Genomic DNA, 55,656 nt, shown 5'->3' with positions numbered 1-55,656 from the left:
CTCGGAGGTAAGTGACGATGGCGAAGACATATAAAAGCGAGATAATGGCCTCAATCCATGAGACCATGGAGGGCATGTTTGAGATTGGTGCTATCGACAAGCAGACCATGCGCGAGTTCGACGAGGCGTGCCTGACGACCGTCGAAACTCTAGCGCCGGAGGAAATCCGCGCTATACGCGAGCGTGAGCACCTGTCGCAGCCAGTCTTTGCCCGTTATCTCAATGTCAGCAAGGGTTTGGTGTCGGATTGGGAGAGGGGCGTCAAGAAGCCCGGTGGACCAGCGCTGAAATTGCTGACTGTTGTTCAGAAAAAAGGATTGCAGGCTATAGCCTAAAGCCCCGCCTTCCCAAACAAATCCGCTGCCCAGTCAACAAAGGCCCGGACCTTGCTGCTCAAGTGCCGGTTTGGCGGGAAGACGACGAAGATCGGCATCGGTTCCGTCTTCCAGTCGGGCAGAATCGGCTGCAATGTTCCGTCGCGAAACGGCTTTTCCGCCATCAGGCGCGGGATCTGGACAATGCCCATTCCGGATTCGGCGGCGGCGAGATAGCTGATCGCCTCGTTGACGGCGATGAGATAGCGTCCAAGCACCTCCAGCTTTTCGCCGTCGCGCTCGAATTCCATCGGCAGTTGCTGCCCCGTCTGGGCGCGGAAATAACCCACCACATAGTGATTGGGCTCCAGCTCGCTCGGATGACCGGGCTCGCCCAGTTTCTTGAGATAGGAGGGAGCCGCGCAGGTGATGAAATGCAGTTGCGCGATGCGCCGGGCAATCAGCGACTGGTCGGTAAGATCGCCGATGCGGATCGCGCAATCGACGTTCTCCGCCAGAATATCGACGGGCCGGTCGGAGACGCCAAGATCGATGCGGATGCCGGGATATCGCTCCTTGAAATCCCACAAGGCCGGAATGAGAATGAGATTTGCCAACGCGCCCGATATCTCGACCCGGACGCGCCCCTGCGGCGTTCCTTGCGCGGTGGCCATGCTGCCGTCCAGTTCTTCCAGATCGGCCAGAAGCCTGAGCGCGCGGTCATAATAGAGCGCGCCATCATGCGTCACCAGCACGCGGCGCGTCGTCCGGTTCAAAAGCTTGGTGCGCAAATGCGCTTCCAGGCTCTGGATAAGCTTGGTGACGGTCGCCTTCGGCATAGCCAGCGATTCGGACGCACGCGAGAAATTGCCCGCCTCGACCACGCGGACGAAGGCGCGCATGGCAGCCAGTTGATCCATCCCCTATCCCCCTTTCCAGCAATGCAGGATTATTCACCCACGGAAACAGTGTTGTGGCGTAGTTGGGATTTTTTCCGGCGCAAAACAATACCATCTTAGAGACACATTGTGCCGTGCAGCATTCCTACTGACAAAATGGTGTCAGGAGGGCTGTGACATAGGTAAGTCAACCAAATGCCTTCGTGACGCCGGATTGTGGCCAACGAAGGCGGAGATTGAAGCATATGGGAGCGAACTGGACAGAGCAGATGCTGGATAGCAGCGCCGGGCCGGTGCCGGTGCGCATCTATCGTGGGGAAGACCTCGCGAAGACGCCGCCGCTGGTGCTGCATCTGCATGGCGGCGCGTTTCTTGACGGCTCGGCGAAATGCGGAGAGCTGGTGGCGTCGCTTCTGGCCGATGCGGGCGCGGTGGTGGTGGCGGCGGATTATTCCATGGCTGCCAAAGAGCCATTCCCGGCGGCGCTCCAGTTCGCATACGGGCTTCTCGGATGCCTGTGCAAGGAACGCGGCGACTTCGCGGCCAAGAAATCCTCGCTCTTCGTCGCGGGCGAGGAAGCGGGCGGCAATCTCGCCGCCGGGCTGGCGCTGAAGGCGCGTGACGTGCATCTGGGCGCCCTGCAAGGGCAGATCCTGCTTTCGCCGATGCTCGATCCGAGCGTGGCGACTGGCTCGTTCCGCAAGGCGCAGGCGGGCGAGATGAATTGCCGCTGGGCGGATGGCTGGAACCATTATCTCGGTTTCGGCGCGTGTCACCCATATGCGGCGCCGGGATATTCGATGCGTCTTGCCGGTGTCGCGCCCGCATTGGTGCTGACGGCGCAGGACGATCCGATGCGCGACGAAAGCCTGAACTATGCACGACGCCTGCGGGAGGCCGGCGTCATGGTTCAGGATCATGTATTGACCGGCAAAACCGGATGGCCCGGCGCCTATAGCGATTGCTCGGGCGCCAAGCCGGCTTGGGGGGAGACTGTATGCGGCTTTTTCAAGGAGTTTTTCCAGGAGACGGGAGCCCTCCCCCACTAAGCAAATCCAGGAAAAGTGCGAAGCGGCTTTCCGTCCGGATTTGCGTAAAAACAAAGAGTTAGAGCGGTCTTAACCGCTCTATCCCAAGCTGAACCACGATTTTTAACTGCTGGCGTCATACGCCATTCACGGAGATCATCTATGAAGAACTTAGCCAAGCGCCGGCTCCTCTGGAGCGCCGGCCTAGCCCTTGCTGCGTCCATTTCCGGCGCGGCGCTCTATGCCAATTTGCCCAATGTGGCGCAAGCCGAGACCAGTGCGGCCGCGCCAGCCGCCAACCCGGCCATCCCCGTATCGGTCGCGGTAGTGGAGCCGCGCGAGGTGACCATCTGGCAGGAATTCTCCGGCCGTCTCGAAGCAGTTGACCGCGTCGAGGTTCGCTCGCGCGTCGCGGGCGCCATCCAGTCGGTGCATTTCCGCGAGGGCGCGCTGGTGAAGCAGGGCGACCTGCTCGCCACCATCGATCCGGCGCCTTTCGAGGCGGCGGTCGCGCGCGCCGAAGCGCAGGTCGAGGCCGCGCGCGCGCGGGTGGATCTCGCCCGGCTCGAACTGGAACGCGGACAGAGGCTCGTTTCGTCGCGCACCGTTTCGCAGAGCGATCTCGACCAGCGCGTCTCCGCGGCGCATGAAGCGGAGGCAAGCCTTCGTTCCTCCGAAGCCGCGCTACAATCGGCGCGCCTCGATCTCGATTACACGCAAGTGCGGGCTCCCATCGCGGGCCGTGCCGGCAAATTCGAAATCACGGCGGGCAATCTGGTCGCGGCGGGGTCCGGTTCGCCGGTCCTGACGACGCTGGTCTCCGTCAACCCGATCTATGCGAGCTTCAATGTCGATGAAGAGTTCGTGGCGCGCGCGCTTTCGCAACTCCCGGCGGTCAAGAACGGAGCGCCTGCCGTCGAGCAGATTCCTGTGCGGATCGGCACATCCGGTACGAATGCGGTCGTCGAAGGGCGCCTGCAGCTCATCAACAACGAGGTCGATACGGCGAGCGGAACGGTGCGTGTCCGCGCCGTGCTCGATAACGCGGAGGGACGGCTTATCCCCGGCCAGTTCGCCCGCGTCGAGATGGGCGAGCCGAAGCCTGAGCGCCAACTGATGATCAGCGAGCGGGCAATCGGCACCGACCAGGACAAGAAATTCGTCCTCGTCGTCGGCGCCGACAACAAGATTGCCTATCGCGAGGTGCGGCTTGGCGAAGCGAGCGGCGGTCTCAGAGTCGTCAAGAGCGGCCTTGAGGCCGGCGAACGCGTCGTTGTCAACGGCTTGCAGCGGGTGCGCCCCGGCGCGCTGGTCGAGCCGCAGGTGGTTGCGATGGTGCCGGATGAACAACCGTTGGCGACTGCTCAACGCTAAGCATCGGAAGCGGGCGCAGCCCGCGTTCCATTTTTCGAATGATCTTGTTCGCGACGGGAGAGAGCTTCCGTCGCTAGCCTGTTCTCTAGCTCTAAAATCACACTCCCAGAGGGAAGTGACATGAACATATCCAGATTTTTTGTGGACCGGCCCGTCTTCGCGGGCGTGCTGTCGGTCCTGATTCTGATAGCGGGCCTGCTTGGCCTGCGCGCCCTGCCGATCTCCGAATATCCGGAAGTGGTGCCCCCATCCATCGTGGTGCGCGCGCAATATCCGGGCGCCAATCCGCGCGTTATCGCCGAAACGGTGGCGACACCGATCGAAGAGGCGATCAATGGCGTAGAAGGCATGCTCTACATGTCCAGCCAGGGCACCACTGACGGACTGATGACGCTGACCGTGACCTTCAAGATCGGCACCGACCCCGACAAGGCGCAGCAGCTTGTGCAGAACCGCGTCAGCCAGGCGGAACCCCGGTTGCCGGAAGAAGTGCGCCGTCTCGGCGTGACCACGGTGAAAAGCTCGCCCGACCTCTCCATGGTCGTGCACCTGACTTCGCCGAACAATCGCTATGACATCACCTACTTGCGCAATTATGCGGTGCTGAACGTCAAGGACCGGCTGGCGCGCATCGACGGCGTCGGCCAGGTGCAAATCTTCGGCGGCGGCGACTATTCCATGCGCGTCTGGCTCGATCCGCAGAAGGTGGCGGAGCGCGGCCTTTCGGCAAGCGACGTGGCGAACGCGGTGCGCGGACAAAACATCCAGGCGGCGGCCGGCGCCATCGGCGCGGCGCCGAGCGTTCCCGGTCTCGACTTCCAGCTTTCCGTCAACGCGCAAGGGCGGCTCAAGACGGTCGAAGATTTCGGCAACATCATCGTCAAGACAGGCGCTAATGGCGAGATCACGCGCCTGCGCGATATCGCCCGCATCGAGATGGGCTCGTCGGAATATTCGCTGCGCTCCCTCCTCGACAACAAGCCGGCGGTGGCGTTGGGCATCTTCCAGGCGCCGAACTCCAACGCCATCCAGATTTCAGACGAAATCAGGAAGGTGATGGACGAGGTGCAGAAGACCATGCCGGAAGGCATGAAATACGAGATTGCCTATGACACGACGCAGTTCGTCCGCGCCTCCATCGACTCGGTCGTGCATACGCTGCTCGAAGCCATCGCGCTGGTGGTGCTGGTCGTCATCCTGTTCCTGCAGACATGGCGCGCCTCGATCATCCCGCTCGTCGCCGTTCCCGTCTCCATCATCGGCACGTTTGCGGTGATGTATGTCTTCGGCTTCTCGATCAATGCGCTCAGCCTCTTCGGCCTGGTGCTCGCCATCGGCATCGTCGTCGATGACGCCATCGTGGTGGTGGAAAACGTGGAGCGAAACATCGAGGAAGGCTTGAGTCCCCGCGACGCGACCTATCGCGCCATGCGCGAGGTTTCCGGGCCTATCGTCGCGATTGCGCTGGTGCTGGTCGCCGTGTTCGTGCCGCTTGCGTTCATCTCCGGCCTAACGGGGCAGTTCTACCGTCAGTTCGCGCTCACCATCGCGATCTCGACTGTCATCTCGGCCTTCAACTCGCTGACGCTCTCACCGGCGCTGGCGGCCCTTCTGCTGCGCGGTCATGATGCCCCGAAGGATTGGCTCACGCGCGGCATGGACCGGCTATTCGGCTGGTTCTTCCGCGGCTTCAACCGCGCTTTCGGCGCAAGCTCCAATGCCTATAGCGGTGGCGTGAGGCGTATTCTGTCGCGCAAAACCATCATCATGGGGCTTTATCTCGTTCTGGTGGGCCTCACCTTCGTGATGTTCAACAAGGTTCCTGGTGGATTCGTGCCGGGTCAGGACAAGCAATATCTGGTCGGCTTCGCGCAATTGCCCGATGGGGCAACACTCGACCGCACGGATAAGGTGATCCGCAAAATGGGCGAGATCGCGCTGGCGCAGCCCGGCGTGGCGAATGCCATCGCCTTCCCCGGACTGTCGATCAACGGCTTCACCAACTCGTCGAACGCCGGCATCGTGTTTGTGACGCTGAAGCCTTTCGAGGAGCGAACGACGCCGGAGCTTTCGGGCGGTGCCATCGCGATGCAGTTGAACCAGAAGTTCGCCGGCATCCAGGAAGCCTTCATCGCCATGTTCCCGCCGCCTCCGGTGCAGGGAATGGGCACGATCGGCGGCTTCAAGATGCAGATCGAGGACCGCAACGGCCTTGGTTATGAAGCGCTGGACCAGGCAACCAAGGCGTTCCTCGCCAAGGCCTATGCCGCGCCGGAACTGGCGGGGCTATTCTCGAGCTATCAGATCAACGTGCCGCAGCTCTATGCCGACATCGACCGCGCCAAGGCGCAACAGCTCGGCGTGGCGGTGACCGATGTGTTCGAGACGTTGCAGGTCTATCTGGGCTCGCTCTATGTCAACGACTTCAACCAGTTCGGACGCACCTACTCGGTCCGGATGCAGGCCGATGCGGCCTTCCGTGCACATCCTGAAGACATCGGCAAGCTGAAGGTCCGCTCCGCTTCGGGCGAGATGATCCCGCTTTCGGTGCTGCTCGATGTGAAGCCCAGCGCCGGGCCGGACCGCACGGTGCGCTATAATGGCTTCCTCTCGGCTGATATCAATGGCGGGGCCGCGCCGGGCTTCTCGTCCGGCCAGGCGCAAGCCGTGGTGGAGAAGATCGCTCAGGAGACTTTGCCGCCCGGCATCAGCTTCGAGTGGACGGACCTGACCTACCAGCAGATCATCGCCGGCAATTCGGGGATCATCATCTTCCCGCTGGCGCTGCTTCTGGTGTTCCTGGTGCTGGCGGCGCAATATGAGAGCCTCGCATTGCCGCTCGCCATCATCATGATCGTGCCGATGGGTCTTCTGGCGGCGCTGACCGGGGTGTGGCTCAGCCATGGCGACAACAACATCTTCACCCAGATCGGGTTGATCGTGCTGGTGGGGCTATCGGCGAAGAACGCCATCCTGATCGTGGAATTCGCGCGAGAGCTCGAATTCGCGGGCATGACACCGAGGGAAGCGGCAGTAGAGGCAAGCCGGCTGCGCCTGCGCCCGATCCTGATGACCTCGCTGGCCTTCATCATGGGCGTGGTGCCGCTCGTTCTCTCCACCGGCGCCGGCGCGGAAATGCGCCAGGCCATGGGCATCGCGGTGTTTGCGGGCATGATCGGCGTGACGGCCTTCGGCATCTTCCTGACGCCGGTGTTCTATGTGCTGCTTCGGGCTGCAACTGGCAACAAACCGCTGAAGCACACCGGAGAAGGGACGATACCGCTGCCGCCCGCCGATGGCGCAAGCCACGCGCCGGCGACGCAAGCGCACTGAAGAAACAAACCCCGCGAATGAAAATTCGCGGGGTTTTCTTTTGCCTGATAGCCTAGACTTTCGCCGCGCTTGATTGATACTGTTGCGTTAGGGGGCTATGTTGTGGCCATGAGCAATCGAGAGCGGTGTAACCGATGAAAGCAGATGCCTTCAAAAAAGGGTTCATGCGCGGGTTTTCCGCTCCCTTCTTGTTTTTCTCGCCGATAGAAATACGCCGCCCGTCTCAATTCAACGGTAGCGTTGCGAAGGCTTGGGCCGATGTCGGTCGTGTCCTGTCCGATGCTACGGCAGCGCAGGGGACTTATCTTGAGCAAAAAGCCGACAAGTCCAAACGATCAAAGCGCCGATAGCGCGCCGCTTAAATCTCCTGGCCAAATCGAGCGCGTCCCGCCGGAAACACCGGGCCTGCCGTTCGTCCGATTCATGGAGAGTTTGCACGTTGAGGGCCTTGATCTCGAACGTGAAGTAGATCGCGGAATGCGAGGCGCCCTCCCTCCCCCTTGCGGGGAGGGTGGCCCGTAGGGTCGGGTGGGGGTGGTGACGTTTGCGCCACATTCGCATAGGAAGTGCGACCGTCACCACCCCCATCCGCCCGCTCCGCGGGCACCTTCCCCGCAAGGGGGAAGGGAGGCGGGCCGATCCGCTACTTCTTCATCTTATAAACCTGCTCCTCGCCCGGAAACGCCCGCGCCTTCACATCCTCCGCATAAGCCTTCACCGCTTCCTCGATCGCCGCGCCCACCGCGCCATATTGCTTGACGAATTTTGGCGGGCGCGGATTGAGGCCCAGCATATCCTCCAGCACCAATATCTGCCCGTCGCACTCCTTCGAGGCGCCGATGCCGATGGTGGGGATGGCCACCTCGCGGGTGATTTCGGCGGCAAGCGGCTCGACGATGCCTTCCACCACCACCGCAAAAGCGCCCGCCTCCGCCACGGCCTGCGCATCCGCCTTGATCGCCGGCCAATGCGCGGGGTCGCGGCCTTGCGTCTTGAAGCCGCCCATGGTGTTGACCGCCTGCGGCGTCAGCCCGATATGGGCCATGACGGGAATGCCGCGCTCGGTGAGGAAATGGATGGTCTCGGCCATGCGCGCGCCGCCCTCGAGCTTCACCGCGCCGCAGGCCGTCTCCTTCATGATGCGGGCAGCATTGCGAAAGGCTTCCGACGGGCTTTCCTCATAGGTGCCGAACGGCATATCGACCACGATCAGAGCACGTTGCGAACCGCGCACGACGGCGCGGCCATGCACGATCATCATCTCAAGCGTGACGCCGATGGTCGAATCCATACCGTGCATGACCATGCCGAGGCTATCGCCCACCAGCATGAAATCGGCGTAGCGGTCGACAATCGCCGCCGTGTGGGCGTGATAGGCGGTGAGCGACACGATCGGCCTGCCGCCCTTCATCGCGCGGATTTCCGGGGCGGTGATGCGGCGGGTGACGATTTCTCGGCTCATGGGGCACCTTTAGTGAATGGTAAAATGGTGAATGGTGAATGGGAAAGGCAACTATTCACCATTTACTATTCACCATTCACCCTATCACCCTTTGATCAATCAATCGTACCTTACCGAAGCGGACGGTCAAAAGCACGACGACGGGTTTGGTAAACTTTCCCGAAACCTTGGACAAATCCTCCGCATCGCGGATATCAACCGCCTCGACCGTACCGCGCGGTTCGGCTTTGAGTACCGTAAGGATGGCTTTGCGGATCGCGGTTATGGAGCGTTCGCCCTGCGCGGCAAGCGCTTGCGCGGCGGCAAGCGATTTCGACAGCACCACCGCGGCGTTGCGGTCCTCCGGCGTCAGCATGGCGTTGCGCGAAGAACAGGCAAGCCCGTCCGCCTCCCGCATGATCGGCACGCCTACGATTTCCACCGGAATATCCAGATCCGCCACCATGCGGCGGATGATGGCGAGTTGCTGATAGTCCTTTTCGCCGAAGAAAGCTTGGGTTGGCTGGACGATGTTGAAAAGCTTGGAAACAACCGTGGTCACGCCGCGAAAATGGCCGGGGCGGATGCGGCCCATGAGAATACGCGAGAGATGCGTGGTCTCGACAATGGTCTCTGCGCCGGGGCGATAGATTTCCGCCGCATCGGGCGTGAAAACATAATCGACGCCTTCGGCTTCGAGCAGTTTCAGATCGCGTTCGAGATTGCGGGGATAGGTGGCCAGGTCCTCGTTCGGGCCGAACTGCGTCGGGTTGACGAAGATCGACGCCACCGTGACGTCGCAGGATTTGCGCGATTGGCGGACGAGCGTCATATGGCCGACGTGAAGATAGCCCATGGTCGGCACCAAGCCGATGGTCTTGCCGGAACGGCGTTCCAGTTTAAGCGCCGCGCGCAAATCCGCAATGGTGGAGATGACTTTCATCGGCGAGCACCCCCCTCTGCCCTGCCGGGCATCTCCCCCTCAAGGGGGGAGATTGGCTGATATCGCTCTTCCCACTCATTCTGCAATTCTGGCGATTGATGCCAGCGTCGATGAAGGCGCAATCTCCCCCCTTGAGGGGGAGATGGCTGGCAAGCCAGAGGGGGGTGAGATGACAAGCGATTTCGCTTAAACATGAGATGTCCCAATCCCTATATCCAGCCCGACATCCAGCGTCCGCGCGGCCATGGTGATCTTCGAGGTCGAAATATAATCGACCCCGGTTTCCGCGACAGCCCGGATCGTTTCGAAGGAAATATTGCCGGAGGCTTCGAGCGTTGCTCGACCTCTGCCTATTTTCACGGCTTTTTCAAGAACCGGAACCGGCATGTTGTCAAGCAGGATCACATCCGCGCAGACGCTAAGCGCTTCCTCAAGCTGGGCGATGGTATCCACCTCGACCTCGATTTTCACCAGATGTCCCGCATAAGCCCGCGCGGTTTGAATAGCCTTTGCCACGCCGCCCGCCACCGCGATGTGGTTGTCCTTGATGAGGATCGCATCGTCGAGGCCGAAGCGGTGGTTGGTCCCGCCGCCGCAGCGCACGGCATATTTGGCGAGGGCGCGCATTCCAGGCACGGTCTTGCGCGTGTCACAGACTTTGGCGTTGGTATCAGCGATGAGATCGGCGAATTTCGCCGTATAGGTGGCGATGCCGCTCAAAACCATCAGGAAATTCAGCGCCACCCGCTCGGCGGAAAGGATGGCGCGGGCGCTGCCCGAAATGCGGGCGATGGGTTGGCCTGATGTCACCCGCTCGCCATCGCGAACGAGGCTCTCGAATTTCACCGCCGGGTCGATCAGCGTGAAAGCGGCTTCGGCAAGGGCGAGCCCTGCAATGACGCCCGCCTCGCGAGAATTAAGGACTGCCTTCGCTTCCGCGCTTTCGGGAATGGTGGCATAGGTGGTGATATCGCCGGCGCGGCCCAGATCCTCAAGAAGCGCGGCGCGCACCGCCTCCTCAACCATCAGGCGCGGTAGAACAGGTGGATTGGCTTTGGCTGATGTCATCAGGCGAATTCCATATGGCTTTGTGCGAACTTTTCGGCTTCCGCCAGGGTGATGAGAGATCGCCGCTGGCATTCCGGCCTCGCTTGCGGGAAATCGGTTCGATAATGCGCACCCCGGCTTTCCTCACGCTTGAGAGCGCTGACGGCGACGAGCTTTGCGGTGGTGAGCGTATTGGCGAAGGCGGCGTTGCGGTTGGTGCGTTCAAGGCCGAGGATGATGCGTAGCCCCTCCTCCATGCCAATGCGATGGCGAATGACGCCGAAATGTGCGCTCATGGTTTTGCGCAGGAGGGCGTGGGGGGCGCAATCGACCGCTTGGTTAAAATGGATACCCCCCTCTGCCCTGCCGGGCATCTCCCCCTCAAGGGGGGAGATTGGCTGATAGGCTCCCTGGCGTTCACCTTCAACATCTGCGGTTGATACCGACCGTCGATGACGATGCAATCTCCCCCCTTGAGGGGGAGATGTCCGGCAGGACAGAGGGGGGTGCTCTTCCCTCAGCGTTTTCTGATCCGAAAGATTCATCTCAACATTCCCCGCCACCCGCGCCGCAAAAACCACCGCCTCCAGCAGCGAATTAGACGCAAGGCGATTGGCGCCATGTACACCTGTGGAAGCGACCTCGCCGCAGGCCCAGAGGCCTTCGAGCGAGGTGCGGCCTTGCGCATCGGTCAACACGCCGCCCATGAAATAATGCGCCGCCGGGACGACCGGGATCGGCTGCGTGACCGGATCGATGCCGGCTTCGCGGCAATAGCCGTACACGGTGGGGAACTCCTCGGAAAAGTGTTCGCCTACCGCCTTGGTGCAATCGAGCCATGCGCCGCGACCGGCCATGATTTCAGCGAAGATGCCGCGCGCCACCACATCACGGGGAGCCATTTCTCCATCGGGATGGTGAGCAAACATGAAGCGCTCGCCCTTGTTGTTGACCAGCGTGGCGCCATGGCCACGCAGCGCTTCCGTTGCGAGCGGCGCGGGATCTTTTCCCACACCGAGCGCAGTCGGGTGGAACTGCACGAACTCCATATCGGCCAGCGTGGCGCCTGCTCGCGCGGCCATGCCGATGCCGCCGCCGCTCGCTTCCGGCGGGTTGGTCGTCACCTGGTACAGATGGCCGATGCCGCCGGTGGCGAGCACCACGGCGCGGGCAGGGAGATGGCGGCCGTTTGCGATAACGCCCGCAACATGGCCATCGTTCATAATGAGGGTTTCGGCGATGAAGCCTTCCAGAACACGGATCGACGGCGTGCGGCGCACCGCCTCCACCAGCGCCTGCATGATGGCGCGGCCGGCCATGTCGCCGCGCACCCGCACCACGCGGCTTTGCGAATGGGCGGCTTCACGCGAAACCTGCAGCCTGCCGCCGAGATCGCGATCAAAAGGTACACCGTAGCCGAGAAGGTCATGGACGCGGGCGGCGGCCTCGCTCACCATTCCCCTCGCGATTTCCTCGTCCACGATGCCATCGCCCGCCGCGAGCGTATCGGCGAGATGCTGCTCGATCGTATCGCCTTGGGATACGGCGGCTGCAATGCCCGCCTGCGCCCAAGCCGACGACGCGCCATGGCCGATGGGGGCCGCGGCAAGAACGGTGACCGGACGGGGGGCGAGCTTGAGGGCGCAGAACAAGCCTGCGAGGCCGCCGCCGATGATGAGGGTGTCAGCGGGGGGCATGGCAAACATCCCCCTCTGCATGGCCATCTCGCGCTAGACGAATACCCCCCTCTGCCCTGCCGGGCATCTCCCCATATCCTACCAGCGTCATCCTCGGGCTTGACCCGAGGATCCATGGCAGAGAGGCGGAAGCGGTCATGTCATTCTCTATTGGATTGCAGGCAACACCGGGAATACAATCATCGAGACTGGACTGCGTTGCTGCTGAAGGGACTCTCAGAGCCCCCTTGCCGTGGATCCTCGGGTCAAGCCCGAGGATGACGACGAGAGAGGCTCGGGGAGATGTCCGGCAGGACAGAGGGGGGTGAGCAACAGCCAACATTTCGACTACGCCAGTCAATTCTTCAAATTCACCATCCGCTCCACCGCCCTGCGCGCCCGTTCGGCCACCGCCGGATCGACATGGATTTCCTCGCGCATGAAGACGAGGCTTTCCAAAATCTTCGGCAAGGTGATGCGCTTCATGTGCGGGCAGAGGTTGCAGGGCTTGAGGAACTCCACGTCGGGCACATCAGCCTCGATGTTGGAGGCCATCGAGCATTCGGTGACGAGCAGCACCTTGGCCGGGCGGTTCGTCTTGACGTAATCGATCATGCCGCTGGTCGAGCCGGCGAAATCCGCGATGGCGACGACGTCCGGCGGGCATTCGGGATGGGCGATGATCTGGATCGACGGATCGGTAAGCTTATAGGCGAGCAATTCCTCCGGCGTGAAGCGCTCATGCACTTCGCAGCGGCCCTTCCAGGTCAGCACCTTCACCTTGGTCTGCGCGGCGACGTTTTGCGCCAGGAATTCATCGGGAATGCACAGGACCCTATCGACGCCGAAGCTTTCCACCACCTGAAGCGCATTGGCGGAGGTGCAGCAGATGTCGCTTTCCGCCTTCACCTCGGCGGACGTGTTGACATAGGTAACGATGGGTACGCCCGGATAGGTTTCGCGCAGCAGGCGCACATCGGCGCCTGTGATCGACTCGGCGAGCGAGCAGCCGGCGGCCATGTCGGGCATCAGCACCGTCTTTTCCGGGTTGAGCAGCTTCGACGTCTCGGCCATGAAATGCACGCCGCCCTGGACGATGATTTCGGCATCGACGCGTGTCGCCTCGCGGGCGAGCTGCAGCGAGTCGCCGACGATATCGGCGACGCAATGGAAGATTTCCGGCGTCTGGTAATTGTGCGCCAGGATGATGGCGTTACGCTCTTTCTTCAGGCGATTGATCGCGGCGACATAGGGCGCATGGACAGGCCATTCGATGCGGGGGATATGATGCGCTACGCGCTCGTAGAGATGCTCGGTCTCGCGCGCCACATCAGGCGTGAATTCGAGCGAGGGCATATCCATAATGCCGAACCGCTCTGCCGCCGTTTTCTCCACTACGCTGATTGCCATCCCACTCGCCGCCATGTCGCATCCTCCCTCTATTTATACTCACTTTGAGCATAAATGAGTCCAAAAGAAAAACGGCCTTGCCGTTGGCGTAAGACATAAGACCATATGGCGCGGACGACAAGCGGGCGTGTCATAAAAGTTTCGCACCCTCCTTCCCCCTTGCGGGGAAGGTGCCCGCGTTAGCGGGCGGATGGGGGTGGCGACGTTTGAGCCGAGGTCTCCGGCAAAAGCGCAAACGTCACCACCCCCACCCGACCCTTCGGGCCACCCTCCCCGCAAGGGGGAGGGAAGGAGCCAGATCAATTTCCGTGAAGGATCGTTCAAACCAATTCGTTTGTAGCATGCGTTCGATTGATTAAATTGAGCGTTCCGATACTTCAGGATTTCCCGCCATGACCGCCTCGACTGCCCTCGCCACGAAGCAAAATCACCTGCCCTGGCTCATCATCGCCTCGGGCTGCCTGATCGCGCTTCTCACCTTCGGGCCGCGGTCAGCCATGGGGATATTTCAATTGCCGATGCTGACGGAAAAGGGCTGGGACCGCACGACGTTCGGTCTTGCCATGGCGTTGCAGAATTTGTTCTGGGGCGCGGGGCAGCCGTTTTTCGGCGCGATTGCCGATAAATACGGGACCTGGCGCGTGCTGCTTCTCTCCGCGATCCTCTATGCGAGCGGCCTTCTGATGATGGCGCATGCGGATTCGCCCACCATGCTCTATGTCAGCGGCGGCATTCTGGTCGGGCTGGGCGTCGCCGCCGGCTCGTTCGGCATCGTGCTGTCGGCCTTCGCGCGCAATGTGACGGCGGAAAACCGCACCTTCGTCTTTGGCTTGGGCACGGCGGCGGGTTCGGCGGGCATGTTCGTCTTCGCGCCCATCAGCCTCGGCCTCATCGAGCGTTTCGGCTGGTCGGACGCGCTGGTCTATATGGGCCTCGCCATGCTGGTGATCCCGATTCTGGCGATCCCGCTTCGCGGCAACGGGGCGAGCGGGCGCGTCGCGCAGGATACGTACAAGCAGTCGATCGGCGCGGCACTGCGCGAGGCGCTGGGGCATAAGAGCTATCTGCTGCTTACCTCAGGCTTTTTCGTCTGCGGCTTCCAGGTGGCGTTCATCACCGCGCATTTTCCGGCCTATATCGCGGATATCGGCATCGAGCCGCAATATGCGGTGTGGGGGCTGGCACTGATCGGCTTCTTCAACATCATCGGCTCGCTCGCCTCCGGCATCATCAGCCAGCGCACATCCAAGCCGATCTTCCTGGCGCTGCTCTATGTCGCGCGCTCCGTGCTCGTCGCGGCCTTCCTGCTGCTGCCGCAATCGGGCGTATCGGTGCTGATTTTCTCAGGGCTGATGGGTCTGCTCTGGCTCTCCACCGTGCCGCCGACGAATGCGCTCGTCGCCATCATGTTCGGCACACGCCATCTCGGCCTGCTGGGCGGCCTCGTATTCTTCTCGCACCAGATCGGCTCATTCCTCGGCGTCTGGCTCGGCGGCTATCTCTATGACCGTCTCGGCTCCTACGACCCGGTCTGGTGGTTCGGCGTCGTGCTCGGCCTTTTCGCGGCGCTGGTGCACTGGCCGATCCGCGAGCGGGCGGTGGAAAGGCCGGCGCTGCGGGCGGCGGAGTGAGGGCGATCAACGGGAGTGACGCGGCTTGTCGTTGTGTTCCCGATCTTTTCGGGTGATGAAGAGCAGGAAAGCGACGATAAGCAATGTGGCTGCCGGTACCGTCAACCAGATGACGAAGTCTTCATAGGTCATTGCTTTAGCCTTATTCCCCGGGGTGCAGCCGATCCTTGGGCCTGGTGAAGTAGGAAACGCCAAAGCCCATCGCCAGAACAAGCAGGGGCGCTCCAAAAAAGGCATATAGTTCAAAGAGAGTCATGACGAGAGCCTCCTTAGCTCATGCCATACTCGCTGCTGCGGCTTAATTCGATTGCCGCGGTTTACTATTATTTTTGGCCCGGTCTTTGCGGGTGATGAAAAGCATCACTGCCATTATCAGCAATGCGCCGATAGGACCAACCATGAAAGCCATGAACTGTGTGAAGCTCATTGGTCCAACCCTTTCAAGAAAAAGCGCGCACCTAAATGTACAACGCTAGAGACAAAAACGCAAATAATGCTCACCGTGAAAGTTGAGCCAGCTGGTCCTTCATTTGTACCAATTCCGGTAATTATCGGAGCAAATGCGCCAATAGCAAAAACTGCGATAGCAATGCCGTTAAAATAGGTTGCCGTCAGTTTCGTGCGTTCGTTGCGAATTAGTGTCATATCTTCCCCTCCCCAACACCAAAATATCTGCATGACGTGGGAGAAGAATCAATCAGGAAAAGGCGTTTTTACCACCTTCCCCAACGCCGCCATGAACCCCGCCCGCGCTTCCGGCGGCGTGAGTGCGCGCGGTTCCCAGACATGGCGCATCAGGAAATAGCCGGTCATGCGAAAGGCGGCATCGACTTCGGCGAGTGAGACCGCACGGATGTGGGTGTTCGATACGAAATCCGGCATCGGCAGAAGTTTGTCGGCCCATGGCGCCCCCGCGTCACGCGAGACCGCCCTGCCCGATTTCGGCGAGACATAGGCGAGATGCTGGCGGCTGCCCGTCGCGGCACAGGCGGTAAGGTCGAGGCCGAAGCCCAGTTCCTCCAGCATCATCACCTCGAAGCGCAGCATCAATTCGCCCGCCGCCAGCGGATCGTCGAAATGCTCGATCATCAGCCCAAGCGTCTCGAACAGGCCCGGATGAGGGTCGCGTTCGGGCAACAGACGTAAATGCGCGGCGGCAAGCTGGATGCCATGGAGCGCTACCGGCATCTCGATGAGGCGGGCGGCGGCGAAGCTCAGGGGCTCGACCTGGAAGGTGCCCAGATGCTCATCGAGGCGAGCGTACCATAACGCGTCAACACGGTTTCCCGGCTGAAGCAGCGGCTGCTGCTTGCGCGAGCGCCCTCCCCGCACGACGCCCAGATGCCGTCCATGGGCGCGGGTCATCAATTCGACGATGGCGCTCGTCTCGCCATGCCGCCTCATACCGAGGATTATGCCTTCATCGCGCCATTCCATAGGATTCCAGTGAGCGGTGAGCGGTGAGCGGTGAGCGGTGAGCGGTGAGCGGTGAGCGGTAGGTAATGAATAGTAAGGCGTTATTCTACTGCTTACTGCTTACTGCTCACAGTCTCACTGCTCACTGTCCCGGAAATTCCAGCCCCATTTCCCTATACCGCTCGGGATCATTGCCCCAATTGTCGCGCACTTTGACGAAAAGGAAAAGATGCACCGGCTGTTCCAGCATTTCGGCGATTTCCTTGCGGGCCGACTGGCCGATGACCTTGATCGTCTCGCCCTTGTGGCCCAGCACGATCTTCTTCTGGCTTTCGCGCTCAACATAGATCACCTGCTCGATGCGGACCGAGCCGTCCTTCTTTTCCTCCCAGCGCTCCGTCTCCACCGTCGAGGCATAGGGCAGTTCCTCGTGCAGGCGCAGGTAAAGCTTCTCGCGCGTCACTTCCGCTGCGAGCTGGCGCATCGGCATGTCGGAAATCTGGTCTTCCGGGTAGTACCACGGGCCGAAAGGCAGCGCGTTTGCGAGATAATCGCGCAGATCCTTGCAGCCGGAGCCGGTGAGCGCCGAAATCATGAAGGTGCGGTCGAAGGCGACCTTCTCATTGGCTTTCGCCGCGAGCGCCAGAAGCGAGGGCGGATCGACCCTGTCCACCTTGTTGAGAACAAGTATCTTCGGCTGCCGCACATCCTTGAGGCTGTCGAGGATCGCCTCGGCATCCTCGTTGAGCCGGCCCTGCGCATCGATGATGACCAGCACCAGGTCGGCATCGCGCGCGCCGCCCCAGGCGGTCGTCACCATGGCGCGGTCGAGCCGCCGTTTCGGGCGGAAGATGCCGGGCGTATCGACAAGCACGATCTGGGTACGGTCATGGATGAGGATGCCACGCACCAGCGCGCGCGTCGTCTGCACCTTGTGCGTGACGATGGAAACCTTGGTGCCGACGAGCTGGTTGACGAGCGTGGACTTGCCCGCATTCGGCGCGCCGATGAGCGCGACGAAGCCGGAGCGAGTCGGCTCAGCGGCTTCTCCCTCCCCGGCGGATATGGATTTATCTGTCATTATTTTTCTTCTGTCTTTGTTTTCCGCATGATCTTATCTGAAAAGTCTGGATCATGCTTCCGGACGCATCCAAACGCCCTCACGATATAAAATTTCAATGGCTGCGTTCTGTTCCGCGATGCGCTTGGAGCGGCCCATGCCTGTGGCCGGCGCGAAGCCCGCTACGGTCACCTCCACCGTGAACTGCGGATCATGGTCCGATCCCGTGCGGCTAACGATCTGGTAGCGCGGCTGCGCTCCGCGCTGCCTGTGCGCCCATTCCTGCAATTCGGTCTTGGCATCGCGTCGGCCTGCCTCAATTTCCTCGGAGCGCGGGCCCCAATAGCGCTGGATGAAAGGACGCACCGTTTCCAGACCGCCTTCCAGATACATGGCTGCGATCAAGGCTTCGATGACATCGGCGCGCACGTTCATCAGCCGCTTTTCAGTCATCAGCATCTTGATGTCGGCGCCGGTGCGGATCAGCGCATGGAGACCCATTTCGTCGGCAATCGCGGCGCAGGTTTCGGCATTGACGAGCGCGTTGAGCCGCACGGACAATTCACCCTCGGCGGCATTGGGAAAGGCGGCGAACAGCATTTCCGCCACCACCAGCCCCAGCACCCGGTCGCCCAGAAACTCCAGCCGCTCATAATTGGCGCCGGCCTGGCTCCGCGCCGATGAATGGGTCAATGCCCGCTCAAGGCGCGCGGTGTCGCTGAATGTGTGTCCGGTCCGTTCCTCAAGGAAGCTCGCGATATCGATCTTGCCCGCCATGCCTACTCGGCTTCCAGCTTCTTGAGTGGCGGCTCGGAATTGACCGAGGTGAGCAGGCGGCTGAGACGCAGTTCCGACGGCCAGCGCCACAGCTCGAGCGGGCTTGCGCCCCCTGCAATGGAGAAGAAGATGACATTGGCGCGGCCAACGAGATTCTCGAACGGCACGTAGCCGACAGTGAAACGGCTATCGAGCGAGTTATCGCGGTTGTCGCCCATCATGAAATAATGGCCGGCGGGCACTTCGAAAACGCGCGTGTCGTCGCCGATCGAATTGGGAGAAAGCTCAAGCGTGTCATAGCTGACACCATTGGGCAGCGTCTCGCGATAGACATCGACCGGGCGATTCTGCTCGGTGACATCGGGATTGTTGATCTCTCCGATCTTTTCGCGCTTGACCGGCACGTCATTGATATAGAGCACGCCCTGGCGCATCTGGATGCGATCGCCCGGCAGGCCGACGACGCGCTTGATGTAATCAATCTTCGGGTCGCTCGGCAGCTTGAAGACGACGATGTCGCCGCGCTTCGGTTCGCTTGCCCAAATGCGCCCGGAGAAGATATCCGGCGAGAAAGGCAACGAGAAATGCGAATAGCCATAGGAGAATTTGGAAACGAAGAGATAATCGCCTTCGAGCAGCGTCGGCCGCATCGAGCCCGAGGGGATGCTGAACGGCTGAAATAAAAGCGTTCTGATGATCAGCGCGAGGACCAGTGCCTGCACGACGACACTCAAGGTTTCGCCGAAGCCGCCGGATTTTTTAACTTCGCTCTTGTCGGACACGCTCATCAATTCTCCGATTGCAACAGGGCGTTCTTTTATTTTCCGCAAGTTCTCTGGAAAAACAGTTCCTGTTTTTTCCGGGAAAACCGCTTCACACTTTTCCTGAACTTGCTCTATTAGCCGCTACGATTGCGCGAAGCAATCCAGCCCTATTCTAATCCCCGACGATTGGTAAAGATCAAGACGCAGGCAGGGCTTCTATGATGACAAATGCCTGCGCGAGAGGGAAATCATCGGTGATCGTCAAATGTATGGCGGCGATATGGCCTGATGGCGTGATCCGGGCGAGCCGCGCCGCCGCGCCGTTCGTCAACGCCATGGTCGGCTTGCCGGAGGGCAGGTTGACCACGCCCATGTCGCGCCAGAATACGCCCTGCGCCATGCCGGTGCCAAGCGCCTTGGCGCAGGCCTCCTTGGCCGCGAAACGCTTGGCGTAGGACGCGGCGCGCTGGTTGCGGGCATCCGACTTCGCCTGCTCGACAGGTGTAAAGATGCGGTTGGTGAAGCGCTCGCCATGGCGCTCCAGCGTTTTCTCAACGCGGCGAATATCGATCAAATCGCTGCCTATGCCTATGATCATGCCGCTGATTTCAATCTTTCGAGGCGCTTGTGGCGGTAGGCTGTAACCGCCCATCGCGCCGCTACATATACGACCAGCGCGAAGAACAGGCCCAGCGTGAGAGCGCCGAACAGCATTGGCTTCAAGACCGGCCCCCACATGTCGGAAAGATTGAAATGCTGGAGCATCCCGCTCAAATGCGCAGGCATGTCCGACGAAGACAGATTGCCGGTAAGCAGGAACCGGCCGAATTCAAACGTCGCGCCCCAGATGACCGGGATGGTCAGCGGATTGGCGAAGGTCGTGCCAAGCGCCGCGGCGGCGATATTGCCCGCGCAAAGATAAGCGAGAATAATGGCGATGATGATGTGAAAGCCAAAGAATGGCGTAAATGCCGCGAAAATGCCCACAGCCAGACCCGCCGCAATCGCATGCGGACTCGCGGTGATACGCATCACGCGCTTGCCCATATAGCGCAACGAGCGCGAAAACGACCGGCGCGGCCAAAGCCAAGTGCGCAGCCGTTCGCTAAAACCAGCTGGTTTGCGGCGTTTGAAAAGCATTTCCTTTTATACGCGGCGAGAGAAGAATAGGCAAGGCGACCGGGCAAACCCTTCGACCTACTGACGGGCACATGTAAGGAAATAGTTGACATAGTGTCAGGATACGGCTTACATATTAACGAATGATCGAGAGCTTTCGAAGCAAGCCCCTGAAACGGTACTGGACCAAGGGTGACGATGCCGGGATTAGGCCGGATTGGCGAAAGAAGATCCGCATTATCCTGTCTCGCCTCGATGCGGTTCGCGATCCGGCCGAGATGAACGTCCCAGGCTTTGGTTTTCATGCCTTGAAAGGAGACCAAACGGGACGCTTTGCCGTTTCGGTTTCCCGAAACTGGCGGATCACTTTCTCATGGGAAGGGGAGAACGCCACGGATGTTGAAATGGAGGACTACCATGGCGACTGAACCATTGCGCCACCCGTCCATAGAGCCGACCCATCCCGGCGAGATGCTGGGTGAGATCATGATTCCGGCCACCGGCAAGAGCAAGGCGGAGATTGCGCGTCTGCTCGGCATTTCGCGGCAAACGCTCTACGACATTCTGAAGATGAAGCAACCCGTTACGCCTGCGATTGCCGTGCGATTGGGCAAGCTCTTCGGGGATGGACCCGGCGTCTGGATAAGGATGCAAGCCGCCTATGATACATGGCATGCCGAGCGTGAAATCGATGTCAGCAGCATAGAGACTTTGAAAGTCGCATAGACGATAGACCAACGGCGCGGTTGGTCGATCATATCACAATATGGTAATGCGCCGTGTTTTTCCCATGACAGTGGACGCTATCGAGCAAGGCAGACCTTCCCTTGCTTTCCCCGTTGCCGTATTGCCCTGTTGCCCTTCTCATTGTCTCCATCCGGAGCCCTATCGTGACCGATACCACCGCTGCGACCAATCCGCCCGTTGCTCATACCGCTGAGACGACGGCCATCGGCATCATTCTGGCGATCAGTTTCTGCCATCTGCTCAACGATATGATGCAGTCGCTGCTTTCTGCGATTTATCCGATACTGAAAGACAATTATCATCTCGATTTCTGGCAGATCGGCCTGCTGACTTTCACTTTCCAGATAACGGCATCGATCCTGCAGCCGGTCATCGGCATGTATACGGACAAGCGACCAATGCCCTATTCCCTGCCGGTCGGCATGGGCTTCTCCCTCGTCGGGCTTGTTCTGCTGGCAATAGCGCACCACTATCCGCTGCTGCTGGCGGGCGCCGCATGTGTCGGCATGGGGTCGTCGATCTTCCATCCGGAATCGTCGCGCGTGGCGCGCCTCGCTTCCGGCGGGCGGCATGGGCTGGCGCAATCGCTGTTTCAGGTTGGCGGCAATTTCGGTTCGGCGGTAGGCCCTTTGCTCGCCGCCTTCATCGTACTGCCACGCGGCCAGGGAAGCATTGCGTGGTTCTCCATCGCCGCGCTTATCGGCATGTTCATCCTCTGGAGGGTCGGCGACTGGTACGCGCGCTACCGCTCGACGCATGCCAACAGGCCTTCCGCCAACCGAGCGCTGCCATTGCCGCGCAGACAGGTGGCGGTCGCGCTCACCGTGCTGGCGATCCTCGTCTTCACGAAATACGTCTATATGGCCAGTCTGACCAGCTATTATACCTTCTACACGATATCCGAGTTCGGCGTTTCGGTGCAGGCCTCGCAGCTTCTTCTGTTCCTGTTTCTGGGCGCGGTAGCGGCGGGCACCATCCTGGGCGGCCCCATCGGCGACAGAATCGGCGCCCGCGCCGTCATCTGGTTTTCGATCCTCGGCGTACTGCCCTTCACGCTGGCGATGCCCTATGCGAACCTTCCGGTGACGGCGGTGCTGACCGTGGTCATCGGCTTCATCCTTGCCTCGGCCTTTCCAGCCATTGTCGTCTTCGCGCAAGAGCTGGTGCCGGGCCGGGTCGGCATGATCGCCGGGCTGTTCTTCGGCTTCGCCTTCGGCGTGGCGGGCATAGCGGCCGCAGCGCTCGGCCTTGTCGCCGACGCCAAGGGCATATCGTTCGTCTACACGATCTGCTCCTACCTTCCGCTGCTTGGATTGCTGGCAGTGTTTTTGCCGAACATACGAAAGTAGGAGGAAGCGCCCCCTACACCGCCACCCGGCTGGCTATTTTCGCCCTCCAATGGGATGTGGCCGCCACCGGCACCGCAGCGACGCCGCCGTGAAACCGGCATGAGCTATCAACAGTGGCGGCAGCAATGGCGATTGCTCAAGGCGGTGGAATTGCTCGCCGGACACAGGAGCATCACATCGATCGCCTTTGATCTCGGCTTCGCCAGTGACAGCGCCTTTATCGCCTTTTTCAAAGGAATGACGGGGCATACGCCCCGCGCGTTTATGGGATCGTCGGTGCGGTAATTTAAAGCCGTTCCTGTTTTGATGGAATCGCTAGGCGCCCCCCTCTGTCCTGCCGGCCATCTCCCCCGCGAGGGGGGAGATTATGCCTTCATAGACGTGCGGCACCAATCGCAAATGTCGCAGAATAGGGGGGCGAAAGCCGTATCAGCCAATCTCCCCCCTCGCGGAGGAGATGTCCGGCAGGACAGAGGGGGGCGCTGTCCCGCCAGCGTTTCTATTGTTTTAAATATTCCGGCTTCCCGGCTTCACCGCTGGAATCGCCGCCAGTTCGGGCGGCAGATTGTCGGGCGCGTAGGCGGGAACCTCATATTCGGCGAGGGCGATCAGTCTTGTGCCGACATCGGCCTTGCCGGCGGAGCGGTCGACGATGCAGGCGGCGGCGAGCACTTCCGCCTTCAAGTCCTTCAGGCAATCGATGGTCTCGCGGATCGACAGGCCGGTGGTGACGATATCTTCGACAATCACCACGCGCGCGCCTTCCGGGATTTCGAAACGGCGCAGACGGAAGACGCCGTTCTCGCGCTCGACCCAGATCGCGGGCGCGCTTAAGTGACGCGACGTCTCATAGGCGGGAATGAGCCCGCCGATTGCCGGGCCGACGACATAATCGATCCGGCCCAGCCCCGCTTCGCCGATCTTTTCGGCCAGCGCCTTGCAGAGCTTCTCGGTCTTGTCGGCATGCATGAAGACGCGCGCCTTTTGTAGAAAGACAGGACTGCGCAAGCCGGACGTCAAGATGAAATGGCCTTCCAGAATGGCTCCCGCCTCGCGGAAAACGGCTAATACGTCCTTAGTGTTCATATGGCGCCTTCCTTTTTGGCTAGTTAATTTCTCCCGTCGTAACTTTGGCAGCGTAGAGGCATGGATTCCTGTGACAAGCACAGGAATGACGAGGTGGAGCGCTTTTCGCCTAGACGATTCCCCGCCAAGAGCCAAATTTCCGTCATTCCTGTGCTTGTCACAGGAATCCATGCCTCAACCTTCCAATCACGACAGCGGCTCAGAACATATCTAGCGCTTCCATCAATGAAACCGCCCTATCCATTCACCCGCCGCACGTCGCTGACGCAGGCGCTTTCCTTTAATTGCGAGATGATGCGGTTGAGGTGCTTCAAATCCCAGACTTCGATGTCCATGATCATCTCGGTGAAATCGGGCGCCGTGCGCACCATCGACAGATTGTGAATGTTGGCATCGTTATTGGCCGTTACCTGCGCGATTTCGGACAGGGAACCAGGCGAATTGATCGCAGTAACGCTGATGCGCGCGGGGAAGCGCTCCTTCATCTGCTCGTCGATATCCCAGCGCACGTCGATCCAGCGCTCAGGCTGGTCGTCATAGGCGGTGAGCGCCGGTGACTGGATCGGATAGATCGTGATGCCCGCGCCCGGCTGCAGGATGCCGACGATGCGGTCTCCCGGTACCGCGCCTTCCGGTGAGAAGCGCACGGGCAGGTCGCCGCTCGTTCCCCGGATCGGCAGGGCACGCTTGCCGCCATTCACGGCCTTCGCGCCCTTTGTGGATGTCATGGCGACCGCCTCGCCGCCTGCTTCCGCCTCATTGCCTACTTCATTGCCTTCCGGCACCTTGAAGATCATGCCGGCGGCGTTCTGGATATTGAACCAGCCCTTCTCACCCCGATTGGCAGGGCCGTGCATCGTGGCGCGGTTATCCTGATAATCGGGGTGGACGGCTTTCACCACATCGGTGGAGGGCAATTCCCCGCGCCCGACGGCGGCCAGCACATCCTCCACATCCTTGCGCGCCAGACGCGGCAGGCCGGGCTTGAGGCCATCCTTGGAGAAGGTCTTGCCGGCGCGCTCGAAGGCACGCTCCAGAATGCGCATACCCAAGCCGGAATATTGCTTGCGCACGGCGGAACGGGTGGCGCGGCGGATGGCGGCGCGGGCCTTGCCGGTGACGACGACCGATTCCCAGGCGGCAGGCGGAACCTGCGCCTTGGAGCGGATGATCTCCACCTCGTCGCCATTCTGCATCTCCGTCATCAGCGGCATGATGCGACCGTTGATCTTGGCGCCGACGCAGCTATCGCCGACATCGGTATGCACCGCATAGGCGAAATCGATGGGCGTCGCGCCACGCGGCAGCGCGATCAGCCGCCCCTTGGGCGTGAAGCAGAACACCTGATCCTGAAAAAGCTCAAGCTTGGTGTGCTCCAGAAACTCTTCCGGATTGTCACCTTCGGCCAGCGCCTCGATGGTCTGGCGGAGCCAGGCATAGGCATTGGTCTCCGTCGAGATGACATGCGGATTTTCCGCGCTGCCGCGATCCTTGTAGATGGAATGAGCAGCCACGCCATATTCGGCGATTTCGTCCATCTCTCGGGTACGGATCTGCAACTCGACACGCTGGCGCGACGGGCCGATGATGGTGGTGTGGATGGAACGGTAATCGTTCTGCTTCGGCGTCGAGACATAGTCCTTGAACCGCCCGGGTACCATCGACCAGGTGGTATGAATGATGCCCAGCGCCTGATAGCAATCCTCCAGCGTATCGACGATGACGCGGAAGCCGAAAATATCCGACAATTGCTCGAAGGAAAGCGCCTTGGTCTCCATCTTGCGGAACACCGACCATGGCTGCTTCTGGCGGCTCTTGACGGTGGTCTTGATCCCTTTCTTGTTGAAAAGGTCGGAGAGATCGCGCTCGATCTTCTGTAAAACGCCGCGGTTCTTCTCCAGAAGCTCGGCGAGACGGTCGGTGATGGCCTTCCAGGCTTCGGGATTAATATAGCGGAACGCCAGTTCCTCCAGCTCCTCGCGCATGTCCTGCATGCCCATGCGGCCGGCGAGCGGCGCATAGATATCCATCGTCTCCTCGGCAATGCGCAGGCGCTTGTCCTCGCGCATGACACCCAGCGTTCGCATGTTGTGGAGCCGGTCGGCGAGCTTGACCAACAGCACCCGCACATCCTCGGAGATCGCGAGCAGGAGCTTGCGCAGGTTTTCCGCCTGCACCGCCTTCCGGGAAACGAGGTCCAGCTTTTTAAGCTTGGTCAGCCCTTCCACCAGCTTGCCGATATCGGGGCCGAAGAGCTGGTCTATTTCCTGCCGCGTCGCGGTCGTATCCTCGATGGTGTCATGCAGAAGCGCTATGGCAATCGTCGCCTCGTCGAGATGCATGTCGGTGAGGATGGCAGCGACTTCGAGGGGATGAGAGAAATAGGGATCGCCGGAGGCCCGCTTCTGGCTGCCATGCTTCTGCATGGCATAAACATAGGCCTTGTTGAGGAGCGCCTCGTTGACGTCCGGCTTGTAACGCTGGACGCGTTCCACAAGCTCGTACTGGCGCATCATCGACTGGCCTCTCTTTTACACACACATACTTCTTACACAAACATGCGCCGCAGCTTTGGGCCGCAGCGCATGTCGAAATTGGCACCAGAGAAGTAAATACGCTCTTATAATTCAGCACCTAAGCGCAAAAAGCGTACCAATTTCCGATCAATAATCGTCGTTCTTTTCCGGAGCGACCAGACCCTCGATACCGGCGAGGAGCTCCTCTTCCGACATGCTGTCGAAGGAGACGATATCGTCTTCGCCCGCCTCGGCTATCTGGACTTCAATATCCTCGACTTTGCCGGTCAGCTGCGGCACGGCGGCGGGTTCCGGCTCGTCCACTTCCACATGCTTCTGCAGCGAGTGAATCAGATCTTCCTTCAGATCGCCCGGCGACAGCGTCTCATCCGCGATTTCACGCAGTGCCACGACGGGGTTCTTGTCGTTGTCACGATCGATGGTGATATGCGCGCCCTGGGAAATCTGGCGCGCGCGATGGCTTGCCAGCAGTACCAGCTCGAACCGGTTTTCAACCTTGTCGACGCAATCCTCTACAGTGACGCGGGCCATTGCTGCCCCTTTCATTTTTTTAAGTCATTCAACGGAATTCTCTCGCACATAGCGCTTGCGCCGGCAAAAAACAAGCGGAATGAAGCCTGGCATCATTTCCGCCTAACGCCATATTCGCGCCTTGATTGCATTGCAAGCAACCTGCAATTGCTTGGATTTTGTTTTCCGGCATCGTACAAGAAAAAAATGGCCTGGTTAAACGCCATCAGCCTTCCACCCACCCATATTTTCAGCCGGACCGCACCGACATCTCAAGCGGACCGCAAGAATGGATTTTTGAGGCATGTTTGATTCCCGCGAGAAGATCGCGCTCTTTATTGACGGTGCCAATCTCTACGCCGCTTCAAAGACCCTTGGCTTCGATATCGACTACCGCAAGCTGCTCAAGGCCTTTCAGAAGCGCGGTTACCTGCTTCGCGCCTACTATTATACGGCGTTGGTGGAGGATCAGGAATACTCCTCGATTCGTCCGCTGATCGACTGGCTCGACTACAATGGCTATCGAGTCGTCACGAAGGCAGCCAAGGAGTTCACCGACTCGACAGGGCGCCGCAAGGTCAAGGGCAACATGGATATCGAATTGACCGTCGATGCCATGCAGTTGACGGACACTGTCGATCATTTCGTCATCTTCTCCGGCGATGGCGACTTCCGCTCGCTGGCGGAGGCACTGCAGCGCAAGGGCCGCAAGGTCAGCGTTGTCTCGACGCTGGTGACTCAGCCGCCGATGATCTCCGACGATCTGCGCCGCCAGGCCGACCATTTCATCGATCTTGCCTCGCTCAAGGCCGAGATCGGGCGTGATCCCTCCGAACGCCCGGCGCGCCGGGTCGAGGTGGAAGAAGAAGACGGCGATTATTGATAGCCGGCTCCAGCCGGGCCATTAAGAGCCATGATTTGCGAGCCATCGCCCGATTGCGCGATCTGCCCTCGGCTCCATGCCTTTCTTGCCGAATGGCGGGAAAAGGAGCCGGGCTGGCACAATGCGCCTGTGCCGCCCTTCCTGCCTGTCGGCAGTGACGAGACCGTCGAACTATTGATCGTTGGTCTCGCGCCGGGACTGCGCGGGGCGAACCGCACGGGACGCCCCTTCACCGGCGATTATGCCGGCGATCTTCTCTATCGCACATTGGGCGATTTCGGCTTCGCGCGGGGAAAATTCGAGGCGCGACCGGACGATAGTCTGAAACTAGAGGGGACTGCCATCGTCAACGCGGTGCGCTGCGTACCGCCGGAAAACAAGCCGACCGCCACTGAGATCAATCATTGCCGGCAGTTCCTGGTACCCGCCATCCGCCGCTTTCCCCACTTGCGCGCAATCGTCACGCTCGGCACCATCGCGCATCAATCCACCATCCGCGCGCTCGGACAACCGGTTTCAAAGCATCCTTTCGGCCATGGACGGATGAGTATCGTCGACGGTATCCGGGTTTTTTCGAGCTATCACTGCTCGCGTTATAACACCAACACCGGTGTGCTTACGGAAGAGATGTTCCGTGACGTATTCAGGGCGGTGCGGGAGTTTCTAGGGTGATGCGCGCATTATTTTTGACGCCACTTCCCGTTCTCTAGCTTCTGATAAAATCTCTGATACAAAAATGTATTCGAGAGAGAAAGCAGAATGCGTTGGGACCAGCCAGCGCACCGATGGAGATGGGCAACATCGGCACAGGCGAGTGCCTCGCTCTCGAACTACGGAGGTGAGAAATGATGTGGTATCCTATACCGCCCATCACGATCACACTGCAGATACGAAAAACCCGGACGGGCTGGACAGTTACCGTCCGGATCATTTTCGTAGGATAGCAGTAAAACCGGCTCCAGGAGTTCGCGCTCCTGGGGCCACTCCGGTAATGTATAAGCAATACCGCCAAAATTCAAGATGCGGGAAAATCATCCCTTATCGCGCAGCAGCCGCGATTTCTCCCGGTTCCAGTCGCGCTTCTTCTCGGTTTCGCGCTTGTCGTGCAGCTTCTTGCCGCGCGCTACCGCGATCTCCAGCTTGGCGCGGCCGCGATCATTGAAATAGAGCTTGAGCGGCACCACCGTCATGCCCTCGCGATCCACCGAATTGGCAAGTCGCGCCATCTCACGGCGGCTGACCAGCAGCTTGCGCAGCCGGCGCGGGTCGTGGTTGAAGCGGTTGCCTTGCGTATATTCCGGTATATAGGAATTGATCAGCCAGAACTCGCCATTCTCGAAGCTCGCATAGCTTTCGGCGATGTTGGCTTGATTGGAGCGCAACGATTTAACCTCCGTGCCTTGCAGCACGAGGCCCGCCTCAAGCGTATCGAGGATTTCGAAATTGTAGCGCGCCTTGCGATTATCCGCGATGATCTTGCGCGCCGGAGCATTCTTTGGTTTGTTCATGACGGTTTTGTAAAGGGAATAGGGGAGTAGGGGAATAAGGGAATAGGAAAAAAGTGGAACCGGTGGAGACACCACCTACTCCCCTACTCCCTTATTCCCTTAATTCACCAGCCCCGCATGCTTCAACGCCAGATCGATACGCGCAGCGGTCTCGGCCTCGATCGGCACCAACGGCGAACGCAGCGTGTTCTCGATCTTGCCCAGGCGCGCCAAGGCATATTTCGCACCGCCCGGATTGGGCTCAATGAAGAGCGCCTTGTGTAACGGCATCAGGCGATCCTGAATGGTCAGGGCCTTGGCGAAATCACCTGCGAGGCAGGCTTCCTGAAACTCAGCGCAAAGGCGCGGCGCGACATTGGCCGTAACCGAAATACAGCCCAATCCGCCATGGGCATTGAAGCCCAGGGCCGTCGCATCCTCACCGGAAAGCTGGATAAAGTCATTGCCGCAAGTCATGCGCTGCTCGGAAACGCGCTCGATCTTGCCGGTCGCGTCCTTGACGCCGACGATATTCTTATGGTCGCGAGCCAGCAGCGCCATCGTTTCAGGCGTCATATCGACAATCGAACGGCCGGGAATGTTGTAGATAATCACCGGCAGCGACAGCGCCTTGGCGATTTGCGAATAATGCGCGTATAGCCCGCGCTGGTTCGGCTTGTTGTAATAAGGCGTAACCACCAGTACGGCATCCGCGCCGGCCTTTTCGGCATGCTGGGCAAGCTCGATTGCCTCGCGCGTGTTGTTGGAACCCGCCCCTGCGATGACCGGAACACGGCCCCTCGCCTCCTCGACGCAGACCTCGACGACACGCTTGTGCTCTGCATGGGTGAGCGTCGGCGACTCACCCGTGGTGCCAACCGGCACCAGCCCGTGCGAGCCTTCCTCGATCTGCCAATTCACCAATGCGCGAAAGGCTTTCTCGTCAAAGCCGCCATTATTGTCAAATGGCGTGACAAGTGCCGGAATGGACCCCTTCAGCATCGGTATTGAACTCCCAGAAATTTAGGCCGAGAAACAGGCAAGCAGGAAGCCTGCCGTAAAGCGCTGCACCATAGTCTTGCCACAGGGCTGGGGCAAGCGCATTTGACAGACGTTCAACATGGCTTTCAAGCCGCATGATCTTACCTGGAAGTCTGCAACTTTTCGGGATCATGCGCTAATTTTTGGTTAATACTCTCTTCACCGGGCGCCGATAACATGCGTCCTGTCGTGGGTCCAAACAAGGCGACCGATGTTCATGCCCGCAGCAGTTTCACAACGAAATATCTGGCGCAACGCTCTTCTTGCCGGCTCCGTTCTGACCGCGGGAATGACGGTGGCGGACGCGGACCCAGGGCTGATGAAGCCGGATTACCTCACCACATCCGCCGTCGTTCAGCCGAAGCGGCCCAGTGTTGCAGGGGACAGCCTGAAAACCGGGCTCGACGCGCTCTACAACAAGGACGCCGCAACGGCGCTGGCGATCCGCAATACCATGCCATCCCAATCGCTCGACCGTCACATATTGACATGGGCGATAGGCCTATCGGGCGCTGACGATCTCACCAGCGCGGACATTGCGGCGGCGACGGCGGAGCTTCCCGGCTGGCCCGGCACCGCGGCGCTGCGCCGCAATTTCGAATATGCGCTGGTCAAGGAAAATCCGTCGGCGGAGGCCGTGATATCGGCTTTCGGAAACACCAGTCCGAAGACGACCGAGGGGATGATCCTTCTCGCCCGCGCCCATCTGGCAAAGGGGAATACCACGCGGGCACGGCAAGTTCTCGCCCCTACCTGGCGCGAGGAGAAGCTGGATTCTGGGGATGAGCAAATCATCCTGCGTGAATTTGGCCACATCCTTTCACGGGAGGACCACCAGCGCCGCATGGTGCGGATGCTTTATGACAACCGCATCCAATCGGCGGGGCGCGTTGCGAAACTCGCCAACGCGCAATCGCTTTACGAGGCGTTTGCGGCCATCGGGCGCAAGTCGCCCGACGTGGTCAAGAAACTTGACGCCGTCGAGGGCGCATGGCGCGCGGATCCGATCTACATCTTCGCCAGAATAAAACATCTGCGAAGCAAGAAGCAGTACGCCCAGGCGGCGGAGCTGATGCTGAAAGCGCCGCGCGACACGCACACGCTGGTGGACCCGGATGCATGGTGGGTGGAGCGGCGCATTCTTTCGCGTGAGTTGCTGGATTTGGGCAAGCCTGACATAGCCTATCGGCTTGCCGCGGCGCATACAGCCGAAACCCCGGTTTTTGCCGCGGAAGCGGAATTTCATGCCGGCTGGTATGCGCTGAGATCGCTGAAGGACTCGAAAACGGCGATGAAGCATTTCGCGCGTATCGCTGCGATTTCCTCGCGCCCCATGTCCGCCTCACGCGCGCACTACTGGATGGGTCGCGCTGCGGAAGCGGGCGCAGAGGGTGACGCCAAGGCGCATTACGCGCAAGCTGCGCATTATGGTACGACGTTTTACGGCCAGCTCGCTGCCGCAAAGCTCGGGCAGACACGGCTGGAACTGCCCCATCCCAAGCCAACGGAGGCCGACCGGACGCGCTTCGAAGCCCGCGAGGCGGTGCGGGCGATTCGCCGGCTGGAGGCGATCAGCTATGGTACGCGGGCGGAAATGCTCTATCGCGACCTGGCGGAGGATCTGGACAGCACAGGCGAACTGGCGCTTTTGGCTGACATGGCGGAGCGCAACAACAAGCATTATGTGGCTCTTCGGGTCGGCAAGGCGGCGGCGCAGCGCGGGCTTGATGTCGGGGCGCTTTCGCATCCCATCGGCGCTATCCCTGAAAGCGCGAATATTTCGGGCTCCGGCAAGGCGCTGGCCTATGCCATAGCCCGGCAGGAAAGCGAATTCAATGTTGGAGCCGTTTCGAGCGCCGGCGCGCGAGGTCTCCTGCAACTGCTGCCGGCAACCGCCAAGGAAGTGGCGCAGCGCGCCGGGATGAGCTTTTCCAAGCCTCGCCTGACGACCGACGCGGCCTATAACGCCACGCTCGGCGCACATTTCCTTGGCGAGCAGATAGACCGTTTCGACGGCTCCTATATTCTCACCTTCGCGGGCTATAATGCCGGACCCCGTCGCGCCGATGAATGGATCGCCAAATATGGCGACCCCCGCGGCAAGCGGATCGATGAGATCGTCGACTGGATTGAGCGCATCCCCTACACCGAAACGCGCAATTATGTGCAGCGGGTGATGGAGAATTACGAGGTCTACAAGGCTCGGCTTTATGGCAAGATGGATATCGAGGGGGATTTGATCGCAGGACGGGTGAGCGGTGAGCGGTGAGCGGTGAGCGGTGAGCGGTGAGCGGTGAGCGGTGAGCGGTGAGAAAAATCACTGCTTTTTGTTATTCGCAAGATGTCCTTGGCGCCTGCAGCAAAAAAGGGGCAGCGCGCCCCTCTGTCTTCCCGGACATCTCCGCCGCGCGGGGAGAGATCAGCTGATATATTCTCTCACAGGTTCATTCATGTTGGATATTGTTGCCGAACATCTATGAAAACGTAATCTTCCCCTTACGAGGGAAGATTTCCGGCAGGACAGAGGAGGACGCTGTCCCGCAACCGTTTTCAGCAGGGGATCATGCCCTAGAGCGGGCATCCCGCTCTAAATCTTTGTTTTAGCCGCATGACCTTACCTGGAAGTCTGCAACTTTTCGGGATCATGCTCTAGGCTTCCTTGTCGGGTTTTTTCCCGTAGACTTGCTCACCGCTTTGGTAATTGTCGATTTCACGGCCGTTTCGGTTTTTCTCGCCGCTGTCTCAGCCTTTACCACCGCGCCCGTCACCGCGGACGCAGCGGCCTTTACGGCTGGCGCCGCATTCGTGGCTCCCACTGCCTTGGCCGCGCCGGTCACGGTTTTGGCGGCGGCGGTCAAAGGCCTGACGGCGGAGGCCGATGTGGCTTGGGGCTTGGCCGGGGAAGAAGATTGCCTCGACGAAGGTGCGACAGATCCCCGACCTTGGCCTACCGATGTCGCGCCGCCCTGTGTTCTGTGGCTGGTCGAAACCTTACCGGCTTCCACGCGCCGGGTGAAATCGGTGCGGGCGCCGCTCTTCAGCATAGCCGCTTTTCCGGTCCAGTTTTCCCGCTCAACGCGACCGGGGAAGCCGATCTTCCTGTTGACCCAGGCGATTTCCGCAGGGGTCCAAGCGGCAATCTGATCATAATGGTAGATACCCAAGCCGTTTAAATCCCTTTCCAACTTATCGCCTACCCCGTCGATCAAGGTCAAATTGTCGCGCTTGCCGCCGCGGGGCGCTTTCAACAATCTTGGGGCGGATGCAGCCACAGTGGCGGGTGAAGCAACAGTTCGAGTTGCCATCGACGTGGATAACGCAGCCGCCCGGCCCTTTGCAGCGGGTCTGGCCGCGGACGAGGGGACCGAGGATGACGATGCGGGGGACTTGGACATTGGAATCACCGATGCGCCGACGGAAGCAACGGCGGCGCTCGCCTTCGCTGCGGCAGATTTGGCCGCGTCGGCCATCGACCTGCCGGCGGGAGCGCGCAGTGGCGTGACCTTTGCCGACGCAACACTTGCCGAAGCCCCGGCGGGAGTCTTGGCCGTTGCCCTCGATCTCGCTCCCGATTTCTGCGAAGCGGCCACGGGAGGCGCAGCATATTTTGCCGCTCTGGCAGCCGCGCCGGCTCTGGGCGCATAGGGAAGCGCCAAGGCAGACGCCGCGGTGCGCGTTCCAGCGGAAGCATTGAAACGGCGATACATCGACGCGATGAGGCAACCGAGCACAAATGCGACAGCGATCAGTATGGCCAATTGAATGATGAGCAACAACATGCGGACTTCTCCTTCAGGCGGAAGGCCATATTCGGCACAGATGAATTGTCTCAACCATTCCCGGCACACCCCCGGGAACAGACATGCATATGTTCGTCGGCGCGGTCAGGTCCGCCGCGCAAGGAACACACACCTCGATTACGCATGATACTCGTTACGCATGTGGTTTACTTGATCCAAGCAAACCGGCGAATTCACGAAATACAAGGAATTCGCGCAAACATACTTTGGTAAAAGCCTGGCCATCCAAGGTATATTGCATGATACATACTAATACACGGCATTTCTTACCGAATGACTTATACCGACATAAAGCCCAATAAAAAAAGCCACGAGCAGAACAGGCCAAAATGTACTTATCAGATACATCATTTTTATCCCTCATGATTCGCTTAAGCAAAATAACACAGAAAAAGAAACTGTGAATTATTTTGCATATTATTTAGCTATACTTTCCGACGCCGATCAGTTGGCCGGCGGAACGATCCGCGCCGAGGCAAGCCTGCCCTCACCCGGCAACTTGCCCGCGACAGCGGCTGTCAGCCTTTCGTAAGCGTCCTGCCCGGCGGCCGCGCCGCGGATCGTATAATCAAGGCCGCTAACGGATACCTCGCCTTCTTTCATATCCGCCAGCTGAGCAAGCGCGAAGCCGACGAGCGCGGGAAAGCCATCCGGCGCACCGCGCGCGACCGACAGATCGTCGGTAATACGGACGCCCGGCATGAACCGCTCGACGACACTCACGATATCAGCGCGGACAGATCCCGGAGGTACATCGCCGGAAAGGGTCAATCCGTGGCTCGACTTTATAGCGCGGAATGCGAACGGCTCCGCGACCGGCGGCAGCACCGAGAGATTGCTCACGCTGCGAACGCCCGGGATCGCCGCCGCAACCTGAGCAGCGGCGACCTGGGCCGGCTCGTCCGGCGCCGTGCCACGCAAGGACAGATCGCGACCATCGGCATCGACCGTTGCCCAGCGTTGATTGTTTCCTATGAGCGCGGCGGAAGCGCGCGATACCAGATCATGTTCGACCGGCGCTGTACCGAACCATGCAGCAAGCGCCGTCAAGACTGTCGTTGTGGCCACGCCGGGCCAAACCCAACTGTGCATAGCTATCCTCTCCTCTTTGCGTAAGAACGCGGATTTATACGCACGATACGAAAACGCACTCCGCCAGTACTGCGAAGCAGGAGAATCGAACTCTCGCCGATAATGAAATTTAGATCAAGCTTAGATGTGAATAATTTACATATAATACTGTTGATAGAAGCTAAAAAATACTCCTGACTAAAACTCTATATTTAAATGTGGCTCTACTGATAGCGATTTCTCTTTCAAGAAGCGAGAATTCATAATTATTAATATTTCCAAAGGCTCCTCTCCTGCGCCCTTGGCAAGGGAGATAACGCCTTCGAGACCTTCGGCTCATCGCAAATCCATGCGACTGGAGGTCAGAAAATGAACATCAAGAGCCTTCTCATCGGCTCCGCTGCGGCACTCACCGCAGTTTCCGGCGCTCAGGCTGCCGACGCCGTCGTCGCCGCCGAGCCGGAACCCGTTGAATACGTTCGCGTTTGCGATGCTTACGGCGCTGGTTACTTCTACATCCCCGGCACCGAAACCTGCCTGCGCATTTCGGGCTATGTCCGTTTTGACGCCGGCGCCGGCGATCTTCTCGGCAAGCGCTCCTTCGACGTGAAGGACCTCGCCGAAGGCGAGCTCAATGAGAACGACACCTGGAACCTGCGCACCCGCTTCACGCTGCGCACGCACACCGCCTCCGAGACCGAACTCGGCACGTTGCGCACCTATACCGAGACCCGTTTCCAGTATGATTCGAACAGCGTCGACTACAATATCGTCGATGGCGACGGCAACACCATTGCCACGTCCGAGCGTACCGAGGCTGGCTTCGATGACGCGTCGCTGAACTTCGCCTACGTCGAACTGGGCGGTCTGCGCATCGGTAAGGACGAAACTGCATTCCGTACGTTCGTCGGTTATGCCGGTAACGTCATTCTCGACGATCAGCTCGATGGTGCTGGTTACGACACGATGCTCATCAGCTACACCTTCACGGGCAAGAATGGCTTCTCGGCCATCCTGTCGCTCGAACAGGGTGATGACGAGCACACGATCGACAGCTACCTGCCGCACGTTGTCGGCGGTCTGAAGTACGCTCAGGGCTGGGGTTCGATTGCTGCCGTCGCTGCTTATGACGCCAACGTTGAAGAGTGGGCTGCCAAGGCTCGCGTTGACCTCAACGTCAATGACGCCTTCTCCGTCTTCGTGATGGGCGCCTATCAGTCCGAAGGTGATATCGCAAACTACCGCGAAAACTACTACGGCACTTGGGGCGGCGATTGGATCGGCTGGGTCGGCGCAAGCTACAAGCTGAACGACAAGGCGACCTTCAACGCCCAGGTTTCGTATGACGAGTCCGAGGCGCTCGGTGCATCCGCCAACGTTGCTTACAAGCTCGTTCCGGGCTTCACGATCACCCCGGAAGTTGCTTACTACAAGAACTCCGACGATCTCAGCGGCAACGACGACGATGCTTGGGGCGGCATGATCCGCTTCCAGCGCTCGTTCTAATCCAATCTGGATTTGACTTAATGAAACCCGGCAGCTCTGGCTGCCGGGTTTTTTCGTTTGAGTTAATAAGTCCGCTGTTTGCCCTCTCCTCGATCTTCGCGATTTCGGCAGAGCAAGCGAAGGGTGGCGGAACTAACCCCATAGAACAGCAAAAAACCCGGCAGCGTGAGCTGCCGGGTTTCTTTTGAACCAATCCGGATGGATTAGAACGAGCGCTGGAAGCGGATCATGCCACCCCAGGCGTCGTCGTCGGTGCCGGACAATTCTTCCGAGCTCTTCACATAGAGAACTTCCGGGGTAATCGTGAAGCCGGGAACGAGCTTGTAAGCAACGTTGGCGGCAACAGCGAGTTCCTCGGCTTCGTCATACGAAACCTGGGCGTTGAAGGTCGCCTTGTCGTTCAGCTTGTAGCTTGCGCCAACCCAGCCGATCCAGTCACCAGCCCAAGAAGCGTAGTTGTTCTCCGAGTAACGCGAGAGGTCGCCCTCAGACTGCCAGGCACCCATCACGAAGACAGAGAAGGCATCCGAGACATTGACATCAACACGGGCTTTAACGGCGAATTCCTCAATGATGGAGTCATAGCCGACGGCAACGCCGACCGAACCCCAACCCTGAGCATACTTCAGACCGCCAACGATATGCGGAACATAATCGTTGATCGTGTCGTTCTCGCTACCCTGCTCAAGCGAGACGATGGCCGAAAGGCCATTGCCTGCTGTGAAGGTGTAGCTGATGAGGTTGGTGTCGTAGTTGTCGCCTTCCAGCGTATCGTCGTTCATGACGTTGCCGGCGTAGCCGAGGAAGGTACGGAACGCGGATTCGTCTTTACCGATGCGCAGACCGCCCAGTTCGATGTAGGCGAAGTTGATCGAGACGTCATCGCCCTGAGCGAACGCGCCGGGCACCTTCACCGGGCTATCAGGCGTGTAGTAATAGTTCTTGTCGCCATTGTTCGTGTCGTACTGGAAGCGCGTCTCGGTGTAGGTGCGCAGCGTGCCCAGTTCGGTCTCGGAAGCAGTGTGCGTACGCAGCGTGAAGCGGCTGCGAATGTTGTAGGTGTCGTCACCTTCGTCAATGCTGCCATCGCCGAGGCGATAGTTCCTGCCCTGTGCGCCGAGAAGATCGCCGGCACCAACGTCAACGCGGACGTAGCCCGAAATGCGCAGGCAGGTTTCGGTGCCGGGGATGTAGAAGTAACCAGCGCCGTAAGCATCGCAAACGCGAACGTATTCAACGGGTTCCGGCTCGGCGGCGACGACGGCGTCGGCAGCCTGAGCGCCGGAAACTGCGGTGAGTGCCGCAGCGGAGCCGATGAGAAGGCTCTTGATGTTCATTTTCTGACCTCCAGTCAAAGTTAAAAATGGGTCTGGGCATTCTGATTTGGCTGAAGGACAACCTGTCCCCATCCCCCGAAAAAGTCGCCCCGAAGCGCTCCTTCTTCCCGAGTGACCATACTCGCAGGGTTTCGTGTTTCAACACCCAATCACATTCTACCGGGTTTTGCACTCCGCTATGCCCTCCCTCTGTTGCACAAATGACACGAAATCGCCTCAGACTCGGCTTGTGCGTTAGATGTTGATAATATGTGAGCGGTGGAGTCGGTGGGTTTGATGCTGAAAAACGCGCCCGGTTTATCCCACAAAAGAGGGAATCGGGTGGAATCGGCAAGGGTGGGGGAGCATCGCTGCGGAGGGGCCCTGGTACTGCGCTATAGAGCGCATCATTATCAGATAGAGGAACCAAAACAGGAAAATCACCTGGCAAGCCAACATCGCGCTGATTTTCGTGCAGTGGTAAAATTGCGGCTTCAAGGGAATGGCAGAGAGGGTGGGATTCGAACCCACGAGACCCTTTTGAGGTCTACTCCCTTAGCAAGGGAGCGCCTTCGGCCACTCGGCCACCTCTCCAGCAAAGGCGAGATAGCCGGTAAATTTCAGCAATTCAAGAGATTTGCGAGTGATGTGTTCAAATTATTTATGAAGACCGCCTTAGGGTGCGTTGAGGTTCAATGCGCAGGCAGCAGCATAACCATCGCGCCCGGCCTGATAGGTTCGCAGATCCTCGGGACAAGCCCGAGGATGACGGCCACATCGAGCCAGCGATAACCGCCGCATAAAGCCAAGGCGCTAACCAGAGGACCCACGACAAGACATGCAATAGTTGTATTTTAATAATTCTGCCTACTTATACGAGCGATACATAAGCGCCCGGAATTCCCTTCTTCCCGCACGCGATTTTTCACTGCCCTTCACGCGAATTAACTAACTATCTGATTTCATTTATCTTTTCCATCCGCCTCCGACTCTTGACTGGAGGTCAGAAAATGAACATCAAGAGCCTTCTCATCGGCTCCGCTGCGGCACTCACCGCAGCGTCCGGCGCTCAGGGCGCCGATGCCGTTGTGGCCGCCGCCGAAGCGGAACCCGTTGAATTTGTCCGGGTTTGCGACGCGTATGGCGCCGGCTATCTCTATATTCCGGGGACAGAGACCTGCTTTCGCATCTCCGGCTATCTGCGCTACGACATCAGCGTCGGGGATGCCCTTGGGATGACCGCGCTGGATCGCCGGGATTATCGTGGCACCCTTGCGACCGGAGTTCCGCCAACGGGTGACGATCTCGACTATCACGACACCTGGAACAAGCGAATGCGCTTCGCGCTGCGCACGCACACCGCCTCGGAAACCGAGCTCGGCACGCTGCGCACCTATACTGAAACCCGTTTCCAGTGGGACACGAACAACAACACAACCCAGATTCTCCAAATGGATGATCAGCGCGACAAGGGCTTTGGCGCCTGGGCCCAGAATGACGACGTGACGCTGAACTTCGCCTATATCGAATTGGGCGGACTGCGCATCGGCAAGGACGAAACCGCGTTCCGCACCTTCCTCGGCTATGCCGGCAACGTCATCAACGATGACAAGATAGAGCCGGAAGGCTACGACACCACGCTCATCAGCTACACCTTCACCGCCGGAAGCGGCATCTCGGCCATCATCTCGCTCGAACAAGGTAACGAGTGGTGGACTATCGACAGCTATACGCCGCATGTCGTGGTCGGCGCCAAGTGGGCGCAAGGCTGGGGCTCCATCGGTGTTGTCGGCGGCTATGACGCCAACATGGAAGAATATGCGATCAAGGCTAGAGCGGACCTCAACGTCACCGACGAGTTCTCCCTCTTCGTGATGGGCGGCTGGCAGTCCCAGGGCGGCTATGACTACTACCAGGATAATTTCTACGCTTCATGGGCCGGCGACTGGATCGGCTGGGTTGGCGGCACCTATCAGTTCAACAAGCAGACAAGCTTCAACGCCCAGGTCTCCTATGACCAGGCCAAGCAAATGGCCGTTGCCGCCAACGTCGCCTACGAGCTGGTCCCCGGCCTCGTGATCACGCCGGAAGTTCTTTACGTGAGAGACACCGTCGAGATTCCCGATGGCATAGACGACGATGTCTGGGGCGGCATACTCCGCTTCCAACGGTCATTCTAAAACGGGACAACAAGAAGCGGCGGCAATACTCTGCCGGCGCTTCTTAATTCTAAGCCACGTTCACGCAAGTGAGCGGATGTTGAAACAAGACTGTGAGGAGATAACCAGAGAACTTACACTTTACAATATTGGGGGAAGCACCAACGAGAGGCGGGAATCTTCGTTGGTAGTGGGATGATGGATGATGCCAATACACAAGTTAAGTAAACTCGACTTGTTTTTCGTTAATACATTCGTTAATGCTTCCTTCAATACTTTGTATTTGGGGAGGCAATAATGGGTGTTATGAAAAACAGCGCCATTGGAAGCGGTGAAGTCTATACGCCTATTATTGGCTATAATATAAACTACACCTCCTCCCAAAGTATTAATCACAGACTGGTCAATCAGCATTCTCTCGCTGAACTTACAGGACGGTATATAAACATTCTTTGGGACGATGGTTCCCACAAGTACAATGTGAAATCCTTCCTCGGTGAGATCGATGAGATATTGAAGGGCGAGCAATTCAATGGCTTCAGCCAGGAAATGCTTGACCGGGTCGTCGGTACGCTTCGTGAACGCGGCAATAGCAATGCAACCATCAATCGGAAGATGGCGGCGCTGAGCAAACTGCTGCGAAAGGCGTACAAGATGGGAGATATCTTCAATCTGCCGGAGTTCATTCGCCAGAAAGAGCGAGCGGGACGAATCCGTTTTCTCGAACAGGACGAGGAACTGCGTCTTTTCGCAGCCATCAGGAGCCGCTGCGAGGAGAGCTACCGTCTTTCGATGTTTCTTGTCGATACGGGGTGCCGCCTCGGCGAGGCGATCGGCCTTACCTGGAACGACATCCAGGACCAGCGCGTCACCTTCTGGCTGACAAAATCCAACCGCAGCCGCACCGTGCCGTTGACGCGGCGGGTGCGCAAGGCGCTGGACATTCCCCATCAAGGACTGAAAGGCCCATTTTCGATGCTCAACCAGGTGCGCTATCGCGCCATCTGGAACGAGGCGAAGATGGAGGTTGGCCTCGGCAAGGACGATCAGGTGGTGCCGCACATCCTGCGCCATACCTGCGCCTCGCGCCTGGTGCGCGGCGGGATCGATATTCGGCGCGTCCAGATGTGGCTTGGGCACCAGACATTGCAGATGACCATGCGCTACGCGCATCTGGCGACGAATGATCTGGATTCCTGCGTGAAGGTGCTGGAGGTGCGGTAGGGACTGATGCCCTACGGCGCCCCCCCCCCTTGTCCTGCCGGCAGGACCGAGGGGGGCGCCGTAGGGCGCCGTCACTTAAACATATCATGATGTCGCAGCCATTTTCCGCTATAAATCACCCCGCAGATAATCATCTAAGCGCGGGATACGGAAGCGATGCACCCCTATCGTCCATTCATCATCGCCGGTGGCTTGAGCGGCGCGGCGGCAATGATCGCCTATGCGGCTTCCGCTCATGGCGGCAGTGCCAATCTTGGCCTCATCGCGCCGCTGCTGCTTGCGCACGCCCCTGCTCTCTTGGCGCTCGCTCTGCTGGGCGCAGGCAGGATGACGGCGCGGCTTGGCGGATGGGCCACGCTTCTGGGCCTCGCGCTGTTCACCGGCGATTTGCTGATGCGCGACATGACAGGTGGCCGGCTCTTCCCTTATGCCGCGCCCACTGGCGGAACGCTGATGATTCTCGGATGGCTCATCATTGCCGCGATTGGCCTGGAAAAACGCGAGACTTCATAGAAATTCATTAAACAGGGCTGCCGGAAAAGAGCACTTGACGGCTTTAAATATGCATGATTATGTATATGTATGACTATGCATATCGACTTATTCGAAACGCTTGCCGACCCCACTCGCCGCCGCATTGTCGAGGCGCTGCGGGATGGTGAGCGGCAGGTGAATGACATCGTCCGGCAGGTTGGAATTCACCAGTCAGGCGTCTCCCGCCACCTGCGGATTCTGCACGAGACGGGCTTTGTCTCGGTGAGACCCAACGGGCAAACCCGGCTCTACGCGCTTCGTCCGGAGCCCTTTCGCGAATTCGAAACATGGCTCGCCGGCTACCGGCGACTATGGGAAGACCGCCTCGACCGCTTCGGCGCCGCGCTCGAGGAACGACGCAAGCAAAATGATTCAACCGAAAAGGAACATACTGATGAATGAAGTGAGCACATCCGCCGCAACCGATACGCCGCAGGCGAAGGTAATCATTGAGCGCACATATCGCGCGCGTGTCGAAGATTTGTGGGAATTGTGGACGACGAAGGCCGGCTTTGAATCATGGTGGGGGCCTGAAGGCTTTCGCGTCGAGGTTCACGCGCTCGAGGCGCATACGGGCGGCGCGCTGGAATATGACATGATCGCGGATACGCCTGAGATGATCGCCGCGATGAAGGATATGGGCCAGCCGGTCTCTCACAACACGCGCGGATGGTTCGACGCGTTCGAGCCGCACGCGCGGCTGACGCTCAAGCATATGATCGACTTCATCGCCGGCACCGAGCCTTATGAGAGCACGATCGAGGTCGATTTCCACGCTTCGGGCGACAACGCACGCATGGTCGTCACCCTTCATCCCCACCGCGATCCGCATTGGACGAAAATGTCGGCAGAGGGTTTCAGCAGCCAGCTTACGAAGCTCGACAAGCGATTCGAGCAGAAATAGCAGGCTTCACAATGCAGTCGGGGCGCCATTGGCGCCCCGCTATCTTTCAATAATTTTTGCGCTTTACCGGGAAGCTTACGATGTTTGCTTGAGCCTTGCATTGCAGAGGCTGTAGAAACCGCCACCCTTCTGGATCCATTTCAGGCCGCCAAGCGCGTTGGCCTGCTTGTTGGCGTAATACATTTCGAGGCAGGTGTGCATCCGCGCCTTGGCCGGCTTTTCATTGGCAAATTTCGGATCGATGCCCGCCGGGAAGCTCACACCAGCCGGCGCGACGACGGAGGGAGCGGGCGCTGCCGGCTCCCGGAAGGCTTGACCACTGACCGCAGCGGCATCGGCGCCGGGGCCGCATTCGGCCGTGCGGAACTCGCGCCACTTCATGCCACCCAGCATATTGGCATCCTTGGCCGCCTCATATTTCGCGCTGCACTCCTTGCGGCTCAGCCCTTTGGCGCCGTTGGCGGCTGCGGCAGTGGCCTCATCCTTGGCGACGGCAGCGGCGCCGGCGGCAGCGGCGGCTGCAGCGGCTTCCGACGCTGAAACGCCAGGAGTACCCGTGGCAGCGCCCGATGCAGCGGCGTCATCATCCGATGCGCACTGGGTCTTGCGGAAGTCGTTCCACTTCATGCCGCCCAGTGTTCCCGCATCCTTGGCAGATTTGTACTTTACACTGCATTCCTTCATCGACAGCGCATTGGCCGGTGATGAAATGGCGAGGGTGGCCGCTCCCATGAGAACGGCAGCACCGGCTAGACTTGCGATGGATCGGATAAGCATTTCTCAATTCTCCTTGAGTCGGGGCGCTGAGACAATGCACCCTCCAGTTTTCTCCATCAACTACTGTAAATATTCAAGGTAAAATTTCGGTTCACGACTTTAGAGCGGTATGCAATTAAGTTTAATCGGGCATTCCGCTCTAAATCTTTGTTTTAGCCGCATGATCTTACCTGGAAGTCTGCAACTTTTCGGGACCATGCTCTAATGAGCACGGCGGAACCATGAATAAACTTATCTTACATTATGGAATGTATTTTGACGCCGGGCTTTATCCGAAAAATCCGCGATTTGCGGGATCATGTTCCAGTATATTATCAGTTCATCACAATCTGAGCTTCTTCCGCGTTTTCACGCGCCGGCTGCGATATCGCGAAATCAAGCCTGACTGGCAGATGATCGGAACCGACGGCGCGAAGCGTGGCGATCTTCGCAATACGCACGGCGGGGCTTGTCAAAATCTGGTCGATCGGCAGCCCGATATAGGGTCTGAGCCCGGCGGGCAGCGCAAATGGCGCATAGGTTGGCCCGATGCCTGATGCCCGATGTGTACCGGAGGCGGTTTCGATCCGGCGCACCGCGTTGCTCCATGGCACGGCGTTGAAATCACCCGCGATCAATAATGGGCCCTCCATTTGCGCCAGATGCGGGAATATAAGGGCGATGTCTTGCGGCTGATCGAACGGCCATGGCCATCCCAGATGCAATGCCACGACCGTAACGGGTGCACCGCCGAGATCGAAGCGCGCGAAGGCCATGCTCCCATCGCCGACGCAGCCTGACTGGCCATCTTCCGCGAAGGGGCGGCGCGAGAGGATGCCGACGCTCCAGGCATTGGTGCCATTGCGGCAATATTGACGGTAGGGATAGCCCGCCTCCAGCAGTTTCAGCGTGGGCTCCCATTGTGGCGATGCTTCCTCAAGGGTGATGATATCAGGCCTTTCGCGCCCAATCAGCCGCAGCACCTCCGCCGGCTCGCGATTGTTATAACGCAGGTTGAGCTGCAAGAGGCTGTAGAGCGCCTCGCCTTTTTCTGCCGCCCGTGCGGCGCTCGCGCCGGACAGAAATCCTTGCGTCACGCCCAGCGTCGTCGCGAAAGCTGTAACGCTCAAGACCAGAACCATCGCCGCCTCGCGCCAAAGGGCGGTGAAGAACAGCGGCAGGGCCAGAAGAGCCATGATTACAGCGATATGCGCGCGGAAATGGGCAAAGGAATCGAGCGCCGGGTGCAGGCGACCGAGGAAGCCCAGCACCAGAGGCACCGAAAGGAGGAGCGCGGCACCCAAGAGCAGAAAGGCGAAGAGAGAGGCGGTGTTTCTGTCGGTCATGTTACGTGGTTAGAAATGATTGCGGTTTGGTGATGGCTGGCGCGGAAAGTGCTCTATGTTCCCACCCCCCTCTGTCCTGCCGGACATCTCCCCCTCAAGGAGATTACACTTTCAGCAATGTCGGCATCAATCGCAAGCATTGCCAGAAAGAATGCGGAACGTTGCATCAGCTAATCTCCCCCCTTGAGGGGGAGATGTCCGGCAGGACAGAGGGGGGTGAGATGAAGCGCAACCTCGAACTGTATCAATCTACTGAAACGCCGTCTCGAAAAAACTCCTCAGCTTGCGCGAGTGCAGCCGTTCCGGCGGCATGGCTCTCAGCTTTTCCAGCGCGCGGATGCCGATGCGCAAATGTTGCGCGACCTGGCGCTTGTAGAACTCGGTCGCCATGCCGGGCAATTTCAGTTCACCATGCAGCGGCTTGTCGGAAACGCATAGCAGCGTGCCGTAGGGAACGCGGAAGCGGAAGCCGTTGGCGGCGATGGTCGCCGATTCCATGTCGAGTGCCACGGCGCGCGATTGCGACAGGCGCTGCACCGGGCCGCGCTGGTCGCGCAGTTCCCAATTGCGGTTGTCGATGGTGGCGACCGTTCCGGTACGCATGATCCGCTTGAGATCATAGCCTTCGAGCCCGGTGATTTCCTCCACCGCCTCTTCCAGCGCCACCTGCACTTCCGCCAGCGCCGGCACCGGCACCCAGATTGGCAAATCATCGTCGAGCACATGATCCTCGCGCACATAGGCATGTGCCAGAACATAATCGCCCAATTCCTGCGTGTTTCGCAGCCCGGCGCAATGGCCGAGCATCAGCCAGGCATGCGGCCGCAGCACGGCGATATGGTCCGTGATCGTCTTGGCGTTGGAGGGGCCGATGCCGATATTGACCATCGTGATGCCCGATTTATCCGGACGCACCAGATGATAGGCCGGCATCTGCGGCAGGCGGTGCAATGGCAGGCCGATGGACGGCGCGTGATCGCCCGAGAGGGTGACGAGATTGCCGGGCTCGATGAATTTCTCGTATCCACCGCCACCTTCCGCCATCAGGTTGCGCGCATAAGCGCAGAACTCATCGATATAGAACTGATAGTTGGTAAAGAGAACGAAGTTCTGGAAATGCGCGGGGCTTGTCGCCGTGTAGTGCGCCAGTCGGTGCAGAGAATAATCCACCCGCTGGCCGGTGAACGGCGAGAGCGGCATGGCTTCGCCGGGCGCCAGTTCCGCATCGCCATTGACGATGCGGTCATCGGTCGCCGCCAGGTCAGGTACGTCGAAGATATCGCGCAGGGGCCGGGAAAAGGCATCCGCGACCGACGCCTTGATATGCGTTCCTTCAAGGAAGGCGAAATGGATGGGGATTGGAACCAGCGATTCCTGCACCGTTATGGGCACACCGTGATTGCGGATCAGAAGCCTGATCTGCTCGTGCAGATAATTATCGAACAGGTCGGGACGGGTGATCGTTGTCGAATAGACACCGGGGGTCGAGACATGGCCAAAGGCCAGGCGCGTGTCGACATGGGCGAAGCTCGATGTCGAAAAGCGCAACTCGGGATAATAAGCGCGGTAGCGCTCCGCCTTGACATCGCCCTCGGCCAGCCTGTCGAACGCATCGCGCAGGAACGCGGTGTTGCGCTCATAAAGCGCGCGCAGCGCGTCCACCGCCGCGCGGGCATCGGTGAATTGCTCGGGTTCCTGATGAGGCGGCGTTTGAATGCCGGTGTGATGCGGTTTGACGATTCGGTTTTCCATAGTCCTTTATAATAGGCAAAATTGGCGGATTTGGGAGGGATTATCCCGCGCGCTCAAGGCTGACGAAAAGGACGAGACCCGCGCGATGATTGTCCGGATCGCTGTTTGCATGAAGCGCGGCGAAAGCTCCTATCGGGCCGATGAGCACGATGACGAAGAAAACCATACGCAGCAGGATGGCGGCAGACATCGATGCTCTGGCGATCGTCGTTTTGGCGATCATTGAAAATCCATCCTGCTCCGCTGCGAAAGATCGATCACCGGCTTCTGCGCGCCGGCGTTGCGGACCTCATGGATAACGCCGCCAGTGAGAATGGCGAGCCCCATGAGAAAAAGGCTGAAAATAGTAAAGCGGCGCAGCAGCATCGTGTTCATCCCTGGTTGATGATCCAAGGTATCCAATTGAGGCTGAATGCAGGCTGAGAGCGCCGTTCATCCGCCGTTCAAACAATTTTACGTGAGGTAATGGCGAGCTTCTTGCTGTGTTTGAGAGCATGGTATGATCCTGCCCATACTTACCCCTGCCCGATTCCCGGAGATTTTCATGACGACGCAGACGAAACCGATCGAGCTTTATTATTGGCCGACGCCCAACGGCTTCAAGATCAGCATCATGCTGGAGGAACTGGGCGTTCCCTATGAGGTCAAGTACGTGAATATCAACAAGGGCGAGCAGTTCGAACCGTCGTTCCTGAAAATCGCCCCGAACAACCGGATGCCCGCCATCATCGACCCGGAAGGTCCTGATGGAGAGCCGATATCGGTGTTCGAGTCCGGCGCCATTCTGCAATATCTTGGGCGCAAGTTCGGCAAGTTTTATTCCACCGACGAGCGCAAGCGCGTTGCGACCGAGGAATGGCTGATGTGGCAGATGGGCGGACTTGGGCCGATGTCCGGGCAGGCAGGCCACTTCCGCCTCTATGCACCCGAAAAGATACCCTATGGCATCGAGCGTTATACCAACGAGGTCAACCGGCTTTATGGCGTGATGAACCGGCGGCTCGAAGGCCGCGATTATCTGGCCGATGATTATTCCATTGCTGATATTGCCTGCATCGGCTGGGTCAGCGTCTACAAGAACTACGACCAGAAGCTGGAGGATTTTCCCAATCTGAAGCGCTGGTTGGAAACGGTAACCGCGCGCCCAGCCGTCCAGCGCGGCCTGGCACTTGGCAAGGAAGAGCGGGAACGGTCCAACCTGGCGACCGACAAGGATGCGCAGAAGGTGCTGTTCGGGCAGAAGGCGCGGTAGGAAAATCCATATAGCGAAGCGCCCTATGAATACCCCCCTCTGCCTTGCCAGGCATCTCCCCCTCAAGGGGGGAGATTGGCTGACATGGCTTTCGGCCTTTATTCTGCAACGCCTGCGATTGGTGCCGGACATTCAAGAAGGCCTAATCTCCCCCCTTGAGGGGGAGATGCCTGGCAAGGCAGAGGGGGGTATTTTGGCACTTCCCTCCCTTACTATTCAAAAACTCTACTGCCGCGCCAAACTCTCGCTCTTGCAGATCAATCCGCCCATGACGCAGCCGGCAAGGGAAAGCGTGTTGCCTTTGACCGAGGCCTTGCCCGTATAGGTCTTGCCCTCGTCGAGCTTGTTGACCTTGCCCTTGTACGAGCCGCCGGTGCCGGACATGGAGCTCATTGACTTGCCCTTGTATTCCCCCGTCATCACCGTCCCGCAAAATGTATTGGTTCCACAGGCTTCATATTTGATGATGGTGCCGTTGGGCCGCTTCCATGAGCCGATAATCGGCTCCTCGGCGGCTGCCTGCCCGGCAGTTAGCGTGAAAATGGCTGCTGTCAGCATCAATGCGCGGATCATCTGGTTCCTCCCTATTTAAGCGTCGCACACGGCAGAATATCAGGCTCGATGACGTCTTCCTCCACCGCATCGGCCTTACGCAGACGTAAAGGTAAACCAACCTTGCCGTCGATGCCAACCGAATCTTTGGTTAGCGCAAGGTTGATTTCTGAACTCAGAATTTTACGCGAATTTTCGGCAAAAGCCTGCAAAATCCGGCTTCTTATGTTTAACGGGAGTTGAAATTTACTCGCCCGTAGGTTTTTGTTCGCCCCCGGTTAAGCATCATCCTTAACGGCCATTTCAAGCCTGTCTGGCAATCTCTGACTTACAAAAGAACACTGGGTCGAAGACAAAAAAGTCAACGAAAACCGGATGTTCGCTTTAACAGGGATTTAGGACAATGGCACGGTTTGAATTGCGTAACGAAGAGGCGGGCGCCATGGGCGCGTCCGCCCAGACCGACATCCTCTTCGAAATGGGCATGATGTATGCCACTGGACGCGATTGCGAGACCGATCTCGTCGCCGCTCACAAATGGTTCAACATCGCTGCGATCAAAGGCAACGAACGCGCCGCGGTCATGCGGAGCGAGATTGCGGCCGGCATGAGCAAGTTGGATCTCGCCACCGCACTGCGCGCCGCTCGTGAGTGGATGACGACGCACTGAGCGTCTTCCGGAGGTTGGGAAAATGTGCATCAAGAGCTTGCTTCTCGGCGCCGCTGTGGCAGCCCTTGCCGCAGTTTCCAGCGCCGGCGCCGCTGACATCCCCGCCGGTGCCCAGGCCGCGCCGGCCGCTGACGACCAAGACAGCTATGTCATCGATTGCGGTGGCGGCTACTTCTATATTCCGGGCAGCAAGACCTGCCTGCGCATCTCGGGATATGTCCGGTTCGACGCCGATGCCGGCGACGCTCTCGGCATCAAGGGCATCGATCGCCGGATGTTCTATGACAGCAGCAACCCCCAGGGCAAGCTGAACGACACGTGGAACCTGCACACCCGCTTCGCGTTGCGCACGGCCACGGTTTCAGAGACCGAGCTCGGCCCGCTGCGTACCTATACCGAAGCGTATTTCCAGTATGACACGAATACCGCGCCATACACCATTACGCTTCCACCTTTGACACCCGGCGGGCCGCCCATCGTGGAAACATACAACAGCGCCTGGGCCAGCTCCTCCAACCCCACGCTGAACTTCGCCTATATCGAACTTGGCGGCCTGCGCCTCGGCAAGGACGAAACCGCGTTCCGTACCTTCCTCGGCTATGCCGGCAATGTCGTCAACGATGACATCATCGAGCCGAACGGCTACGATACCATGCTCATCAGCTACACGTTTACGGGCAAGAATGGTCTTTCGGCCATCCTCTCGCTTGAGCAGGGCTCCGCAGAGTACACCATCGACAGCTATACGCCGCATATCGCCGGCGGTGTGAAGTATGCGCAAGGCTGGGGTTCGCTCGGCGCCGTTGCCGGCTACGATGCCAATTTCGACGCGTGGGCGGTCAAGGCCCGCGCGGATTTCAACGTGCACGATACCTTGTCCGTCTTCGTGATGGGCGGCTGGCGATCCGATGGCGACATAGAGAACCTCAATAACAATTTCTACGCTTCCTGGGGCGGCGATTGGATCGGCTGGGCAGGTGCCAGCTATCTGCTCACCGACAAGGCGATCGCCAATTTGCAGGTTTCCTTCGACGATTCCAAACAACTCGCTGTTGCCGCCAACGTTGCTTACCAGCTTGTCCCCGGCTTCACGATCACGCCTGAAGTTGTCTACAAGAAGAATTCCAATGAAATTCAGGGCAATGACGATGGCATCTGGGGTGGGACCATCCGCTTCCAGCGCGCGTTTTAGTGCATTTCACTTTTGGGTGGAACGACACTTTTTTGTCGGGTGCGGCAACTTCACCGTTGAGGCATGGATTCCTGTGACAAGCACAGGACGGAAGGTTTGCTGTTAACGGCTAGTTCCAACGTTTCTGCCTGGAAAGAACGGTTCCCGGTAGAGGAAAAAACATCTCCACCCGTCATTCCTGTGCTTGTCACAGGAATCCATGCCTCAACCTATCCATTCACGACAACGGCGCAAAAGGACACCAAGCGATTCCACCAAATGCCGGGACTAAACACCTAGAACGGCGGGATGCTTTCGAGAAAAGCCCTGACCTCCGCCGGATTGCGCAGGTGAAATACGCGGATATTTGAGGGTAGCGAGCGCATGAGCCTGAGTGCCCGGATCCGGCCGTTGCGCCTATAGCCGGCGACCCATTTGATGAATTCCCAGTCGAAGCGCTCCAGGCAGCCTTCGGCCATATCGGGCCGCGTTCCTCCATAGTTGAGTGCCGTTCGCCGCATCACGCGCCAAAGACGGCGCACCGTGCCTATATCGAGGAAGATGAACGTGTCGGTGCGTTCAATGCGCGCCGACATGGTCGCGGTATGGTTGCCCTCGAAGACCCATTCTTCGCGTTGCGCCGCACGCAGAACGAGCGCGGTGGTCTCTGCCGGCGCACGCTTGATCCAGCCGGGCTTCCAATACATCGGATCGATATGGATGACAGGCAGCTCCGTTCGCTCGCCGATTTGCCTGGCGAGCGTGGATTTGCCGGAACCGGCGCCGCCGATGATCATGACGCGTTTCATGGGTTTAGGGCAGTAGGGCAGTAGGGCAGTAGGGCAGTAGGGCAGTAGGGAAATATGTATTGGTCAAATGAATAAGGCAATAAACATACTGCCTTATTCACTTACTGCCTTACTGCCCTAAATCCTTACCGCTTCAACGACACGAGCGAAAACAACGCCCCTTGCGGGTCGATGCAGCCGGCGATCCAGCTATCGCCGGGCACCTGCATCGGCTCCAGGACGATTTTGCCGTTGTTCTGCTTTACCCGCTCCAATGCGGCATCGAGGCCATCCACCCAGAAATAGAACTGCCACATGGGCGCAGGCACGCTTTCCGGCTTGGTCATGATGGCGCCGCGCATTTTTCCATCGATGTCGAAAAGCTGATAGACGCCCCCGTCGGGCATATCCATGCCTTGGCCCTTGGTCCAACCGAACTGGCTGGAATAAAAGTCGAAAGCGCTGGGGCCGTCGGCGGCATAAAGCTCGTTCCAGCCGACGGTTCCGGGCGTCTGGTCGGGCAATGGCGGCTGGCTCTCCATGCTCGGCGTCATCAGCATGAACATGGCGCCGCCCGGATCGGCGACGACCGAAAATCGCCCGACTTCAGGAATGTCCGCGGGCTCGCGATAGACCTTGCCGCCGGCCTTGCGCAGGGCTTCGGTCGCAGCATCGACATCTTCCGCGAAGATATAGGCCAGCCACATCGGGCGCGCGCCCATGGCTTTTGCCTCTTCGGGGATCGTCATCAGTCCGGCAACGCCCGTCTCGCCTGCCTTGGCGATCACATAGGGCATCTCTCCCGGCCAAGCCTCGGTGTTCCAGCCGACGACCTTTTTATAGAAGTCCTCCGCTCCGGCGAGGTCCGACGTCATCAGTTCGTACCAGATAAAGTCCGATTGCTTGGGCATTTCGCGTTTCCCTTTATGTTGGGGTTGGTCGGTGTTTCCACGGCAATCCTTATTACCCGGCCATACTACACCGGGAATGGTCGCGTGCCACCTCTCCTGACAATTGAGGCAGAAGCCCTCCTGACAGAACAACTGACAAAATACTGGCAGTTGAACGGGCTAATCGTTTGCTCTAGCTTCGCCCGCGCAAAAGAAGGGCGGCGCGGAATGAAGCTGGTTTCATGGGTTGCGGGTGTGGCTTTGGGCTTGGGTCTCGCCACCGGGGCACAAGCGGAATGGAAACCTTCCGAACGGATCGAAACCTATGCCGTCAGCGGCCGGACGCCCATTGAGCTCTACCGGTCGATCGGTGAGAATGGCCCGAAACTGAGCCTCGGCCCGACCATCGCCTACACGACATTCGATCTCAAATGGTCGCGCAAATATGTGCCGGAAGGCGGCGGTTGCCGACTGGCGCGGGCGGTGCCGCACCTCACCATTATCTACAAGCTGCCGAAGCCGTCAGGCTCACTGCCGCCCGACACGCAAAAGCGGTGGGATGTTTTTATCGCAGGGATCAAGGCGCATGAGCGGGTGCATGGCGAAATGATCCTCGACATGGTGAAGAAGATCGAGGCGGTGTCTATCGGCCTGACGGTGGCGGACGATCCCGGCTGCCGGAAGATACGGGAGGAGCTAACCAAGCGCCTCGCTGCGCTTTCGCAGCAACAGCGCAGCAAGAGCCGTGATTTCGACAAGCGTGAGATGAGCGACGGCGGGAACGTGCACCGGTTGGTGCTGGGGCTGGTGAATGGGTGACCCTCCTTCCCCCTTGCAGGGAAGGTGCCCGCGGAGCGGGCGGATGGGGGTGGTTGGGATAGAGATGACTTCGAAAAGTTATGAACTTACGAAGAAGTGCACATAGCTGAAAAAGTGCAGCTTGCCGGCAATTACACCGCGCTGCCTTTGCCACCCCCATCCGCCCGCTGACGCGGGCGTTCGTCGCTGGAAAAGCCAAATCGTTGGCTTTTCCTCGGCCTTCGGCCGAACGCTCCTCAACCCCGCAAGGGGGAAGGAGAGCCTCCGCCCCCTCACATATTCACATAAACCGGCCCCTCGCCGCCCTGCGGCGGGACCCAGTTTATGTTCTGGTTCGGGTCCTTGATATCACAGGTCTTGCAGTGGACGCAGTTTTGGGCGTTGATGACGAAGACGTCCTTGCCGTCCTGTTTCACCCATTCATAGACGCCCGCCGGGCAATAGCGTTGCGACGGGCCGGCGTAGATGTCGAGCTCCGATGTCCTCTGCAACTCCATGTTCTTCACCTGAAGGTGGACCGGCTGGTCCTCTTCGTGGTTGGTGTTGGAGAGGAAGACCGAGGACAGACGATCGAAGGTCAGCACACCATCGGGCTTGGGATAGTCGATCTTTTGCGCCTCGCTTGCGGGTTCCAGCGTCTTGTAATCGGGCTTGCCGTGCTTCAGCGTGCCGAAGGGCGACCAGCCGCCGGTCAGCGTGTTGATCCACATGTCGAGGCCGCCGAGCGAGACGCCGATGATGGTGCCGAGCTTCGACCAGAGCGGCTTGACGTTGCGCACCTTTTTCAGATCGTTGCCGATTTCACTATCGCGCCACGCATCCTCGTAGGACGAAAGCTCATCATTGGCGCGGCCGGCGTTTATTGCCTCCGCGACATGCTCCGCCGCCAGCATTCCCGACAGCATCGCATTGTGCGAGCCCTTGATGCGCGGCACGTTGACGAAGCCGGCCGAGCAGCCCATCAGCGCCCCGCCGGGGAAGGAAAGCTTCGGCACCGACTGCCAGCCGCCCTCGGTGATGGCACGTGCACCATAAGAGAGCCGCTTGCCGCCCTCGAATGTGCCGCGAATGGACGGATGCGTCTTGAAGCGCTGGAACTCCTCGAAGGGCGAGAGGTAGGGGTTCTTGTAGTTCAAATGGACGACGAAGCCGACGGCCACCTGATTGTCGCCCAGGTGATAGAGGAACGAGCCGCCGCCCGTCTTCATATCCAGCGGCCAGCCGAAGGAATGCTGCACGAGGCCGGGCTTATGCTTTGAGGGATCGACCTGCCAGAGTTCCTTCAGGCCGATGCCGAACTTGGCGGGCTCCTTGCCCTCATCGAGCTTGAACTTGGCGATCAGCTCCTTGGCGAGCGAGCCGCGCACGCCTTCGCCGATCAGCACATATTTGCCGAGCAGCGCCATGCCGCGCGTAAAAGCGGGACCGGGCTCGCCGTTCTTCTCCACGCCCATGTCGCCGGTGGCGACGCCGATCACCGCGCCCTTGTCGTCGTAGAGCACTTCCGTCGCGGCGAAGCCCGGATAAATCTCGACTCCCAGCGCTTCCGCCTTTGCGCCCAGCCAACGGCAGACGTTGCCGAGCGAGACGATGTAATTGCCGTGATTGTTCATCAGCGGCGGCATCAGGAAATTCGGCAGCCGCACCGACCCGGAGGGACCCAGCACCAGGAAATGATCGTCCGTCACCGGCGTCTGGAACGGGTGGTCCGGATCATCGCGCCAGTCCGGAATGAGCTTGTCTATGCCGATCGGGTCAACCACCGCACCGGAAAGAATATGCGCGCCAACCTCGCCGCCCTTCTCCAGCACCACGACGGAGAGATCGGGGTTGATCTGCTTGCATCTGATCGCCGCCGACAGGCCCGCCGGCCCCGCACCGACGATGACCACGTCAAATTCCATGCTTTCGCGTTCTGGAAGCTCATTTTCAGGAAGCTTATGCGCCTCGCTCATTCATTCCTCCATGACGACTTGTTCCCCGGAGCCGTCTTTTGTTACCTGTTATTCTACTGTGATATAGAGTCGCCCGGCAGGTCCTATGCGGCCAATTGTCCGGGGCAATTGTGGCATTCATGCATAAAATATTTTACCTTGACGTAAACGTCAATAAAATCATGGATTTTATGGCCTGTCCGCGCAATGGACGACGCAACCGCATTCCTGATAAGAGGCCTTTATGGCAATTGAGCAGGAACCGATAGATATCGAAGGGTTGCTCCGCTTTTATGCGGAAGCGGGCGTGGATTGCGCTTTATCCGACGAACCCATCGACCGGTTTGCCGAAGTGGCGAAACCGAAAGCGGTGCCGCAGGCGCGTGCTGGCGGCGGGCAAGAGACCATGCCGCAGCGCCCGTCCGCCGGAACCACCTCCCCTGCCCCGGCTTCCCGAGCTGCGCCACCAGCTCCCGCGTCACCCCGCCCGGTCGTGCCTGATGATGCGCAGGTGGCGCTTGCCCGCGAGACAGCGGCCAAGGCGGCGACGCTTGACGAATTACGGGAAGCGCTTGCCGCGTTCGATGGCTGCAATTTGAAGTTCACAGCCAAGAACATGTGCTTCGCCGATGGCGACCCCGCTTCCGGCATCATGTTTATCGGCGAGGCGCCGGAGAGCGACGAGGATATCGAAGGCCGGCCTTTCGCCGGGCGTTCCGGGCAGCTTCTTGACCGGATGCTCGCGGCAATCGGGTTGGAGCGGGCCCATGTCCATATCGCCAATACCATCCCCTGGCGACCGCCCGGCAACCGGGCGCCGACACCGCTGGAGACGGAGCTTTGCCGCCCGTTCATCGAACGGCTGATCGAACTTGCCGGCCCGAAGGTGCTGGTGGCGCTCGGCGGCCCGGCGGCCAAAACCCTGACCGGTGCCGAGGGAGCCATTTTGCGGCTACGGGGCAATTGGAAGGAACATGTAACGCCGTCCGGCATGACGATCCCGGTAATGCCGACGCTGCATCCAGCCTATCTGCTCAAGAACCCCGCGCAAAAGCGTTTCGCGTGGCGGGATCTGTTGGCGGTGAAGATACGGTTGAGGGAGTTGGCAGGATGAACCAGCTCTCCCTCCCCCTTGCGGGGAGGGTGGCCCATAGGGCCGGGTGGGGGTGGTTCAGTATTGAGCATAACCGTCTCCACCCCCATCCGCCCGCTCCGCGGGCACCTTCCCCGCAAGGGGGAAGGAGGGCGCATCGTTATCTCCGCCATCCATTCGTCACCAACCACCGCTAAACCCATGTCGGAATTGGACAATCGTTTGCGTCGCAATTCCTTGTATCCTT

The 55,656-nt window shown here is 59.4% G+C and carries 58 protein-coding genes, 1 tRNA gene and 2 pseudogenes (1 of these 61 cut by a window edge); 29 read left to right on the top strand and 32 right to left on the bottom strand.

Features of this window, described 5'->3' with window-relative positions:
• A protein-coding gene (locus tag C7477_RS08000; protein WP_110750877.1) for a type II toxin-antitoxin system RelE/ParE family toxin crosses the window boundary here: on the top strand, positions 1-34 show its 3' end. It extends 350 nt beyond the left edge of the window; only the last 34 of its 384 coding nucleotides appear in the window; the start codon falls outside the window, past its left edge; it ends in the stop codon at positions 32-34.
• Entirely contained in the window at positions 18-335 is a 318-nt protein-coding gene (locus tag C7477_RS07995; protein WP_110750875.1) for a helix-turn-helix domain-containing protein, read from the top strand. The genes C7477_RS08000 and C7477_RS07995 overlap by 17 nt, the downstream gene beginning before the upstream one ends.
• Here C7477_RS07995 and C7477_RS07990 read toward each other — a convergent pair.
• On the bottom strand, positions 332-1,234 hold the full coding sequence (locus C7477_RS07990) for a LysR family transcriptional regulator (protein WP_110750873.1): 903 nt from the start codon (positions 1,232-1,234) through the stop codon (positions 332-334). The genes C7477_RS07995 and C7477_RS07990 overlap by 4 nt on opposite strands.
• Positions 1,235-1,458: 224 nt before the next feature.
• On the opposite strand from C7477_RS07990, the gene C7477_RS07985 reads away from it, so the two are divergent.
• The 4 genes from C7477_RS07985 (at position 1,459) to C7477_RS18730 (ending at position 7,298) form a co-directional block, all read left to right on the top strand.
• Positions 1,459-2,262, top strand: a complete 804-nt coding sequence (locus tag C7477_RS07985; protein ID WP_110750871.1) for an alpha/beta hydrolase fold domain-containing protein — start codon at positions 1,459-1,461, stop codon at positions 2,260-2,262.
• A 141-nt stretch (positions 2,263-2,403) separates the two neighbouring features.
• Positions 2,404-3,615, top strand: a complete 1,212-nt coding sequence (locus C7477_RS07980) for an efflux RND transporter periplasmic adaptor subunit (protein ID WP_110750869.1) — start codon at positions 2,404-2,406, stop codon at positions 3,613-3,615.
• Positions 3,616-3,735: 120 nt separating this feature from the next.
• Positions 3,736-6,948 carry an efflux RND transporter permease subunit gene (locus C7477_RS07975; RefSeq protein ID WP_110750867.1) on the top strand — a complete coding sequence of 1,071 codons (3,213 nt, stop codon included), beginning with the start codon at positions 3,736-3,738 and terminating at the stop codon, positions 6,946-6,948.
• A 134-nt stretch (positions 6,949-7,082) separates the two neighbouring features.
• Entirely contained in the window at positions 7,083-7,298 is a 216-nt protein-coding gene (locus C7477_RS18730; RefSeq protein ID WP_146226077.1) for a hypothetical protein, read from the top strand.
• Positions 7,299-7,591: 293 nt separating this feature from the next.
• Here the strand turns inward: C7477_RS18730 and panB are convergent, their stop codons facing one another.
• Both panB and panC read right to left on the bottom strand, forming a co-directional pair.
• Positions 7,592-8,410, bottom strand: coding sequence for a 3-methyl-2-oxobutanoate hydroxymethyltransferase (panB, locus tag C7477_RS07965; RefSeq protein ID WP_110750863.1), 819 nt, complete (start codon positions 8,408-8,410; stop codon positions 7,592-7,594).
• A gap of 76 nt (positions 8,411-8,486) precedes the next feature.
• A complete protein-coding gene (gene panC / locus C7477_RS07960; protein ID WP_110750861.1) occupies positions 8,487-9,332 on the bottom strand; it encodes a pantoate--beta-alanine ligase in 846 nt (281 codons plus the stop codon).
• A 52-nt stretch (positions 9,333-9,384) separates the two neighbouring features.
• On the opposite strand from panC, the gene C7477_RS18965 reads away from it, so the two are divergent.
• Positions 9,385-9,522, top strand: a complete 138-nt coding sequence (locus C7477_RS18965) for a hypothetical protein (RefSeq protein WP_181418377.1) — start codon at positions 9,385-9,387, stop codon at positions 9,520-9,522.
• Here the strand turns inward: C7477_RS18965 and nadC are convergent.
• The 3 genes from nadC to nadA form a co-directional block, all read right to left on the bottom strand.
• A complete protein-coding gene (gene nadC / locus C7477_RS07950) occupies positions 9,519-10,400 on the bottom strand; it encodes a carboxylating nicotinate-nucleotide diphosphorylase (protein WP_110750859.1) in 882 nt (293 codons plus the stop codon). The genes C7477_RS18965 and nadC overlap by 4 nt on opposite strands.
• Positions 10,400-12,076: an L-aspartate oxidase gene (locus tag C7477_RS07945; protein WP_245411766.1), complete on the bottom strand. Its 1,677-nt coding sequence runs from the start codon at positions 12,074-12,076 to the stop codon at positions 10,400-10,402. Before C7477_RS07945 ends, nadC begins: the two co-directional genes overlap by 1 nt.
• A gap of 336 nt (positions 12,077-12,412) precedes the next feature.
• On the bottom strand, positions 12,413-13,465 hold the full coding sequence (gene nadA / locus C7477_RS07940) for a quinolinate synthase NadA (protein ID WP_245411765.1): 1,053 nt from the start codon (positions 13,463-13,465) through the stop codon (positions 12,413-12,415).
• 392 nt (positions 13,466-13,857) lie between these two features.
• Here nadA and C7477_RS07935 point away from each other — a divergent pair, with 392 nt between their 5' ends.
• Positions 13,858-15,096: an MFS transporter gene (locus tag C7477_RS07935; protein ID WP_110750853.1), complete on the top strand. Its 1,239-nt coding sequence runs from the start codon at positions 13,858-13,860 to the stop codon at positions 15,094-15,096.
• A 6-nt stretch (positions 15,097-15,102) separates the two neighbouring features.
• On the opposite strand, the gene C7477_RS19365 is transcribed toward C7477_RS07935, so the two are convergent.
• The 8 genes from C7477_RS19365 to bspA form a co-directional block, all read right to left on the bottom strand.
• A complete protein-coding gene (locus tag C7477_RS19365) occupies positions 15,103-15,228 on the bottom strand; it encodes a hypothetical protein (RefSeq protein ID WP_281032528.1) in 126 nt (41 codons plus the stop codon).
• Between the two features lie 291 nt (positions 15,229-15,519).
• A complete protein-coding gene (locus C7477_RS07930; protein WP_110750851.1) occupies positions 15,520-15,741 on the bottom strand; it encodes an amino acid transporter in 222 nt (73 codons plus the stop codon).
• 48 nt (positions 15,742-15,789) lie between these two features.
• Complete coding sequence (recO, locus tag C7477_RS07925) at positions 15,790-16,533, bottom strand: DNA repair protein RecO (RefSeq protein ID WP_110750849.1); 744 nt, start codon at positions 16,531-16,533, stop codon at positions 15,790-15,792.
• A gap of 121 nt (positions 16,534-16,654) precedes the next feature.
• On the bottom strand, positions 16,655-17,593 hold the full coding sequence (gene era, locus C7477_RS07920) for a GTPase Era (RefSeq protein WP_110750847.1): 939 nt from the start codon (positions 17,591-17,593) through the stop codon (positions 16,655-16,657).
• A gap of 51 nt (positions 17,594-17,644) precedes the next feature.
• Complete coding sequence (gene rnc / locus C7477_RS07915; RefSeq protein ID WP_110750845.1) at positions 17,645-18,349, bottom strand: ribonuclease III; 705 nt, start codon at positions 18,347-18,349, stop codon at positions 17,645-17,647.
• A 2-nt stretch (positions 18,350-18,351) separates the two neighbouring features.
• A complete protein-coding gene (lepB, locus tag C7477_RS07910) occupies positions 18,352-19,137 on the bottom strand; it encodes a signal peptidase I (protein ID WP_110750842.1) in 786 nt (261 codons plus the stop codon).
• A gap of 172 nt (positions 19,138-19,309) precedes the next feature.
• Positions 19,310-19,711, bottom strand: coding sequence for a holo-ACP synthase (gene acpS / locus C7477_RS07905; RefSeq protein WP_110750840.1), 402 nt, complete (start codon positions 19,709-19,711; stop codon positions 19,310-19,312).
• Entirely contained in the window at positions 19,708-20,253 is a 546-nt protein-coding gene (bspA, locus tag C7477_RS07900; protein WP_110750838.1) for a type IV secretion system effector BspA, read from the bottom strand. Before bspA ends, acpS begins: the two co-directional genes overlap by 4 nt.
• A gap of 122 nt (positions 20,254-20,375) precedes the next feature.
• Here bspA and C7477_RS07895 point away from each other — a divergent pair, with 122 nt between their 5' ends.
• The 4 genes from C7477_RS07895 (at position 20,376) to C7477_RS07880 (ending at position 22,613) form a co-directional block, all read left to right on the top strand.
• A complete protein-coding gene (locus C7477_RS07895; protein WP_110750836.1) occupies positions 20,376-20,660 on the top strand; it encodes a type II toxin-antitoxin system RelE/ParE family toxin in 285 nt (94 codons plus the stop codon).
• Positions 20,650-20,958, top strand: coding sequence for a HigA family addiction module antitoxin (locus tag C7477_RS07890; protein WP_110750833.1), 309 nt, complete (start codon positions 20,650-20,652; stop codon positions 20,956-20,958). Before C7477_RS07895 ends, C7477_RS07890 begins: the two co-directional genes overlap by 11 nt.
• A 164-nt stretch (positions 20,959-21,122) precedes the next feature.
• The gene (locus C7477_RS07885) at positions 21,123-22,328 is read left to right on the top strand and encodes an MFS transporter (protein ID WP_110750831.1); all 1,206 of its coding nucleotides are present in this window, start codon (positions 21,123-21,125) and stop codon (positions 22,326-22,328) included.
• A 54-nt stretch (positions 22,329-22,382) separates the two neighbouring features.
• Entirely contained in the window at positions 22,383-22,613 is a 231-nt protein-coding gene (locus C7477_RS07880; RefSeq protein WP_110750829.1) for a helix-turn-helix domain-containing protein, read from the top strand.
• Between the two features lie 222 nt (positions 22,614-22,835).
• Here the strand turns inward: C7477_RS07880 and pyrE are convergent, their stop codons facing one another.
• The 3 genes from pyrE to rpoZ all read right to left on the bottom strand — a co-directional run bounded on the left by pyrE (position 22,836) and on the right by rpoZ (position 26,482).
• Entirely contained in the window at positions 22,836-23,414 is a 579-nt protein-coding gene (pyrE, locus tag C7477_RS07875; protein WP_110750827.1) for an orotate phosphoribosyltransferase, read from the bottom strand.
• A 236-nt stretch (positions 23,415-23,650) separates the two neighbouring features.
• On the bottom strand, positions 23,651-25,930 hold the full coding sequence (locus C7477_RS07870) for a RelA/SpoT family protein (RefSeq protein WP_110750825.1): 2,280 nt from the start codon (positions 25,928-25,930) through the stop codon (positions 23,651-23,653).
• Positions 25,931-26,077: 147 nt separating this feature from the next.
• Entirely contained in the window at positions 26,078-26,482 is a 405-nt protein-coding gene (rpoZ, locus tag C7477_RS07865; RefSeq protein WP_110750815.1) for a DNA-directed RNA polymerase subunit omega, read from the bottom strand.
• Between the two features lie 283 nt (positions 26,483-26,765).
• Between rpoZ and C7477_RS07860 the strand changes: the two genes are divergently transcribed.
• Together C7477_RS07860 and C7477_RS07855 are read left to right on the top strand one after the other, a co-directional pair.
• Positions 26,766-27,344: a LabA-like NYN domain-containing protein gene (locus tag C7477_RS07860; protein ID WP_110750813.1), complete on the top strand. Its 579-nt coding sequence runs from the start codon at positions 26,766-26,768 to the stop codon at positions 27,342-27,344.
• Between the two features lie 30 nt (positions 27,345-27,374).
• Entirely contained in the window at positions 27,375-28,016 is a 642-nt protein-coding gene (locus C7477_RS07855; RefSeq protein WP_110750810.1) for a uracil-DNA glycosylase, read from the top strand.
• Positions 28,017-28,375: 359 nt separating this feature from the next.
• On the opposite strand, the gene smpB is transcribed toward C7477_RS07855, so the two are convergent.
• Entirely contained in the window at positions 28,376-28,852 is a 477-nt protein-coding gene (gene smpB, locus C7477_RS07850; protein ID WP_110750808.1) for an SsrA-binding protein SmpB, read from the bottom strand.
• A gap of 99 nt (positions 28,853-28,951) precedes the next feature.
• Positions 28,952-29,833, bottom strand: a complete 882-nt coding sequence (dapA, locus tag C7477_RS07845) for a 4-hydroxy-tetrahydrodipicolinate synthase (RefSeq protein WP_110750806.1) — start codon at positions 29,831-29,833, stop codon at positions 28,952-28,954.
• A gap of 328 nt (positions 29,834-30,161) precedes the next feature.
• Between dapA and C7477_RS07840 the strand changes: the two genes are divergently transcribed.
• From C7477_RS07840 to C7477_RS07825, 3 genes are all read left to right on the top strand, one after another.
• A complete protein-coding gene (locus C7477_RS07840) occupies positions 30,162-32,141 on the top strand; it encodes a lytic transglycosylase domain-containing protein (protein WP_245411770.1) in 1,980 nt (659 codons plus the stop codon).
• A gap of 413 nt (positions 32,142-32,554) precedes the next feature.
• Entirely contained in the window at positions 32,555-33,016 is a 462-nt protein-coding gene (locus tag C7477_RS07830; protein ID WP_110750802.1) for a hypothetical protein, read from the top strand.
• A gap of 129 nt (positions 33,017-33,145) precedes the next feature.
• On the top strand, positions 33,146-33,517 hold the full coding sequence (locus C7477_RS07825) for a hypothetical protein (protein WP_146226076.1): 372 nt from the start codon (positions 33,146-33,148) through the stop codon (positions 33,515-33,517).
• Positions 33,518-34,116: 599 nt separating this feature from the next.
• Here C7477_RS07825 and C7477_RS07820 read toward each other — a convergent pair.
• Complete coding sequence (locus C7477_RS07820) at positions 34,117-34,764, bottom strand: BON domain-containing protein (protein ID WP_110750798.1); 648 nt, start codon at positions 34,762-34,764, stop codon at positions 34,117-34,119.
• Between the two features lie 348 nt (positions 34,765-35,112).
• Between C7477_RS07820 and C7477_RS07815 the strand changes: the two genes are divergently transcribed.
• Positions 35,113-36,249: a porin gene (locus C7477_RS07815; RefSeq protein ID WP_110750796.1), complete on the top strand. Its 1,137-nt coding sequence runs from the start codon at positions 35,113-35,115 to the stop codon at positions 36,247-36,249.
• A 203-nt stretch (positions 36,250-36,452) separates the two neighbouring features.
• On the opposite strand, the gene C7477_RS07810 is transcribed toward C7477_RS07815, so the two are convergent.
• Together C7477_RS07810 and C7477_RS07805 are read right to left on the bottom strand one after the other, a co-directional pair.
• Entirely contained in the window at positions 36,453-37,586 is a 1,134-nt protein-coding gene (locus tag C7477_RS07810; protein WP_110750794.1) for a porin, read from the bottom strand.
• A 482-nt stretch (positions 37,587-38,068) separates the two neighbouring features.
• Positions 38,069-38,159: transfer RNA gene (locus C7477_RS07805), tRNA-Ser, on the bottom strand.
• A gap of 416 nt (positions 38,160-38,575) precedes the next feature.
• Here C7477_RS07805 and C7477_RS07800 point away from each other — a divergent pair.
• The 5 genes from C7477_RS07800 (at position 38,576) to C7477_RS07780 (ending at position 42,386) form a co-directional block, all read left to right on the top strand.
• On the top strand, positions 38,576-39,745 hold the full coding sequence (locus tag C7477_RS07800; RefSeq protein WP_110750792.1) for a porin: 1,170 nt from the start codon (positions 38,576-38,578) through the stop codon (positions 39,743-39,745).
• A gap of 276 nt (positions 39,746-40,021) precedes the next feature.
• A complete protein-coding gene (locus C7477_RS07795) occupies positions 40,022-40,948 on the top strand; it encodes a tyrosine-type recombinase/integrase (protein ID WP_110750790.1) in 927 nt (308 codons plus the stop codon).
• 156 nt (positions 40,949-41,104) lie between these two features.
• Positions 41,105-41,461 carry a DUF423 domain-containing protein gene (locus tag C7477_RS07790; RefSeq protein ID WP_110750788.1) on the top strand — a complete coding sequence of 119 codons (357 nt, stop codon included), beginning with the start codon at positions 41,105-41,107 and terminating at the stop codon, positions 41,459-41,461.
• A 69-nt stretch (positions 41,462-41,530) separates the two neighbouring features.
• The gene (locus C7477_RS07785; protein ID WP_245411763.1) at positions 41,531-41,884 is read left to right on the top strand and encodes an ArsR/SmtB family transcription factor; all 354 of its coding nucleotides are present in this window, start codon (positions 41,531-41,533) and stop codon (positions 41,882-41,884) included.
• Positions 41,877-42,386 (top strand): SRPBCC family protein, encoded by a 510-nt coding sequence (locus C7477_RS07780; RefSeq protein ID WP_110750783.1) that lies wholly within the window; start codon positions 41,877-41,879, stop codon positions 42,384-42,386. Before C7477_RS07785 ends, C7477_RS07780 begins: the two co-directional genes overlap by 8 nt.
• Positions 42,387-42,461: 75 nt before the next feature.
• On the opposite strand, the gene C7477_RS07775 is transcribed toward C7477_RS07780, so the two are convergent.
• From C7477_RS07775 to C7477_RS18960, 5 genes are all read right to left on the bottom strand, one after another.
• On the bottom strand, positions 42,462-43,163 hold the full coding sequence (locus tag C7477_RS07775; RefSeq protein ID WP_110750781.1) for an antifreeze protein: 702 nt from the start codon (positions 43,161-43,163) through the stop codon (positions 42,462-42,464).
• A 314-nt stretch (positions 43,164-43,477) separates the two neighbouring features.
• Positions 43,478-44,488, bottom strand: a complete 1,011-nt coding sequence (locus C7477_RS07770) for an endonuclease/exonuclease/phosphatase family protein (protein WP_110750779.1) — start codon at positions 44,486-44,488, stop codon at positions 43,478-43,480.
• Between the two features lie 249 nt (positions 44,489-44,737).
• Positions 44,738-46,240 carry an AMP nucleosidase gene (locus tag C7477_RS07760; protein WP_110750777.1) on the bottom strand — a complete coding sequence of 501 codons (1,503 nt, stop codon included), beginning with the start codon at positions 46,238-46,240 and terminating at the stop codon, positions 44,738-44,740.
• Positions 46,241-46,280: 40 nt separating this feature from the next.
• Complete coding sequence (locus C7477_RS07755; RefSeq protein ID WP_110750775.1) at positions 46,281-46,463, bottom strand: hypothetical protein; 183 nt, start codon at positions 46,461-46,463, stop codon at positions 46,281-46,283.
• Positions 46,460-46,615: a hypothetical protein gene (locus C7477_RS18960; RefSeq protein WP_181418376.1), complete on the bottom strand. Its 156-nt coding sequence runs from the start codon at positions 46,613-46,615 to the stop codon at positions 46,460-46,462. Before C7477_RS18960 ends, C7477_RS07755 begins: the two co-directional genes overlap by 4 nt.
• A 169-nt stretch (positions 46,616-46,784) precedes the next feature.
• On the opposite strand from C7477_RS18960, the gene C7477_RS07750 reads away from it, so the two are divergent.
• Positions 46,785-47,492, top strand: coding sequence for a glutathione S-transferase N-terminal domain-containing protein (locus C7477_RS07750; RefSeq protein ID WP_110751014.1), 708 nt, complete (start codon positions 46,785-46,787; stop codon positions 47,490-47,492).
• Between the two features lie 225 nt (positions 47,493-47,717).
• Here C7477_RS07750 and C7477_RS07740 read toward each other — a convergent pair whose 3' ends face one another.
• On the bottom strand, positions 47,718-48,065 hold the full coding sequence (locus C7477_RS07740) for a DUF2147 domain-containing protein (RefSeq protein WP_110750773.1): 348 nt from the start codon (positions 48,063-48,065) through the stop codon (positions 47,718-47,720).
• 11 nt (positions 48,066-48,076) lie between these two features.
• On the bottom strand, positions 48,077-48,256 hold the full coding sequence (locus C7477_RS07735) for a hypothetical protein (protein ID WP_110750771.1): 180 nt from the start codon (positions 48,254-48,256) through the stop codon (positions 48,077-48,079).
• Between the two features lie 191 nt (positions 48,257-48,447).
• Between C7477_RS07735 and C7477_RS07730 the strand changes: the two genes are divergently transcribed.
• Together C7477_RS07730 and C7477_RS07725 are read left to right on the top strand one after the other, a co-directional pair.
• Positions 48,448-48,714, top strand: a complete 267-nt coding sequence (locus C7477_RS07730) for an SEL1-like repeat protein (RefSeq protein ID WP_110750770.1) — start codon at positions 48,448-48,450, stop codon at positions 48,712-48,714.
• 22 nt (positions 48,715-48,736) lie between these two features.
• A complete protein-coding gene (locus C7477_RS07725; protein ID WP_110750768.1) occupies positions 48,737-49,906 on the top strand; it encodes a porin in 1,170 nt (389 codons plus the stop codon).
• 275 nt (positions 49,907-50,181) lie between these two features.
• Here C7477_RS07725 and C7477_RS07720 read toward each other — a convergent pair whose 3' ends face one another.
• Entirely contained in the window at positions 50,182-50,682 is a 501-nt protein-coding gene (locus tag C7477_RS07720; RefSeq protein ID WP_245411762.1) for a P-loop NTPase family protein, read from the bottom strand.
• 137 nt (positions 50,683-50,819) lie between these two features.
• The gene (locus tag C7477_RS07715) at positions 50,820-51,584 is read right to left on the bottom strand and encodes a VOC family protein (RefSeq protein WP_110750764.1); all 765 of its coding nucleotides are present in this window, start codon (positions 51,582-51,584) and stop codon (positions 50,820-50,822) included.
• Positions 51,585-51,791: 207 nt separating this feature from the next.
• Between C7477_RS07715 and C7477_RS07710 the strand changes: the two genes are divergently transcribed.
• The gene (locus C7477_RS07710) at positions 51,792-52,382 is read left to right on the top strand and encodes a DUF922 domain-containing Zn-dependent protease (protein WP_110750762.1); all 591 of its coding nucleotides are present in this window, start codon (positions 51,792-51,794) and stop codon (positions 52,380-52,382) included.
• Positions 52,383-52,654: 272 nt separating this feature from the next.
• Here the strand turns inward: C7477_RS07710 and C7477_RS07705 are convergent, their stop codons facing one another.
• Positions 52,655-54,337: an electron transfer flavoprotein-ubiquinone oxidoreductase gene (locus tag C7477_RS07705; protein WP_110750760.1), complete on the bottom strand. Its 1,683-nt coding sequence runs from the start codon at positions 54,335-54,337 to the stop codon at positions 52,655-52,657.
• 223 nt (positions 54,338-54,560) lie between these two features.
• On the opposite strand from C7477_RS07705, the pseudogene C7477_RS19500 reads away from it, so the two are divergent.
• Positions 54,561-54,672: pseudogene (locus C7477_RS19500) on the top strand (uracil-DNA glycosylase); the annotation flags it as partial.
• Between the two features lie 104 nt (positions 54,673-54,776).
• Positions 54,777-55,430: pseudogene (locus C7477_RS07700) on the top strand (uracil-DNA glycosylase); the annotation flags it as partial.
• Between the last annotated feature and the right edge of the window lie 226 nt (positions 55,431-55,656).

It is taken from the genome of Paramesorhizobium leguminum (assembly GCF_003217235.1).
In the GTDB taxonomy this organism is placed as follows: domain Bacteria; phylum Pseudomonadota; class Alphaproteobacteria; order Rhizobiales; family Rhizobiaceae; genus Paramesorhizobium; species Paramesorhizobium leguminum.
The sequence above is the reverse complement of the archived record's forward strand: the minus strand, read 5'-3'. Positions and strand labels throughout refer to the sequence as shown.

Excerpts from the sequence above, each read along its gene's own strand:
- dapA (WP_110750806.1), bottom strand. The coding sequence starts at position 29,833 with ATGCTGAAGGGGTCCATTCCGGCACTTGTCACGCCATTTGACAATAAT.
- C7477_RS07810 (WP_110750794.1), bottom strand. The coding sequence starts at position 37,586 with ATGAACATCAAGAGCCTTCTCATCGGCTCCGCTGCGGCACTCACCGCA.
- pyrE (WP_110750827.1), bottom strand. The coding sequence starts at position 23,414 with ATGAACACTAAGGACGTATTAGCCGTTTTCCGCGAGGCGGGAGCCATT.
- bspA (WP_110750838.1), bottom strand. The coding sequence starts at position 20,253 with ATGCTTTTCAAACGCCGCAAACCAGCTGGTTTTAGCGAACGGCTGCGC.
- C7477_RS07715 (WP_110750764.1), bottom strand. The coding sequence starts at position 51,584 with ATGCCCAAGCAATCGGACTTTATCTGGTACGAACTGATGACGTCGGAC.
- C7477_RS07980 (WP_110750869.1), top strand. The coding sequence starts at position 2,404 with ATGAAGAACTTAGCCAAGCGCCGGCTCCTCTGGAGCGCCGGCCTAGCC.
- rnc (WP_110750845.1), bottom strand. The coding sequence starts at position 18,349 with ATGGCGGGCAAGATCGATATCGCGAGCTTCCTTGAGGAACGGACCGGA.
- C7477_RS07705 (WP_110750760.1), bottom strand. The coding sequence starts at position 54,337 with ATGAGCGAGGCGCATAAGCTTCCTGAAAATGAGCTTCCAGAACGCGAA.
- C7477_RS07985 (WP_110750871.1), top strand. The coding sequence starts at position 1,459 with ATGGGAGCGAACTGGACAGAGCAGATGCTGGATAGCAGCGCCGGGCCG.
- C7477_RS07795 (WP_110750790.1), top strand. The coding sequence starts at position 40,022 with ATGGGTGTTATGAAAAACAGCGCCATTGGAAGCGGTGAAGTCTATACG.
- recO (WP_110750849.1), bottom strand. The coding sequence starts at position 16,533 with ATGGAATGGCGCGATGAAGGCATAATCCTCGGTATGAGGCGGCATGGC.
- C7477_RS07750 (WP_110751014.1), top strand. The coding sequence starts at position 46,785 with ATGACGACGCAGACGAAACCGATCGAGCTTTATTATTGGCCGACGCCC.
- C7477_RS07855 (WP_110750810.1), top strand. The coding sequence starts at position 27,375 with ATGATTTGCGAGCCATCGCCCGATTGCGCGATCTGCCCTCGGCTCCAT.
- C7477_RS07720 (WP_245411762.1), bottom strand. The coding sequence starts at position 50,682 with ATGATCATCGGCGGCGCCGGTTCCGGCAAATCCACGCTCGCCAGGCAA.
- C7477_RS07895 (WP_110750836.1), top strand. The coding sequence starts at position 20,376 with ATGATCGAGAGCTTTCGAAGCAAGCCCCTGAAACGGTACTGGACCAAG.
- lepB (WP_110750842.1), bottom strand. The coding sequence starts at position 19,137 with ATGAGCGTGTCCGACAAGAGCGAAGTTAAAAAATCCGGCGGCTTCGGC.
- smpB (WP_110750808.1), bottom strand. The coding sequence starts at position 28,852 with ATGAACAAACCAAAGAATGCTCCGGCGCGCAAGATCATCGCGGATAAT.
- C7477_RS07930 (WP_110750851.1), bottom strand. The coding sequence starts at position 15,741 with ATGACACTAATTCGCAACGAACGCACGAAACTGACGGCAACCTATTTT.
- C7477_RS07730 (WP_110750770.1), top strand. The coding sequence starts at position 48,448 with ATGGCACGGTTTGAATTGCGTAACGAAGAGGCGGGCGCCATGGGCGCG.
- C7477_RS07945 (WP_245411766.1), bottom strand. The coding sequence starts at position 12,076 with ATGCCCCCCGCTGACACCCTCATCATCGGCGGCGGCCTCGCAGGCTTG.
- C7477_RS07990 (WP_110750873.1), bottom strand. The coding sequence starts at position 1,234 with ATGGATCAACTGGCTGCCATGCGCGCCTTCGTCCGCGTGGTCGAGGCG.
- panC (WP_110750861.1), bottom strand. The coding sequence starts at position 9,332 with ATGAAAGTCATCTCCACCATTGCGGATTTGCGCGCGGCGCTTAAACTG.
- C7477_RS07890 (WP_110750833.1), top strand. The coding sequence starts at position 20,650 with ATGGCGACTGAACCATTGCGCCACCCGTCCATAGAGCCGACCCATCCC.
- C7477_RS07770 (WP_110750779.1), bottom strand. The coding sequence starts at position 44,488 with ATGACCGACAGAAACACCGCCTCTCTCTTCGCCTTTCTGCTCTTGGGT.
- C7477_RS07995 (WP_110750875.1), top strand. The coding sequence starts at position 18 with ATGGCGAAGACATATAAAAGCGAGATAATGGCCTCAATCCATGAGACC.
- C7477_RS07880 (WP_110750829.1), top strand. The coding sequence starts at position 22,383 with ATGTGGCCGCCACCGGCACCGCAGCGACGCCGCCGTGAAACCGGCATG.
- panB (WP_110750863.1), bottom strand. The coding sequence starts at position 8,410 with ATGAGCCGAGAAATCGTCACCCGCCGCATCACCGCCCCGGAAATCCGC.
- nadC (WP_110750859.1), bottom strand. The coding sequence starts at position 10,400 with ATGACATCAGCCAAAGCCAATCCACCTGTTCTACCGCGCCTGATGGTT.
- C7477_RS07935 (WP_110750853.1), top strand. The coding sequence starts at position 13,858 with ATGACCGCCTCGACTGCCCTCGCCACGAAGCAAAATCACCTGCCCTGG.
- rpoZ (WP_110750815.1), bottom strand. The coding sequence starts at position 26,482 with ATGGCCCGCGTCACTGTAGAGGATTGCGTCGACAAGGTTGAAAACCGG.
- C7477_RS07870 (WP_110750825.1), bottom strand. The coding sequence starts at position 25,930 with ATGATGCGCCAGTACGAGCTTGTGGAACGCGTCCAGCGTTACAAGCCG.
- C7477_RS07820 (WP_110750798.1), bottom strand. The coding sequence starts at position 34,764 with ATGCACAGTTGGGTTTGGCCCGGCGTGGCCACAACGACAGTCTTGACG.
- C7477_RS07780 (WP_110750783.1), top strand. The coding sequence starts at position 41,877 with ATGAATGAAGTGAGCACATCCGCCGCAACCGATACGCCGCAGGCGAAG.
- C7477_RS18960 (WP_181418376.1), bottom strand. The coding sequence starts at position 46,615 with ATGAACACGATGCTGCTGCGCCGCTTTACTATTTTCAGCCTTTTTCTC.
- C7477_RS07975 (WP_110750867.1), top strand. The coding sequence starts at position 3,736 with ATGAACATATCCAGATTTTTTGTGGACCGGCCCGTCTTCGCGGGCGTG.
- era (WP_110750847.1), bottom strand. The coding sequence starts at position 17,593 with ATGACAGATAAATCCATATCCGCCGGGGAGGGAGAAGCCGCTGAGCCG.
- C7477_RS07785 (WP_245411763.1), top strand. The coding sequence starts at position 41,531 with ATGACTATGCATATCGACTTATTCGAAACGCTTGCCGACCCCACTCGC.
- C7477_RS07860 (WP_110750813.1), top strand. The coding sequence starts at position 26,766 with ATGTTTGATTCCCGCGAGAAGATCGCGCTCTTTATTGACGGTGCCAAT.
- C7477_RS07755 (WP_110750775.1), bottom strand. The coding sequence starts at position 46,463 with ATGATCGCCAAAACGACGATCGCCAGAGCATCGATGTCTGCCGCCATC.
- C7477_RS07815 (WP_110750796.1), top strand. The coding sequence starts at position 35,113 with ATGAACATCAAGAGCCTTCTCATCGGCTCCGCTGCGGCACTCACCGCA.
- C7477_RS07790 (WP_110750788.1), top strand. The coding sequence starts at position 41,105 with ATGCACCCCTATCGTCCATTCATCATCGCCGGTGGCTTGAGCGGCGCG.
- C7477_RS07725 (WP_110750768.1), top strand. The coding sequence starts at position 48,737 with ATGTGCATCAAGAGCTTGCTTCTCGGCGCCGCTGTGGCAGCCCTTGCC.
- acpS (WP_110750840.1), bottom strand. The coding sequence starts at position 19,711 with ATGATCATAGGCATAGGCAGCGATTTGATCGATATTCGCCGCGTTGAG.
- C7477_RS07760 (WP_110750777.1), bottom strand. The coding sequence starts at position 46,240 with ATGGAAAACCGAATCGTCAAACCGCATCACACCGGCATTCAAACGCCG.
- C7477_RS18730 (WP_146226077.1), top strand. The coding sequence starts at position 7,083 with ATGAAAGCAGATGCCTTCAAAAAAGGGTTCATGCGCGGGTTTTCCGCT.
- C7477_RS07800 (WP_110750792.1), top strand. The coding sequence starts at position 38,576 with ATGAACATCAAGAGCCTTCTCATCGGCTCCGCTGCGGCACTCACCGCA.
- C7477_RS07710 (WP_110750762.1), top strand. The coding sequence starts at position 51,792 with ATGAAGCTGGTTTCATGGGTTGCGGGTGTGGCTTTGGGCTTGGGTCTC.
- C7477_RS07840 (WP_245411770.1), top strand. The coding sequence starts at position 30,162 with ATGACGGTGGCGGACGCGGACCCAGGGCTGATGAAGCCGGATTACCTC.
- C7477_RS07740 (WP_110750773.1), bottom strand. The coding sequence starts at position 48,065 with ATGATCCGCGCATTGATGCTGACAGCAGCCATTTTCACGCTAACTGCC.
- nadA (WP_245411765.1), bottom strand. The coding sequence starts at position 13,465 with ATGGCAATCAGCGTAGTGGAGAAAACGGCGGCAGAGCGGTTCGGCATT.
- C7477_RS07775 (WP_110750781.1), bottom strand. The coding sequence starts at position 43,163 with ATGCTTATCCGATCCATCGCAAGTCTAGCCGGTGCTGCCGTTCTCATG.
- C7477_RS19365 (WP_281032528.1), bottom strand. The coding sequence starts at position 15,228 with ATGACCTATGAAGACTTCGTCATCTGGTTGACGGTACCGGCAGCCACA.